Annotated in this window: 48 protein-coding genes, 1 tRNA gene and 1 pseudogene (2 of these 50 only partly in view); 22 read left to right on the top strand and 28 right to left on the bottom strand. The window is 69.7% G+C overall.

Annotated features, from left to right (window positions below; genetic code table 11):
- A protein-coding gene (gene gltB / locus ABLE88_RS09905) for a glutamate synthase large subunit (RefSeq protein WP_510182879.1) crosses the window boundary here: on the top strand, positions 1-1,472 show its end. Its footprint begins 3,232 nt before the window's first position; the window shows 1,472 of its 4,704 coding nt (coding positions 3,233-4,704); the start codon falls outside the window, past its left edge; it ends in the stop codon at positions 1,470-1,472.
- A 255-nt stretch (positions 1,473-1,727) separates the two neighbouring features.
- Complete coding sequence (locus tag ABLE88_RS09900; RefSeq protein ID WP_348831377.1) at positions 1,728-3,149, top strand: glutamate synthase subunit beta; 1,422 nt, start codon at positions 1,728-1,730, stop codon at positions 3,147-3,149.
- A gap of 117 nt (positions 3,150-3,266) precedes the next feature.
- Here ABLE88_RS09900 and ABLE88_RS09895 read toward each other — a convergent pair whose 3' ends face one another.
- The gene (locus tag ABLE88_RS09895; RefSeq protein ID WP_348831376.1) at positions 3,267-5,018 is read right to left on the bottom strand and encodes a tetratricopeptide repeat protein; all 1,752 of its coding nucleotides are present in this window, start codon (positions 5,016-5,018) and stop codon (positions 3,267-3,269) included.
- Positions 5,019-5,275: 257 nt separating this feature from the next.
- Between ABLE88_RS09895 and ABLE88_RS09890 the strand changes: the two genes are divergently transcribed.
- Both ABLE88_RS09890 and ABLE88_RS09885 read left to right on the top strand, forming a co-directional pair.
- Entirely contained in the window at positions 5,276-6,145 is an 870-nt protein-coding gene (locus ABLE88_RS09890; protein WP_348831375.1) for a 4-(cytidine 5'-diphospho)-2-C-methyl-D-erythritol kinase, read from the top strand.
- Between the two features lie 5 nt (positions 6,146-6,150).
- Positions 6,151-6,471, top strand: coding sequence for a YnfA family protein (locus ABLE88_RS09885; RefSeq protein WP_348831649.1), 321 nt, complete (start codon positions 6,151-6,153; stop codon positions 6,469-6,471).
- A gap of 57 nt (positions 6,472-6,528) precedes the next feature.
- Here ABLE88_RS09885 and ABLE88_RS09880 read toward each other — a convergent pair whose 3' ends face one another.
- Positions 6,529-8,142 (bottom strand): phosphoenolpyruvate carboxykinase, encoded by a 1,614-nt coding sequence (locus ABLE88_RS09880; protein WP_348831374.1) that lies wholly within the window; start codon positions 8,140-8,142, stop codon positions 6,529-6,531.
- A gap of 128 nt (positions 8,143-8,270) precedes the next feature.
- A complete protein-coding gene (locus ABLE88_RS09875; RefSeq protein ID WP_348831373.1) occupies positions 8,271-8,990 on the bottom strand; it encodes a HugZ family pyridoxamine 5'-phosphate oxidase in 720 nt (239 codons plus the stop codon).
- A gap of 437 nt (positions 8,991-9,427) precedes the next feature.
- On the opposite strand from ABLE88_RS09875, the gene ABLE88_RS09870 reads away from it, so the two are divergent.
- From ABLE88_RS09870 to ABLE88_RS09835, 8 genes and pseudogenes are all read left to right on the top strand, one after another.
- A complete protein-coding gene (locus ABLE88_RS09870) occupies positions 9,428-10,126 on the top strand; it encodes a response regulator transcription factor (protein ID WP_348831371.1) in 699 nt (232 codons plus the stop codon).
- Between the two features lie 125 nt (positions 10,127-10,251).
- Complete coding sequence (locus ABLE88_RS09865; RefSeq protein WP_348831648.1) at positions 10,252-12,024, top strand: sensor histidine kinase; 1,773 nt, start codon at positions 10,252-10,254, stop codon at positions 12,022-12,024.
- Positions 12,025-12,029: 5 nt separating this feature from the next.
- Positions 12,030-12,518, top strand: coding sequence for an HPr kinase/phosphorylase (locus tag ABLE88_RS09860; protein WP_348831370.1), 489 nt, complete (start codon positions 12,030-12,032; stop codon positions 12,516-12,518).
- A gap of 103 nt (positions 12,519-12,621) precedes the next feature.
- Positions 12,622-13,023 (top strand): PTS sugar transporter subunit IIA, encoded by a 402-nt coding sequence (locus ABLE88_RS09855; protein WP_348831369.1) that lies wholly within the window; start codon positions 12,622-12,624, stop codon positions 13,021-13,023.
- 85 nt (positions 13,024-13,108) lie between these two features.
- Complete coding sequence (locus ABLE88_RS09850) at positions 13,109-13,363, top strand: HPr family phosphocarrier protein (protein ID WP_348831646.1); 255 nt, start codon at positions 13,109-13,111, stop codon at positions 13,361-13,363.
- A 318-nt stretch (positions 13,364-13,681) separates the two neighbouring features.
- Entirely contained in the window at positions 13,682-15,157 is a 1,476-nt protein-coding gene (locus ABLE88_RS09845) for a sensor histidine kinase (RefSeq protein ID WP_348831368.1), read from the top strand.
- Positions 15,158-15,430: 273 nt separating this feature from the next.
- Positions 15,431-15,507 (top strand) — tRNA-Arg (locus ABLE88_RS09840).
- Positions 15,508-15,882: 375 nt separating this feature from the next.
- A pseudogene (locus ABLE88_RS09835) lies at positions 15,883-16,041 on the top strand (transposase); the annotation flags it as partial.
- Between the two features lie 70 nt (positions 16,042-16,111).
- Here the strand turns inward: ABLE88_RS09835 and ABLE88_RS09830 are convergent.
- Complete coding sequence (locus tag ABLE88_RS09830; RefSeq protein WP_348831367.1) at positions 16,112-16,747, bottom strand: 2-hydroxychromene-2-carboxylate isomerase; 636 nt, start codon at positions 16,745-16,747, stop codon at positions 16,112-16,114.
- 47 nt (positions 16,748-16,794) lie between these two features.
- Entirely contained in the window at positions 16,795-18,075 is a 1,281-nt protein-coding gene (locus tag ABLE88_RS09825; RefSeq protein WP_348831366.1) for a CaiB/BaiF CoA transferase family protein, read from the bottom strand.
- A gap of 154 nt (positions 18,076-18,229) precedes the next feature.
- On the opposite strand from ABLE88_RS09825, the gene ABLE88_RS09820 reads away from it, so the two are divergent.
- Positions 18,230-19,132 (top strand): LysR substrate-binding domain-containing protein, encoded by a 903-nt coding sequence (locus ABLE88_RS09820; RefSeq protein ID WP_348831365.1) that lies wholly within the window; start codon positions 18,230-18,232, stop codon positions 19,130-19,132.
- Here the strand turns inward: ABLE88_RS09820 and ABLE88_RS09815 are convergent.
- Entirely contained in the window at positions 19,129-20,418 is a 1,290-nt protein-coding gene (locus ABLE88_RS09815) for a CaiB/BaiF CoA transferase family protein (RefSeq protein ID WP_348831364.1), read from the bottom strand. The two genes, ABLE88_RS09820 and ABLE88_RS09815, sit on opposite strands and share 4 nt — an antisense overlap.
- 221 nt (positions 20,419-20,639) lie before the next feature.
- Between ABLE88_RS09815 and ABLE88_RS09810 the strand changes: the two genes are divergently transcribed.
- Positions 20,640-21,383 (top strand): glutathione S-transferase N-terminal domain-containing protein, encoded by a 744-nt coding sequence (locus ABLE88_RS09810; RefSeq protein WP_348831363.1) that lies wholly within the window; start codon positions 20,640-20,642, stop codon positions 21,381-21,383.
- A gap of 82 nt (positions 21,384-21,465) precedes the next feature.
- On the top strand, positions 21,466-22,446 hold the full coding sequence (locus tag ABLE88_RS09805; protein ID WP_348831362.1) for a tripartite tricarboxylate transporter substrate-binding protein: 981 nt from the start codon (positions 21,466-21,468) through the stop codon (positions 22,444-22,446).
- A 290-nt stretch (positions 22,447-22,736) separates the two neighbouring features.
- Here ABLE88_RS09805 and xsc read toward each other — a convergent pair whose 3' ends face one another.
- The gene (gene xsc, locus ABLE88_RS09800; RefSeq protein ID WP_348831360.1) at positions 22,737-24,530 is read right to left on the bottom strand and encodes a sulfoacetaldehyde acetyltransferase; all 1,794 of its coding nucleotides are present in this window, start codon (positions 24,528-24,530) and stop codon (positions 22,737-22,739) included.
- A 311-nt stretch (positions 24,531-24,841) separates the two neighbouring features.
- Between xsc and ABLE88_RS09795 the strand changes: the two genes are divergently transcribed.
- Entirely contained in the window at positions 24,842-25,603 is a 762-nt protein-coding gene (locus ABLE88_RS09795; protein WP_348831358.1) for an IclR family transcriptional regulator, read from the top strand.
- Between the two features lie 28 nt (positions 25,604-25,631).
- On the top strand, positions 25,632-26,576 hold the full coding sequence (locus ABLE88_RS09790) for a bifunctional enoyl-CoA hydratase/phosphate acetyltransferase (protein ID WP_348831357.1): 945 nt from the start codon (positions 25,632-25,634) through the stop codon (positions 26,574-26,576).
- Here ABLE88_RS09790 and ABLE88_RS09785 read toward each other — a convergent pair.
- The 7 genes from ABLE88_RS09785 to ABLE88_RS09755 form a co-directional block, all read right to left on the bottom strand.
- A complete protein-coding gene (locus tag ABLE88_RS09785) occupies positions 26,541-26,858 on the bottom strand; it encodes an SDR family oxidoreductase (protein ID WP_348831355.1) in 318 nt (105 codons plus the stop codon). The two genes, ABLE88_RS09790 and ABLE88_RS09785, sit on opposite strands and share 36 nt — an antisense overlap.
- Before the next feature lie 152 nt (positions 26,859-27,010).
- Complete coding sequence (gene sucD / locus ABLE88_RS09780) at positions 27,011-27,910, bottom strand: succinate--CoA ligase subunit alpha (protein WP_348831354.1); 900 nt, start codon at positions 27,908-27,910, stop codon at positions 27,011-27,013.
- Positions 27,907-29,034, bottom strand: a complete 1,128-nt coding sequence (locus ABLE88_RS09775; protein ID WP_348831353.1) for a succinate--CoA ligase subunit beta — start codon at positions 29,032-29,034, stop codon at positions 27,907-27,909. Before ABLE88_RS09775 ends, sucD begins: the two co-directional genes overlap by 4 nt.
- A gap of 10 nt (positions 29,035-29,044) precedes the next feature.
- Entirely contained in the window at positions 29,045-30,475 is a 1,431-nt protein-coding gene (gene sauS, locus ABLE88_RS09770) for an acylating sulfoacetaldehyde dehydrogenase (protein ID WP_348831351.1), read from the bottom strand.
- Positions 30,476-30,574: 99 nt separating this feature from the next.
- Complete coding sequence (locus tag ABLE88_RS09765) at positions 30,575-32,083, bottom strand: tripartite tricarboxylate transporter permease (RefSeq protein ID WP_348831350.1); 1,509 nt, start codon at positions 32,081-32,083, stop codon at positions 30,575-30,577.
- A 34-nt stretch (positions 32,084-32,117) separates the two neighbouring features.
- Positions 32,118-32,675: a tripartite tricarboxylate transporter TctB family protein gene (locus ABLE88_RS09760; protein ID WP_348831348.1), complete on the bottom strand. Its 558-nt coding sequence runs from the start codon at positions 32,673-32,675 to the stop codon at positions 32,118-32,120.
- A 91-nt stretch (positions 32,676-32,766) separates the two neighbouring features.
- A complete protein-coding gene (locus ABLE88_RS09755) occupies positions 32,767-33,732 on the bottom strand; it encodes a Bug family tripartite tricarboxylate transporter substrate binding protein (RefSeq protein WP_348831347.1) in 966 nt (321 codons plus the stop codon).
- 251 nt (positions 33,733-33,983) lie between these two features.
- On the opposite strand from ABLE88_RS09755, the gene ABLE88_RS09750 reads away from it, so the two are divergent.
- Entirely contained in the window at positions 33,984-34,919 is a 936-nt protein-coding gene (locus ABLE88_RS09750; RefSeq protein WP_348831346.1) for a LysR substrate-binding domain-containing protein, read from the top strand.
- A gap of 50 nt (positions 34,920-34,969) precedes the next feature.
- Here the strand turns inward: ABLE88_RS09750 and dmeF are convergent, their stop codons facing one another.
- From dmeF to ABLE88_RS09725, 5 genes are all read right to left on the bottom strand, one after another.
- Positions 34,970-35,953 (bottom strand): CDF family Co(II)/Ni(II) efflux transporter DmeF, encoded by a 984-nt coding sequence (gene dmeF / locus ABLE88_RS09745; RefSeq protein WP_348831345.1) that lies wholly within the window; start codon positions 35,951-35,953, stop codon positions 34,970-34,972.
- Positions 35,954-35,975: 22 nt separating this feature from the next.
- Positions 35,976-36,248, bottom strand: a complete 273-nt coding sequence (locus ABLE88_RS09740; protein WP_348831344.1) for a metal/formaldehyde-sensitive transcriptional repressor — start codon at positions 36,246-36,248, stop codon at positions 35,976-35,978.
- Positions 36,249-36,610: 362 nt separating this feature from the next.
- On the bottom strand, positions 36,611-37,261 hold the full coding sequence (locus ABLE88_RS09735) for a 4'-phosphopantetheinyl transferase family protein (protein ID WP_348831343.1): 651 nt from the start codon (positions 37,259-37,261) through the stop codon (positions 36,611-36,613).
- 5 nt (positions 37,262-37,266) lie between these two features.
- Positions 37,267-37,773, bottom strand: coding sequence for a GNAT family N-acetyltransferase (locus tag ABLE88_RS09730; RefSeq protein WP_348831342.1), 507 nt, complete (start codon positions 37,771-37,773; stop codon positions 37,267-37,269).
- A gap of 2 nt (positions 37,774-37,775) precedes the next feature.
- Positions 37,776-41,921 (bottom strand): Pls/PosA family non-ribosomal peptide synthetase, encoded by a 4,146-nt coding sequence (locus tag ABLE88_RS09725; RefSeq protein ID WP_348831341.1) that lies wholly within the window; start codon positions 41,919-41,921, stop codon positions 37,776-37,778.
- A gap of 589 nt (positions 41,922-42,510) precedes the next feature.
- On the opposite strand from ABLE88_RS09725, the gene ABLE88_RS09720 reads away from it, so the two are divergent.
- Positions 42,511-44,193 (top strand): thiamine pyrophosphate-dependent enzyme, encoded by a 1,683-nt coding sequence (locus ABLE88_RS09720; RefSeq protein WP_348831339.1) that lies wholly within the window; start codon positions 42,511-42,513, stop codon positions 44,191-44,193.
- Here the strand turns inward: ABLE88_RS09720 and ABLE88_RS09715 are convergent.
- The 9 genes from ABLE88_RS09715 to ABLE88_RS09675 form a co-directional block, all read right to left on the bottom strand.
- Positions 44,168-45,640 (bottom strand): alpha/beta hydrolase, encoded by a 1,473-nt coding sequence (locus ABLE88_RS09715; protein WP_348831338.1) that lies wholly within the window; start codon positions 45,638-45,640, stop codon positions 44,168-44,170. The genes ABLE88_RS09720 and ABLE88_RS09715 overlap by 26 nt on opposite strands.
- 74 nt (positions 45,641-45,714) lie before the next feature.
- On the bottom strand, positions 45,715-46,020 hold the full coding sequence (locus ABLE88_RS09710) for an alkylphosphonate utilization protein (protein ID WP_348831337.1): 306 nt from the start codon (positions 46,018-46,020) through the stop codon (positions 45,715-45,717).
- A gap of 27 nt (positions 46,021-46,047) precedes the next feature.
- A complete protein-coding gene (locus tag ABLE88_RS09705; protein ID WP_348831336.1) occupies positions 46,048-47,295 on the bottom strand; it encodes an Hsp70 family protein in 1,248 nt (415 codons plus the stop codon).
- Positions 47,296-47,433: 138 nt separating this feature from the next.
- Positions 47,434-48,273, bottom strand: a complete 840-nt coding sequence (locus ABLE88_RS09700; protein ID WP_348831334.1) for an HTD2 family dehydratase — start codon at positions 48,271-48,273, stop codon at positions 47,434-47,436.
- 14 nt (positions 48,274-48,287) lie between these two features.
- A complete protein-coding gene (locus ABLE88_RS09695) occupies positions 48,288-49,451 on the bottom strand; it encodes an acyl-CoA dehydrogenase family protein (protein ID WP_348831331.1) in 1,164 nt (387 codons plus the stop codon).
- Between the two features lie 78 nt (positions 49,452-49,529).
- Positions 49,530-50,777 (bottom strand): phosphoglycerate dehydrogenase, encoded by a 1,248-nt coding sequence (gene serA, locus ABLE88_RS09690; protein ID WP_348831644.1) that lies wholly within the window; start codon positions 50,775-50,777, stop codon positions 49,530-49,532.
- A gap of 351 nt (positions 50,778-51,128) precedes the next feature.
- Positions 51,129-51,740, bottom strand: coding sequence for a DUF2478 domain-containing protein (locus tag ABLE88_RS09685; RefSeq protein ID WP_348831330.1), 612 nt, complete (start codon positions 51,738-51,740; stop codon positions 51,129-51,131).
- Positions 51,737-53,011, bottom strand: coding sequence for a DUF2325 domain-containing protein (locus ABLE88_RS09680; RefSeq protein ID WP_348831329.1), 1,275 nt, complete (start codon positions 53,009-53,011; stop codon positions 51,737-51,739). Before ABLE88_RS09680 ends, ABLE88_RS09685 begins: the two co-directional genes overlap by 4 nt.
- A gap of 128 nt (positions 53,012-53,139) precedes the next feature.
- Positions 53,140-53,496: a winged helix-turn-helix domain-containing protein gene (locus ABLE88_RS09675; protein WP_348831328.1), complete on the bottom strand. Its 357-nt coding sequence runs from the start codon at positions 53,494-53,496 to the stop codon at positions 53,140-53,142.
- 121 nt (positions 53,497-53,617) lie between these two features.
- Here ABLE88_RS09675 and ABLE88_RS09670 point away from each other — a divergent pair, with 121 nt between their 5' ends.
- The 3 genes from ABLE88_RS09670 to ABLE88_RS09660 all read left to right on the top strand — a co-directional run.
- Complete coding sequence (locus ABLE88_RS09670) at positions 53,618-54,526, top strand: LysR family transcriptional regulator (RefSeq protein ID WP_348831327.1); 909 nt, start codon at positions 53,618-53,620, stop codon at positions 54,524-54,526.
- A gap of 121 nt (positions 54,527-54,647) precedes the next feature.
- Positions 54,648-56,522: a glutaminase A gene (gene glsA / locus ABLE88_RS09665; protein WP_348831326.1), complete on the top strand. Its 1,875-nt coding sequence runs from the start codon at positions 54,648-54,650 to the stop codon at positions 56,520-56,522.
- Positions 56,523-56,637: 115 nt separating this feature from the next.
- Positions 56,638-56,768, top strand: the beginning of a protein-coding gene (locus tag ABLE88_RS09660) for a DUF2189 domain-containing protein (protein WP_348831325.1). Its footprint extends 670 nt past the window's final position; 131 of the gene's 801 nt are visible here — the first part of the coding sequence; it begins with the start codon at positions 56,638-56,640; the stop codon falls past the right edge of the window.

The following is a 56,768-nucleotide window of genomic DNA, read 5'->3' as shown; positions in this document are numbered from 1 at the left end:
ACATCACCATCTCCGGCTACGAAGGCGGCACGGGCGCCTCCCCGCTCACCTCCATCAAGCATGCCGGCTCGCCCTGGGAGATGGGCCTTGCCGAAACCCAGCAGACGCTGGTGGCGAACCGGCTGCGCTCGCGCGTCGCTCTGCAGGTGGACGGCGGCTTCCGCACCGGGCGCGACGTCATCGTCGGCGCGCTGCTCGGCGCGGACGAGTTCGGCTTCTCCACCGCGCCGTTGATCTCGGCCGGCTGCATCATGATGCGCAAGTGCCACCTCAACACCTGCCCGGTGGGCGTCGCCACCCAGGATCCGGTGCTGCGCAAGCGCTTCAAGGGCACGCCCGAGCACATCATCAACTACTTCTTCTTCGTGGCCGAGGAGGTGCGGGAGATCATGGCCTCCCTCGGCTTCCGCAAGCTCGAGGAGATGGTCGGCCGCTCGGACATTCTCGACCAGCGCGCGGCGATCGAGCACTGGAAGGCCAAGGGCCTCGACTTCTCCAAGCTGTTCGCCAGGCCCGACATGCCGGCGGACGTGGGCATCCGCCACACCGAGCGCCAGCACCACCCGATCGAGAAGGTGCTCGACCGCACCCTGATCGCCAAGGCGGCCCCGGCGCTGGAGACCGGCGCGCGCGTCGAGATCGAGACCGCCATCCGCTCGGTGGACCGCTCGGCCGGCGCCATGCTTTCCGGCGTCGTGGCCAAGCGCTACGGCCACCAGGGTCTGCCCGACGACACCGTCCACGTGACCCTGAGGGGCACGGCGGGCCAATCGTTCGGCGCCTTCCTCGCCGCCGGCATCACCTTCGACCTGATCGGCGAAGGCAACGATTATGTGGGCAAGGGCCTCTCGGGCGGGCGCATCATCGTGCGGCCGCCGGAGAATGCGGCGATCGTGCCCGAGCAGTCCATCATCGTCGGCAACACGGTGATGTATGGCGCCATCGACGGCGAGTGCTACTTCCGAGGCGTCGCCGGCGAGCGCTTCGCGGTGCGCAATTCGGGGGCAATCGCCGTCGTCGAGGGCACCGGCGACCACGGCTGCGAGTACATGACCGGCGGCGTGGTGGTGGTGATCGGCATGACCGGGCGCAACTTCGCGGCCGGCATGTCGGGCGGCGTCGCCTACGTGCTCGACGAGGACAACAGCTTCAAGAAGCGCTGCAACCTGTCGATGGTCGACCTCGAGCCGGTGGAGGAGGAGGAGGATCTCCTGGAGCGCCTGCACCACCACGGCGGCGACCTCGAGTTCAAGGGCCGCATCGACGTGCAGGGCGACATGTCGCGCCACGACGAGGAGCGCCTGCACCAGCTCATCGCCAAGCACCTGCACTTCACCGGCTCGGGACGGGCGCAGACCATCCTCGACAATTGGGCCGACTACCGCTCGAAATTCGTCAAGGTGATGCCGGTGGAGTACCGGCGCGCCTTGCGCGACATGGAGAAACTGCGCGGCCTCGCGGCGGCGGAGTAAGGGCGGCAGGGCCTGCCTGCCCCGGAGCGCGCTCTCCCGAACGGGTGCCGCTCCCCCCTCCCCTGCCCTCGCCCCATCGGGGAGGGGGTTCGGGCGGCGCCCGGACTTCGGGCGCCGATCGATCGAAAGGCGCGGGCGGATGGCGCCGAAAGGCGCACCAGCGCGGCTCGCGAATTCCGAGTCCTCAAGCTGGAACAATTCTTGTAATGGAGCATCAGGCGCGCGGCGCGGATCGGCTCCTTCGACGAGGTTCGCATGGGTAAGGTCACGGGTTTCATGGAGATCGATCGGCGCGAGCAGAAGTATCAGCCCGCCTCCGATCGCATCCGCCATTTCCGCGAGTTCACGCTGCCGCTGCCGGACGCCGAGGTGCAGAACCAGGCGGCGCGCTGCATGGATTGCGGCATCCCCTTCTGCCACGGGCCGAACGGCTGCCCGATCCACAACCAGATCCCGGACTGGAACGACCTCGTCTACAATGACGACTGGGAGGCCGCCTCCCGCAACCTCCATTCCACCAACAATTTCCCGGAGTTCACCGGCCGCGTCTGCCCCGCCCCCTGCGAGGAGGCGTGCACGCTGAACCTCGAGGACATGCCGGTCACCATCAAGACGGTGGAGCAGGCGATCGCCGACAAGGCGTGGAAGAAGGGCTGGATCAAGCCCGAGCCCGCCACTGTCCGCACCGGCAAGAGCGTCGGCGTGGTCGGCTCCGGGCCGGCCGGCCTCGCCGCGGCCCAGCAGCTCGCGCGCGCCGGCCACGACGTCCATGTCTATGAGCGCGAGCCCAAGGCGGGCGGCCTGCTGCGCTACGGCATCCCCGACTTCAAGATGGAGAAGCACCACATCGACCGCCGGGTGAAGCAGATGGAAGGCGAGGGCGTGACCTTCCATTACGGCGTGAACGTGGGCGTCACCACCGCCGTCCAGGATCTGCTCGACGCCCACGACGCGGTGCTGCTCGCCGGCGGCGCGGAAGCCCCGCGCGATCCCGCGCTCCCCGGCCAGGAGCTCGAGGGCGTCGACTTCGCCATGCCTTATCTGGTCCAGTCCAACCGGCGCGAGGGCGGCGAGCCGGTGAACGAGCTGCCGATCCTTGCTGCCGGCAAGCACGTGGTCGTGGTGGGCGGCGGCGACACCGCCTCGGACTGCGTGGGCACCGCGTTCCGCCAGGGCGCGCTCTCGGTGACCCAGCTCGACATCCGTCCGGTGCCGCCGGCCAAGGAGGACAAGCTGGCGGTGTGGCCCTATTGGCCCACCAAGTTCCGCACCTCGTCCTCCCAGGCGGAGGGCGCCGAGCGCGAGTTCGCCTGTGCGACGCTGGGCATCGAGGGCCGCAACGGCCGGGTCACCGGCGTGAAGTGCGCCCGGGTGGACGCCAAGCGCCAGCCCATATCGGGCACGGAATTCGTGCTGCGCGCCGATCTCGTCTTCCTCGCCATCGGCTTTGCCGGCCCGGTGACGGCGGGCCTGCTGGAGCAGTCCGGCGCGGCGCTCGACCGGCGCGGCATCCCCGAGGCGGACGACGAGAGCTATCTCACCTCGGTGCCGAAGCTCTATGCCGCCGGCGACATGCGGCGCGGCCAGTCGCTGGTGGTGTGGGCGATCCGCGAAGGGCGCCAGGCGGCGCACGCCATCGACAAGGCGCTGATGGGCGCGACCACGTTGCCGCGCTGAGGCGCGCGAGCGGGCGTTCAACTGCGCTTGCTTGGGAGAAAGGCTTCGGCGCGGACGGCATCCGTCCGCGCCGGCGCGCCCGCGGCAGCGGACCCGCCGCCCGCGGGAGAGCCTGCTTCAGCGGGCGTTCTGGTCCTCGGCCTTGCGCACCGGCGGCAGCGCGTTCGGCTCGACCGCGTCGAGGCCGTTGTCGATCTTCTTGACGATCTTCTCCAGCTGGTCGGGCTCGGGCTTGAGGTCCCGGGCATGGGCCCACTGGAAGCCGGCCTCCAGGCGACGGCCCACCTTCCAATAGGCGTCCCCCAGATGGTCGTTGATGACCGGGTCCTGCGGCATGCGCAGCACCGCGCGCTCCAGCTCCGCCACGGCGTCGTCATAGCGGCCGAGCCGGTAATAGGCCCAGCCCAGGCTGTCGATGATCGCCCCGTCGTCCGGGCGCAGCGCGGCCGCGCGGCGGATCATGCCGAGGCCCTTGTCCAGGTTGATCCCCTGGTCCACCCAGGAATAGCCGAGATAGTTGAGCACGTGGGGCTGCTCGGGATTGAGCTCCAGCGCCTTGAGGAAGTCGGCCTCGGCCATGGGCCAGTTCTTCGAGCGCTCGTTGCAGATGCCGCGCGAATAGAACAGCGGCCAGCTGCCCGCGGCCGGCGTCGGCAGCAGCCCGATGGCCTTGGTGTAGGTCCCCGCGCACTCGGCGAACATCTTGCGGTTGTTCTGGATCCGCCCCAGGGCGACGATGGCGTCGAGGTCCTGCGGGTTGGCCGCGATGTGCTTCTCCAGGTGCCGGAGCGCCTCGGCGGCGTTGTCGGCGGCGTCGAGATTGACGGCGAGGCGAACCTCGGCGTCGCCCTTCAGCGGGGAACTGGCCGGCACCGAGGCGAACAGCTCGATCGCCTTGGCGGGCTGGTGCATCAGCTCGTAGAGACCGGCGAGCGACATGCTCGCCATGGGATGGTCGGGATCGAGCCAGATGGCGAGCTGGAGATAGGCGAGCGCATAATCCTCCAGGCCCTGGCGGCTCAGCACGCCGCCGAGCCCGAACAGCACCTCGGCGGCGCCTTCCTGGGGCGTGCGCACGAGCGGCGGCATCGGCTTGCCGCTCTTCAGCTCGCTCATCATGTGCTTGACCAGCGGATCGCCGGAATAGCGGCGGTCGAACTCGCGATAGGTCTCGAGCGTCGCCGCGCTGCCGAGATTGCGCGAGCCCCAGCGCACATGGGCGTCGACGGCGCGCACCGTCAGCGGCTCGCTCTTCACGGCGGCTTCGAGCCGCACCCCCGCCTCCTTCTTGAGCCCGGCGGCGTCGAGGATGAGGCCGGCATGCAGGTCCTTGAACTGGCCGTACCAGACCGGGCCCTGGAGGCGGTCGATCAGCTCCACCCCGCTCTTGGGGCTGCCCGACCCGTAGGTGGCCCACGCGGCGAGCAGCGTGGTGCTCATGCGGTCCACGAGGTCGACGCCGGTGCGCTGGGTGGCGGAGGCGAGCCAGGGCGCGAGCAGGGTCGCGGTCACGTCGTCGATGGGGCCGCTCACCGCCAGCGACAGGTTGGTGCGGGCGGTCTGGTACTGGCCGCGCTTGATGGCGCGCACGGCGAGCAGGAAGCGCGCGAAGCGGTGGGTGCGGTCCACCTTGACGATCTTGTCGGCGAGCTTCATCGCCTCGTCCACCTGCCCGCCCAGCAGCGAGGCGAGCATGGTGCGCTCGATGATCTCCTCGTTGCGGCCGTCGAGCTTGAGCAGGTTCCGCAGATAGTAGGCCGCCACCTCCGAATCCCGCTGGACGGTGGCGAATCGCGCGGCGAGGTAGGTGCCGGCGACGCTGATCTCGCTGTCCGAGGGCTGGGCCAGTCCCGGCGCCGGGAGCAGCACGCCGAAAAGGCTGGCGCCTCCGGCCAGTAGAAGGGCGGATGAGAGAGCGCGGAAGGGCTTCACCAGCAATATCCCGAATGACGACGCGCGGCGTGCGCTGCAAACCATTAGCCGCGCCAGATGGCGGGAGGATGGCGGCATTCCCGGCCCGCCGCAAGCGCGGGCAAAGCCGCGCGGCGGCCTGCGCGCGCCGCCATCACGCCCGGTCCGAGGGCGCGCGCCTTGCCGCGATAGCCGCGGCACGGCATAAGCCCTTCATGGAATGGCTGACCGATCGCGCTCCTGCCAAAATCAACCTGACGTTGCGCGTGCTCGGCCGGCGCGCGGACGGCTTTCACGATCTCGTCAGCCTGGTGGCGTTCGCGGGCGCGGGCGACCTCCTGCATCTCGCGCCGGATGTCCCCCTCGGCCTCGACGTCGCCGGCCCCACCGCGACCGCCGCCGGCCCAGCGGCGGACAATCTGGTGCTGCGCGCCGCCGCCGGCTTCGCGGCGCTGGTGCCAGGCGCCCGCCTCGGTGCTTTCCTGCTGGAGAAGCGTTTGCCGGTGGCGGCCGGGCTCGGCGGCGGCTCGTCCGACGCGGCGGCCGCGCTGCGCCTGCTCGCCCGGCTCAACGGCCTGCCCGCTGACGATCCGCGGCTCTTCGCCGTCGCGCGCGAGGTGGGATCCGACGTGCCGGCCTGCCTCGATCCGCGCGCCCGCATCATGCGCGGCCGGGGCGAGCTGCTCTCGGCGCCGCTGCTTTTCCCGCCGCTCGCCTGCGTGCTGGTGAACTGCCGCGCTTCCGTCCCCACTGCCCCGGTCTTCAAGGGCCTCGGCCTCGCGCCCGGCGCCGCGCTGCCCGGCCCGGACCATCCGGAGCCGCTGCCGGCGGACGGGGAAGGCCTCCTCGCGGCGATCGCCGGCCTGCCCAACGACCTCGAGCCGCCGGCGCTCGTGCTCGCACCCGCCATCGGCGCGGCCAAGGCGCTGCTGGCGGGCGGGCGGGAAGCGCGCCTGGTGCGCATGTCGGGCTCGGGTGCCACGGTGTTCGCCCTCACCCGCGACTGCCGCGCCGCCGCCGCGCTGGCCCGGCGCGTCGCGTCGGCCGAGCCGTCCTGGTGGGTGAAGCCGACGATCCTGAGGTGATGCCGATGCCGCTGGCCGCCTTCCTGCTCGCCGCCTTGTGCGAGATCGCCGGCTGCTTCGCCTTCTGGCACGTGGTGCGGCTCGGCGGGTCGGTGTGGTGGCTGCTGCCGGGGCTGGCGAGCCTCGCGGTGTTTGCCCTCGCCTTGACCCAGGTCGAGGCGGCGGCGGCGGGACGGGTGTTCGCCGCCTATGGCGGCATCTACATCCTCGCCTCGCTCGGCTGGATGTGGGGCGTGGAAAGCGTGCGCCCCGACCGCTTCGACGCCATCGGCGCCGCCCTGTGCCTGATCGGGGCGGCGGTCATCCTGCTGGGGCCGAGGGGGTAGCCTAACGCAAACGGGGCGGCCGTGGCCGCCCCGTTCCGAACCAAGGAGGGCGCGCGCTCACTCGGCGGCGAGGCGCACCTGCGGCTGGGCCTCGATCACCGCTGCGTCGACATGCTTCTCGAACTTGCCGAAGTTCTCCTGGAACATGGCCACGAGCTTGCGCGCGGTGGCGTCGAAGTCCGCTTTGTCCGCCCAGGTCTTGGACGGATACAGGATGTGCGGCTCGATGCCCGGCACGGAGGTCGGCACCGAAAAGCCGAAATAGGGATCGGTGCGGTAGGACACGGTCTTCAGCGAGCCGTCCAGGGCGCCGGTGAGAAGCGTGCGCGTGACCTGGATGGGCATGCGTCGGCCGACGCCGAACTTGCCGCCGGTCCAGCCCGTGTTCACCAGCCAGCAGTCGACGCCGAGCTTGGCGATGAGGTCGCGCAGCATGTTGCCATAGACCGAGGGATGGCGCGGCATGAAGGGGGCGCCGAAGCAGGTGGAGAAGGTGGCCTCGGGATCCTTAACGCCCTTCTCGGTGCCGGCGACCTTGGCGGTGTAGCCGGACAGGAAGTGGTACATGGCCTGCGCCGGCGTCAGCTTGGCGATGGGCGGCAGCACGCCGAAGGCGTCGCAGGTGAGCATCACCAGGTTCTTGGGCATCCCCGCCTGGCCGGTCGGGCTGGCGTTCGGGATGAAGTCCAGCGGGTAGCAGGAGCGGGTGTTCTCGGTGAGCCGCCCGTCGTCGAAGTCCGGGACCCGGGTCACGGGATCGAGGATGACGTTCTCCAGCACCGTGCCGAAGCGGTTCGAGGCGGCGAAGATTTCCGGCTCGGCCTCCTTGGAGAGGCGGATGGTCTTGGCGTAGCAGCCGCCCTCGAAGTTAAACACGCCCTGCGGGCTCCAGCCGTGCTCGTCGTCGCCCAGCAAAGTGCGCTTCGGGTCGGCGGAGAGCGTGGTCTTGCCGGTGCCGGAGAGGCCGAAGAACAGGCAGACGTCACCGCCGTCGCCCACGTTCGCCGAGCAGTGCATCGGCATGATGCCCTTCTTGGGCAGCAGGTAGTTGAGGAAGGTGAAGACCGATTTCTTCATCTCGCCCGCGTAGGACGAGGCGCCGATCAGCACGATGCCGCGCGTGAAGTCGACGGCGATGATGGTTTCCGAGCGCACGCCGTGGCGGGCGGGATCGGCCTTGAAGCTCGGCAGGTCGATGATGGTCATGTCCGGCACGTAGCTGTCGAGCTCGGACCGCTCCGGCCGGCGCAGCATGGTGCGGATGAACAGCGAGTGCCATGCGTATTCGGTGTAGACGCGCGCCTTGATGCGGCACGAGGGGTCGGCGCCGCCATAGAGGTCCTGGGCGAACAGCTCCTTGCCCTCGGCCGCCTTCAGGAAGTCCTCGTAAAGGGTCTCGAACTGGGCCGGGGTGATGGCGCCGTTATTGTCCCACCAGACTTCGCCTTCCGTGGAGGCATCACGCACCACGAACTTGTCCTTGGGGCTACGGCCGGTGTGGACACCGGTCTCGGCCATCAGCGCGCCGCCGGAGGAGAGCTTGCCTTCCTGCTTCGCGAGCGCGTGCTCATAAAGCTCCGGCGCCTGGAGGTTCCAGTGAACCCCGGCGAGCTTGCGCAGGCCGAAGGCCTCGGCTCCGCATGCCCTGTTGCGTTGTCCAGTCTCGAGCACGAACGGCCCTCCTCAGTTTCCCAGCGGCATTATGCCGGCATAGCTCCGTCCGGACGTCTTCTGCATCCAGTATGGAGCGCACTCAAGACTAGAGCGGTCCGTCCATCAAGAAAATGTAATTCAAACGTTTAGGAACGGGGCCCGTTGTCGCGGCGCGCCTCGCCCACGAGGCGCACCAATTCCTTGCGCACTGCAGCAGGGCTCGGGCAATGCTCGGCGAAGTCGAGCCGGCGCACGAGATCGCCCATCGCGAGCTCGCACCCGTCCGGGTCGATGGCGAGCAGGCGCCATTCGCCCTCGGGTGCGCCGAGCAGGCGGGTGGCATAAAGGGCGACCGCGTCCGCGTGGTCGCTGTTCATGTGCGACACCACGCCTTCGGTCGCGGCCGCGAGGTCGGCGGCGCCGCTCCAGTCGGTGAGGAGCTTGGCGCCGGGGACGTCGACGATGCGGCCGAAGCCCTCGACCAGGTGCGCGCTCTCCACCTCCATGCGCCAGAACGCGAAATCGGCGAAGTCGGCATAGCCGGCGGCGTCCGCGTGGCGGGCGAGGAAGCGCGGGCGCGCGTCGGCGCCGGCAGCGGCGATGCGGCCGATGAGGCTCGCCCGCGGCGCATTCATGGGGTCGGCGGCGCCGGCGGCGGCGACCAGCAGAGAGATGCGCGGGTCGCGGGCGATGTTCTTGGTGTGCTTGGCGAGGCGCGAGATGAGGAAGGTCGGCCGGCCCGCCTCGTCCGTGGCGACCGCGACCAGGGAGGCATAGGGCGCGCCGCCGTCCTCGAGGGTGCCGAGCGCGCCGAAGCGGGCTTCGCGGATGAGCCGGCGGACGGCGGCGGCGGCGGTGTCGCTCATGGTGGGCCTCCCTTTGGACGGCCGAAACTTGGCCATCGGCCGGCGAGGGACGCAAGCGCGCCGCACCTGCGTCCAATGGCCCAAGCGTGGCCCTGGCGCATCGCTGGCGCCGCGCCGGCTCTTTGCCCGCAAGGCCTCAGCGGGAGATCGCGGCCGGCCGGCCGCGCAATGGATTGGAGTTGTTCCAGGTCCAATGCGGCCGTTGCGGTGCGCCCGATGCTCGCCGGCGCTGCGGATCAGGGCGGGGGCGGACGCCGCCACGCGCCAGGGCGCCTTCGCCATAATTTGGCGTTCACCGAGAATCCCGCTATTTATCCCACCTCTCCGCTTGCGTGTCACATTTCGGCCACGCGAACCGGCTTCACCGCTCGACGCCGCGCCCCTCGGGCGGACGGGTCGGGCGGCTGAAGCTTCGGACGGTTGAATAAAGAGGTGTCATGCCCACCATCGCCCTCGTCGACGACGACCGCAATATCCTCACCTCAGTGTCCATCGCGCTGGAGGCGGAGGGCTATCGCATCGACACCTACACGGACGGCGCCTCGGCGCTCGACGGGTTCAAGACCAACCCGCCCGACCTGGCCATCCTCGACATCAAGATGCCGCGCATGGACGGCATGGAGCTGCTGCGCCGCCTGCGCCAGAAGACCGACATGCCGGTGATCTTCCTCACCTCCAAGGACGAGGAGATCGACGAATTGTTCGGCCTCAAGATGGGCGCCGACGATTTCATCAAGAAGCCGTTCTCCCAGCGCCTGCTGGTGGAACGCGTGAAGGCGGTGCTGCGCCGCGTGGGCGCGAAGGACGGCACGGTCCCGCGCGAGACGGACAGCGCCAAGGTGCTGGAGCGCGGCAACCTGCGCATGGATCCCGAGCGCCACACCTGCACCTGGAAAGGCGAGCCGGTCACCCTCACGGTGACCGAGTTCCTGATCCTGCAGGCGCTCGCCCAGCGCCCGGGCGTGGTGAAGAGCCGCAACGCCCTGATGGATGCGGCCTATGACGACCAGGTCTATGTGGACGACCGCACCATCGACAGCCACATCAAGCGCCTGCGCAAGAAGTTCAAGTCCGTGGACGACGGCTTCGAGATGATCGAGACCCTCTACGGCGTGGGCTACCGCTTCAAGGAATGAGTGCCCCCCAGCGCGTCGCGCCGCGCTCCGGCGCGGACGATGCCGAGATCGAGACGAGGGCCGCGGCGCGCGCCCCGGCCGCCGCGGCGCAGGCCGATGCCGCGCGCCAGAGCGAGAGCGTCGGCATGGTCGGTGCCGAGGTCCAGGACAGCGAGGCCCCGCCCGCCGCGAAGACGTCGCGGGGCGGGCTCGTGGGGGCGTTCGGACGCGCCCGACGCTTCGTCGCGTTCAAGAGCTTCTCCTCGCTCACCCGCCGCATCGTCCTGCTCAATCTTGCCGGGCTGTGCGCGCTGGTGTCCGGCATCCTCTATCTGTCCGAGTTCCGCGCCGGCCTCATCGATGCGCGCGTGCAGAGCCTGATGGTGCAGGGCGAGATCATCGCCGCCGCAATCGCCTCCTCCGCCCAGGTGGAGACCAACGCCATCACGCTCGACCCCGAGCGTCTGCTGGAACTGCAGGCGGGCGAGAGCTACGGGCCGTCCGAGGAGGGGTTCTCCAGCTTCGAGTTCCCCATCAATCCCGAGCGCGTCGCCCCGGTGCTGCGCCGGCTCGTGGGCCCGACCGGCACCCGCGCCCGCATCTATGACCGCGACGGCCAGCTGCTGCTCGATTCCCGCTCGCTCTATTCGCGCGGCGAGATCCTTCGCTTCGACCTGCCGGCGCCCAACGGCCCGGAGCCCGGCCCGTTCGAGCGCGCCTGGCACGCGGTCTTGCTCTGGTTCGGGCGCGGTGACCTGCCGCTCTACCGGGAGTATGGCCCCCAGGCCGGCAAGAAATATTCCGAGGTCGCCGCCGCCGCCGTCGGCGTGAAGGACGCCGAGGTGCGGGTGGACGACCGCGGCCGCGTCGTGATCTCCGTGGCGATCCCGATCCAGCGCTTCCGCGCCATCCTCGGCGTGCTCATGCTCTCGACCCAGGGCGGCGAGATCGACGAGGCGGTGCGCGCCGAACGGTTCGTGATCGTGCGGGTGTTCCTGGTCGCGGCCGCCGTCATGGTGCTGCTCTCGGTGCTGCTCGCCGGCACCATCGCCGACCCGGTGCGCAAGCTCGCCGGCGCCGCCGAACTGGTGCGCCGGCGCATCAAGACGCGGGTGGAGATCCCCGACTTCACCGCCCGCTCCGACGAGATCGGCCACCTGTCGCGCGCGCTGCGCGACATGACCGGCGCGCTCTACAACCGCATCGAGGCGATCGAAAGCTTCGCCGCCGACGTCGCCCACGAGCTGAAGAACCCCCTCACCTCCCTGCGCAGCGCGGTGGAGACCCTGCCGCTGGCGAAGAGCGACACCTCCCGTGGCCGCCTGCTGGAGGTGATCCAGCACGACGTGAAGCGCCTCGACCGGCTGATCTCCGACATCTCCGACGCGAGCCGCCTCGACGCCGAGCTGCAGCGCCAGGAGGCGGCCGCGGTGGACCTCGAGCAACTGCTCGAGACGGTGGTGGGCATGGCCCAGGACGTGCGCAAGGATGACGGCGTCAGCGTCACCCTCGCCTTCGAGCGGGTCCAGGGCGCGCCTGCCGGCTTCGAGGTGGCGGGCCATGCCTCGCGCCTCGGCCAGGTGGTGGACAATCTCGTGTCCAACGCGCGCTCCTTCTCGCCGCCCGGCGGCTCGGTGCGCGTCACCTGCCGGCGCCTCAAGGACGGGGCCCAGATCGTGGTGGACGACGACGGGCCGGGCATCCGCCCGGACGCGCTCGCGCGCATCTTCGAGCGCTTCTACACCGACCGGCCGCACCAGGGCTTCGGCCAGAATTCCGGCCTCGGCCTGTCCATCTCCAAGCAGATCGTCGAGGCCCACGGCGGCAAGATCTGGGCCGAGAACCGCATGGGCGCGGACGAGGCGGGCGCGCCGAAGGTGCTGGGCGCGCGCTTCGTGGTGCGCCTGCCCAAGGTCTGACCGCCATGGACGCGCCGGACACGCCCCCATCCGCGCCCTCCGGCGGGCGGGCGCGGACCGAGCACGGCACCTGCGTCGCCATCGGCGAGAGCGGAGTGCTCATCATCGGCCCCTCCGGCGCCGGCAAGTCGAGCCTCGCCTTGAAGCTGATCCTCGACGGCCCGCGCTGCCTGCCGCCGGCCGAGCTGGTGGCGGACGACCGCGTGGTGCTGGAGGCGGAAGGCGGCGTCCTCGTCGCCCGCCCGCCGCCGCTGCTCGCCGGACTGATCGAGGTGCGCGGCCTCGGCATCCGCCGCCTGCCCCATCGCCCACGGGTGGCGCTCGCCCATCTGGTGGAGCTGGGGCCGGACGCTCACGCAGCGCGCATGCCTAACTTGGAGGCACTAAGAAGCACGCTTCAGGGGTTTCCGCTGCAGCGCATCGGCGCCGCGAGCCCGGAGGAGGCCGCGCTTCTCATTGCGGCCCTTCTTTGCAGCGCGGATTACGACAACTAAATGTGCTTTTGTGCGCTGCACCCCTTGCGTATTTTTTGAGCCGCTCTGAATATGGCGCTCCCGCGCTGCGGGAGGCCTTCATGGGGGTGAAGGCGGAGGGAACATGATCGGTCTCGTCCTCGTCACCCACGGCCGCCTCGCCATCGAATTCTGTTCCGCGTTGGAGCACGTGATGGGGCCGCAGAGCCAGATCGAAACCGTGACCATCGGTCCCGACGACGATATGGAGCGGCGGCGCCATGACATCATCGATGCCGTGGCCAAGGTGCAGAGCGGCGACGGTGTCGTGATCCTGACCGACATGTTCGGCGGCACCCCGTCCAACCTCGCCATCTCCGTCATGAGTTCGCCGGACGTCGAGGTGGTGGCGGGCATCAATCTGCCGATGCTGGTCAAGCTCGCCAAGGTGCGCGGCGAACTGCCCCTCGATGAAGCCGTGAACTGCGCCCAGGAAGCAGGCAGGAAGTATATCAATGTCGCGAGCCGCGTCCTTGCCGGCAAGTGAGTTCGTCGGAAGCGCGCCCCAAGAGGGGCAGGACCCCGCCGTCGCCTGTGGCCGTCCGCTCGGGCCCGGCACGCTCTCCCGTTGCCTGCCGATCGTGAACAAGCGCGGCCTGCATGCCCGCGCCTCGGCCAAGTTCGTCCAGACCGTGGAGCGATTCGACGCCTGCGTGGGCGTCTGCCGCGGCGGCGAAGAGGTCGGGGGCACCTCCATCATGGGGCTGATGATGCTCGCCGCCGGCCCGGGAACCTCGATCACCGTCACCGCTCGCGGCCGCGAGGCGAGCGCCGTTCTGGAGGCCCTGTGCGCCCTGGTGGCGGACCGGTTCGGCGAGGAAGAATAGCGCTTTTCTGGCGGTGCGCCGATCCGAACCGCCGCACATGCGCCGCGCCGGCGCCCCGGCCTCGCCGGCGCGTCCGCACCGCGGGCGCGATGGGATCTGCCCCGTTTCCGATCCGGCCGTCGGGCGGCTCACGTCGCAAGCCGATCAGAAAACGCGTTCTCTTTCTTCAAGTTAGAGCGCGATTGACCGCACAAATTAATGCCGTCAGCCGCGATCGCGCCCTAGCGGCAGACGCGCGCGATACTTATTCTTACCTTAATCGATTATCAGGGCGTCGGCTTTAAGATCCGCAGGGGTTTGGTCCGCCGTAAAGCAGGCATGTTCAGGATCGCGAGCGACAGGGCCGAGGGCATCGGAGCGCCGTCCAGGCGGCGACGCTTCGGCTTGTCCGCCAAGTTGCTCGCCCTGACGGTGGGCGTCGTGGCGGCCGCGGAAGTGGCCGTGCTGGTGCCGACCATCGCCAATTACCGCATCGCCTGGCTCTCCGATCGCCTCGCCGCCGCCCGCACCGCTGCCCTGGTGCTCGACGCCGCGCCCCAGGACCGCATTCCCGCCGACCTCACCCACGATTTGCTGGCGAGCGTCGGCGCCAAGGTGATCGTCGTGAAGAAGGAGGACACGCGGCGGCTGCTCGCCATGTCGGACATGCCGCCCGAGGCGGACGTGCACATCGACATGCGCGACGGCAGCCTCTGGAGCATGGTGCGCGACGCCGCCGCCACGCTGCTCGCCCCCAACGGGCGCATCCTGCGCCTGGTGGGCGATCCGCCGTCCGGGGCCGACTTCATCGAGATCGTGCTTTCGGAGACGCCGCTGCGGCGCGCCATGCTGGGCTTCGCGGCGACCGTGCTGTTCACCTCGCTGCTGGTGGCGGTGGCGGCCGGCATCCTGGTCTATCTGTCCCTCAACTGGCTGTTCGTGCGGCCCATGCGGCGCCTGACCGAGCGCATGTCGGCGTTCCGCGAGAACCCCGAGGACGCCTCGCGCATCATCGTGCCCAGCGGGCGCACGGACGAGATCGGCACCGCCGAGGAGGCGCTAGAAGAGCTCCAGCGCGGCCTGTCCCAGACGCTGCACCAGAAGAGCCACCTCGCGGCGCTCGGCCTCGCCGTCTCCAAGATCAACCACGATCTGCGCAATCTGCTCGCCTCGGCGCAGTTGCTCTCCGACCGCCTCGCCGGCCTGCCGGACCCGACCGTGCAGCGCTTCGCGCCCAAGCTCATCGCCGCCCTCGACCGGGCGGTGGCCTATTGCGAGCAGACGCTCTCTTACGGCCGCGCCCAGGAGCCCCTGCCCCACCGGCGCGAGGTGCCGCTCGCCCAGCTGTTCGAGGAAGTGCGCGAGACCCTCGGCCTCGGCACGGGCTCCGCCATCGCCTGGAACGTGAGCGTCGAGGAGGACGCGGCGGCCGACGCGGACCCCGACCAGCTGTTCCGGGTGATCCTCAACATCGCCCGCAACGCCCTGCAGGCGCTGGAGGCGCGCGCGCCCAACGATCCCGCGCGCGACCAGATCGTGCTGTCCGCCCGGCGCACGCCGACCGGGACGCAGATCGAGATCGCCGACACCGGCCCGGGAATTCCGGCGGCCCGGCGGGCGCATCTGTTCGAGGCCTTCGTCTCGTCGGCGCGGCGCGGCGGCACCGGGCTCGGCTTGCCCATCGCGGACGAGCTGGTGCGCGCCCATGGCGGCGAGATCCGCCTGGTGGAGCAGGCGACGGGCACGGCGTTCCAGATCCTCATCCCCGACCAGCCCGGCACCCCGCGGCACCGGCGCGAGCGCCTGCGCGCCTGAGGCCCCTGCGCGCGCCGGCGGCGGCCGCGCCCCGAAGCCGTCCCCCGGCGCGCGCGGCGTCCCATGGCTGCGCCCATGCTGTGCCGCCGCATGGGGCCGGCCGGTTGTCCACAGCCCAAGGGGCGACGGCCGGAGGCGCGCCCTTTTGCCGTCTTTGGCCTTGCCAGGGAGGGGAAAAAGGGGTAGCTGACGGGTCCTCGCGGCGCTGGCCGCTGCGATCCCCGGGGAGCACCACCTCCCCCGTCCGGCCCCTGGCCGGTGCCGCGGGAAAATGCGCCGGTAGCTCAGCTGGATAGAGCACCAGACTACGAATCTGGGGGTCGGGAGTTCGAATCTTCCCCGGCGCGCCATTCCCGAATTGTCGTTTGCAAACTGCTGGAAAGCCTTGAAAAGCAAGGTGGTTTGCGGGGTTCGAAGTCCCTCGGAGACCGCATATTGGATGCGGCCCCAAACAGGAGTCGGAGCATCTTCCGACGACTCTCAATCTTGCCGGAATCCCATAGAATCCGTGGGGTTGAGAGGAAACTGAAGCAGGTTCGAAAAGCTTCCTCGAAGCTGCGTTTTGGATGGGCTCCGCTGGCCGCTTTCTCGGCCATGCGATTTTCCTCGTCATGCAGCTTGCGCAGCTGCGCCTCATAGATGCTCACCAGCGCGGAATCGTCTGAACCGCCCCTGGATTCCTGGACGCCTTCTTCCCTAAATTTTGAGGCAAGAAGGCCCCGACGGGCAAAGCGAACTTCACCGAGGACTTCAAGCGCGACGCGGTCGTTCAGATCACCGGGCGGGGCTATCCGGTTGCGGAGGCCGCGGCGCGGCTGGGGATCAGCAAGTACTCGCTCTACGAGTGGAGGAAACGGTACGGCAAGCCTGCCGCCGTGGCCCGCGGCCTGGCCGCCATCCTGAACACGCTTGCCTGCGTTCAGTCGCAGGTAAAGGCAGGTGTGCAGCCTGTCTTCAGACTGGCGCGGCCGCCTGCGGGCGCCGCAGCCGCGGCGGGCTGGGAGAGGTGAGTTCGTCGTCGATGAACTCCATGCGGTCCTTGCCCCAGAACATTTCATCGCCTACGAAGAACATGGGCACGCCGAACGCGCCGCGCGCGATGCCGCGGTCGGTCTCGGCGATCAGTTCGGCCCGGATCTCCGCGCTTTCGACCAGCGCCGCGAACCGGGCCGTGTCGACGCCGAGCCCGGCGGCGATGGGCAGGAGGCCGGCGACCTCGCCCACGGCGGCGTCGTTGCGCTCCCAATAGGCGGCGAAGATCTGCTCCATGAACGCCCATTCCTTGTCGAAGCGCCGCATGGCGAGGGCGCCGCGCAGGGCCGGGCTGGTCTTCATCGGGAACTTGGTCGGCATGGAGAACGGCAGGTCGTGCTTCCTCGCCCAGCGCATCAGGTCGGCCTTGCGGGCGCGCAGCTTGGCCTTCGGCTCCTCCATCAGCACGTAATTCTCCTTGCGGAACACGTAGCCGAGATTGAAGGGGTGCGGCACGACCCGGGCGCCGTGCCTGGCGGCGATCGGCTTGATGAGATGGAGCGCGAAATAGCTGTTCGTGCTGCCCAGATCCCAATAGAAATCAATTACTTTGCTCATGGCGTCCTCCTGTTGTCAGCGGATCCTGCGGCGGCTGGCGCGGTGCGCTAGATCACGCCCGCCTGCGACAGCCGCGCCAGTTCCTCGGGGGAAAGGCCGAGGATGTCGGTGTACACCTCGCCGTTGTGGACGCGCGGGAGCGGGGCCTGCTCGGCATAGCTGGTTTCGGCGTGCGAGAACTTCACCGGAAAGGCTGGCGCCACCGCCCCACCGGCCTGCGGCGCCAGCGGATTGACGAGCGGCTCCAGCATCCGCCGGGCGATCATGTGCGGCCAGGACGCCACCTCCTCGATGCGGCGGATCGGCCCGCAGGGAATCTCGCGCGCGTCGAGCGCGGCCACCACCTCGGCGGTGTCGCGGGTCGCGGTCCAGGCGCCCACCACGGCGTCCACCCGGTCGTTGTTGGCGATGCGCCAGCCGCGGCTCATGTGGTCCGGGCAGTGCAGCAGGTCGTCCCGGCCCATCACGCCGAGCAGAGCGCGCCAGTCGTCCTCGGTGCCGGCGCCGATCGCCACCATGCCGTCGCGCGTGGGATAGGTGTTGAACGGCGAGAACCGGGTGATGCGGTTGCCCTGGCGCAGCGGCAGGCCGAGCGTGCCGTAGCAGTCGAACGGCTCGTCGAACACCAGCGAGATCAGGCAGTCGGTCATCGACACGTCGATGAACTGGCCGGCGCCCGTGCGCTCGCGCTGATAGAGCGCGCCGAGCACGGAGGCGAAGGCGAAGGTGCCGGCGATGCCGTCGGAGAGCGGCGAGCCGGTCTTGCTCGGCGCGCCGTCCGGCGCGCCGGTGATGCTCATGAACCCGCTCGCCGCCTGCACCATCAGGTCGAACGCCTTGCGGTGGCGCTCGGGCCCGGTGGAGCCGTAGCCGGTGATGGCGCAGTGGATGATGCGCGGATTGCGCGCCTTCAGCGTGTCGTAGGTGATGCCGAGCCGCTCGGTGACGCCGACGCGGAAGTTCTCCACCACCACGTCCGCCTTCTCCACCAGCCGCAGGAACAGCTCGCGCCCCTCCTGCGATTTCAGGTCGAGGCTCACCGACTTCTTGCCGCGCGAGCGCTTGAGATAGGCGATGCCCACATCCTCCGGCGCGGCGCGCGTGAAGGACACGCCCGCGGCGCCGAGAAAAGGCGGGGCGTCGAAGGTGGGATCGCCCTTGGCGGGATCGTCGATGCGGATCACCTCGGCGCCGAGCGCGGCGAGGAACAGCGTCGTCTGCGGTCCCGACAGGAAGCGCGAGAGATCGAGCACCCGCACCCCCGACAGGATGCGGTCCGGCGCCGTCCGCGGGGCGATGTCGTCTGGGTCCGGCGATGGCTTCAGCATGGTTGCGGCCGCGTTCGATGGGAGAGCCCCGAACCTCTCGTCTGCGGGCCCCGGTGTCCAATATCCGGTGCGTCCCGTTTGATATGCCGGGCGACCTCACGTGATGGCGCAGCCGGCTACGAACCCCGGCGCTGACCTGCTAGATATCTCGGGCATGAGCATCGAGCTTCGCCATCTCCGCTATTTCGTCGCCGTCGCGGAGGATCTGCATTTCGGGCGCGCCGCCGAGCGCCTCGGCATCTCGCAGCCGCCCCTGAGCCAGCAGATCCTCGCCCTCGAGCGCATCCTCGGCGCGCGCCTTCTGGAGCGCACCAACCGGCGCGTCGCGCTCACCGACGCGGGCAAGCTGTTCCTCGCCGAGGCGAAGGAGGTGCTGGCGCGCGTGGACCAGGCGGCCGCCATGGCCGAGCGGGTGCACCGGGGCGAGGCCGGAGAGCTCCGCGTCGGCTTCTTCGGCTCCGCGCCCTTCGTCACCGAATTCCAGCGCCTCATCTACACCTTCCGCAATACCCATGCGGACGTGCATCTGGACCTCAAGGAGCTGCCGACCTTCCAGCAGGTGGACGCACTGCTGGAGGGCCGCCTCGACGTCGGCTTCGTGCGGCCGCTGGAGCCGGCGCCGCAGGCGCTGGCGCTCACCGCGCTGTCCCGGGAGCCGTTGATGGCGGTGATGCACTCGGACCATCTGCTCGCCCGCAAGCGGGGCGCGCTGCCCATCTCGGCGCTGGCCGGCGAGCCGTTCGTGCTCTACGCGCGCGGCATCGGCACCGGCCTGTATCAGCAGGTGATCGATCTGTGCCGCAATGGCGGCTTCGCCCCGCATGTGCGGCAGGAGGCGAGCGCGACGCCGACGATGATGGGTCTCGTCGCCGCCGGCGTCGGCGTGTCGATCCTGCCGGCATCGCTGGAGCGGCTGAAGTTCGACGGCGTGAAATTCCGCCCGCTGGCGGACGAAGGCGCGGTGACCGGCGTGTGCCTGGCGCGGCGCTACGACGACCGCTCGGCGCTCGTGCGCGCCATCTTCGACGCCGCCGCGCGCCTGAAGCGGACCGGCTAGGACGCGAAGGGCCGGGGCGACGGCGCCCCGTCGCGCGCCGCCGCATCGAGGGCGGGATCGCGCACCAGGACCTGCTCGGCGTAGAGCCGGGCGATCTCGCCGGAGGACAGGCCGAACCCCTTCAGGACCTCCTCATTGTGCTCCCCCAGACGGCCCGCCTTCGGCCCCGCGTCCGGCGCCCATGCCGAGAAGCGTACGGGCATGCCGGGCACGTCGAAGCTGCCGATCGCCGGATCATGGACGCGCCGCACGGTGCCGCGCGCCTTGAGGTGGGGCTGCGCCACCACCTCGTTGAGGGTCAGCACCGGGGCGGCCGGCACGCGTTCCTGCTCCAGCGCGGCGAGGCAGTCCTCGCGCGTGCCGACATGGGCGAGCCAGTCTTCGAGGATGTCCTTCAGCGCGTCGTTGTTCGCCTTGCGCGCGCCGGGCGTGGCGAAGCGCTGGTCCTTCAGCAGTTCCGGCCGGCCCATGGCCGCGACCAGCTGCGGCCACTGGTGGGCCAGCGACATCAGCGTGATGAACCGGCCGTCACCGCAGCGGAAGATGCCAGTGGGGCCGCCGTCCGGATGCTGCGAGCCGGTCCGCTTCGGCTCGTAGGCGCCACCGCGTAATGCGATGCGCGGCACACTCGCCTCGTGCATGTGGAAGTAGGTGTCGACCAGGGTCGCCTCCACATGCTGCCCCTCGCCGGTGCGCTCGCGGTGGAGCAGCGCCGCGACCACCGAGAGCGCCGCCGAGACCCCGGTCGAGACGTCGCCGATGGCCATCGTGATCATGGCCGGGCTGCCGTCCGGCTCGCCCACCAGCCCGGTGATGCCCGCATAGGCTTGGCCCATATAGTCGTAGCCCGGCCGGTCGGCGAGGGGACCGCTCTGGCCCGCAAGCGAAATCGAGCACATGACGAGGCGCGGATTGATCGCCTTCAGGTCCTCATAGGACAGCCCCGCGCGCGCCATCACGCCCGGGGCGAAGTTCTCCACCACCACGTCGGCCTTGGCGATCATCGTGCGCAGAAGCGCGCGCCCCTGCGGATGCTTGAAGTCGAGCGCGACGCAGCGCTTGGAGTGGTTGTGCTGGAAGAAATAGGTGGAGTGGGGCGCCGCGTCCTTCGCCGCATTCTGCGCCTTGAGGCCCTGCACCCTTGCCCGGTCGCCGAACGGGGCAAGTTCCACCTTCACCACGTCTGCGCCCATCTCCGCCAGCAGCCGCGTGCAGGTCGGACCGGCGACGAACTGCGTGATGTCGATCACCGTGTAGCCGGTGAGCATTGCGGGGCGCGGATCCATTCCTCGGCTCCTTGAGGGCCATCCCGGGGACGAGCGGTTCCCCTGCTTATGAAAGCCGGCGGCCGGGCAGGTCCAATATGCGCGAGGTCTGCTTCAAGTCGCGCCAAGACATGAGGGGCCGCGAGCGCCATTCCAAGTCGCGGCACCTATCGAACCAAACTCTGAACGTCTTGGACGCAGTGCAGTCCCCTTTCTAGCGTCTCGTGGACCGGAGGCATGCCGTGCTCGAGCTTTATTTCTGGACCACACCGAACGGCTACAAAGTGACGATCCTGCTCGAAGAGCTGGGGTGGGACTACACTGTCGTTCCGATCCATATCGGCAAGGGCGAGCAGTTCGCGCCGGAGTTCCTGAAGATCAGCCCGAACAACAAGATTCCGGCCCTCGTCGACCATGACGGGCCGGGCGGGTCGCCTTACGCGCTGTTCGAGTCGGGCGCGATCATGATGTATCTGGCGGAGAAGAGCGGCTTCCGCTTCCTGCCGCAGGACATGCGCGCGCGCTACGACGTCGTCCAGTGGCTGATGTTCCAGATGGGGAGCCTCGGCCCGATGCTCGGGCAGGCGCACCATTTCCGCCGTTATGCGCCCGAGACCATCCCCTATGCCGTGGAGCGCTACACCTCCGAGGCGGCGCGCATCTACCGCGTGCTGGACCGCAGGCTGGGCGAGGCGGAGTACCTCGCCGGCAGCTATTCCCTCGCCGACATGGCGGTCTATCCCTGGCTGCGGGCCCACGATTGGCAGGGCCAGAGGCTTGAGGATTTTCCCAACGTCCTGCGCTGGTACGGCGCCGTGCGCGCGCGCCCGGCGGTGCAGCGCGGCCTCGCGGTGCTGAAGGAGCGCCACGCGCGCAACCGGGCCAAGCCAGAGGGCGCGGCCTGGGACGCGCTCTTCGGCCAGACCCAGTTCTCGGAAGCCGCCCGCCGCGCCAACGACGGGCAGGATCAGGCGCCCGCGCGCTGAACCGGACAACGGGGCGGTTTCTGCCGGCCGGCCCCGCAGCACAGATGGCAGGTCACGTCGGGCGCGGCCCGGGGAGGAAAAGATGAAGAAATTTCTGCTCGGGGCGGCCGCCGCCTCGGCCGCCATGCTCATGCTTGCCGCCGGCGCCAGCGCGCAGACATTTCCCGACCGGGCCATCACCATGGTGGTGCCCTATGCCGCCGGCGGCCCCACCGACACGGTGGCGCGTCTCGTCGCCGACGCCATGAGCCGCAATCTCGGCGGCCGGATCGTCGTGGAGAACGTCGCCGGCGCGGGCGGCACGCTGGGTGCCGGACGCGTGGCGAAGGCCGACCCGAACGGCTACACGCTGCTGCTCAATCACATCGGCCAGGCCACGGCGCCCACCCTTTATCCGAACGCGCCGTACGATTCCCAGACCGCGTTCGAGCCCATCGGCCTGATCGCCGACGTGCCCATGACCATGGTCTCGCGGCCCGACCTGCCGCCGAAGACGCTCGCCGAGCTGATCGACTATGCGCGCAAGAACAAGGACAAGATCACCTACGCCAATGCCGGCCCCGGCACCGCCTCGCATCTGTGCGGCATGCTGTTCATGAATCTCACCGGCCTCGACCTGACCACCGTGCCCTACAAGGGGACGGGGCCGGCCATGATCGACCTGATCGGCGGCCAGGTGGACTTCATGTGCGACCAGACCACCAATACCACCAGCTACATCCGCGCCGACAAGGTGAAGGTCTACGCCACCACCACGGCGGCGCGGCTGCCCACGCTGCCGCAGGTGCCGAGCGCGGCGGAATCCGGCGTGCCCGACCTCAGCCTCACCATCTGGCATGGCCTCTATGCGCCCAAGGGGACGCCTGCGGCAGTGGTGGAGAAGCTGCAGCGCGCGCTGCTCGCAGCCCTTGAGGATCCGCAGATCAAGCAACGCTTCAACGAGCTCGGTGCCCTGGTCGTGCCACCCGGCGCGGTGACGCCGGCGGCGCTGAAGGCGAAGCTCGCGGCCGAGATCGTGCGCTGGCACACCGTGCTCGGCCAGGGCCAGTCGGCGCGGAACTGATCACCTGCGTGTCTTCTTCGCCAAGGCCCGCGGCGCGGCTTCGCGCCCGCCGTTTTGACGGAAGAGCTTCGAGCATGACAGGCTCAGCTTGCGGCGCCCAAGCAACGCTCTTTCGGGCGCCGAAGGCGGGCGGCATGGCCGGGATCGCCGGGCGCCGCCCCTCTCGAACCCTCGGGCGCTCCGAGAGGGACAGATGGGCCTTGCGGGAAACGGCACGTTCCTGGGAAATGCCAAACGGCCGGGTGGGCGCCAAGGCGCTCACCCGGCCGGGACTCAGGGGTTCGTGAACCTCACTCGGCCGCTTCAGCCCGGATCGGCTGCTGCGGGCGCATGTCGGCCCGGTCGATGCCGGCGACACGCACCGGCTTCTTCATCGCGTCGCGGCGGAAGGGCTCGCCCAGCTCCTGGTTCAAGATGACCTCAATGAAGGTGGTGATCCCCTTCTTCTGGTCCTCCGCCGCGTTCTTCAGAGCCTCGGTGACCTCCTGCGGCGTGCGCGCCGCCACGCCCTTGAAGCCGCAGCCCTCGGCGATCTTGGCATAGCTCAGTTTGAGATCGAGCTCGGTGCCGACGAAATTGTTGTCGTACCAGAGCGTGGTGTTGCGCTTCTCCGCGCCCCACTGATAGTTGCGCAGCACCACCATGGTGATGGCCGGCCACTCGTCGCGGCCGATGGAGGTCATCTCATTGATGGAGATGCCGAACGCGCCGTCGCCCGCAAAACCGAACACCGGCGTGTCGGGGGCGGCGATCTTCGCGCCGATGATGGCCGGGAAGGCATAGCCGCAGGGCCCGAACATGCCCGGCGCCAGATACTTCCGGCCCGCCTCGAAGGCGGGATAGGCGTTGCCGATGGCGCAGTTGTTGCCGATGTCCGTGGACAGGATGGCGTCGCGCGGCAGGCCCGCCTGGATCGCCCGCCAGGCCTGGCGAGGCGACATGCGGTTCTTCTCGCGCGCGCGCGCATCGGCATTCCAGGAGGTGCCCGGATCGTCCTCCTCGTGGTCCATGGAGGACAGCGTCTGCAGCCAGGCAGACTTGGTGCGGTGGATCAGCGCCTTGCGCTCCTCGCGGCCGGTATCGCCCGCCGCGTTGGAGAGCTGGTCGAGGATCTGCTGGGCCACCTGCTTGGCATCGCCGCAAATGCCCACCGTGATCTTCTTGGTGAGGCCGATGCGGTCGGCATTGATGTCCACCTGGATGATCTTGGCGTCCCTGGGCCAGTAGTCGATGCCGTAGCCGGGCAGGGTGGAGAAGGGGTTGAGGCGGGTGCCCAGCGCCAGCACCACGTCGGCCTTGGCGATCAGCTCCATTGCCGCCTTCGAGCCGTTATAGCCGAGCGGCCCCACGGCGAGCGGATGGCTGCCGGGGAAGGAATCATTGTGCTGGTAGCCGCAGCACACCGGCGCCGAGAGGCGCTCGGCCAACGCCGCGGATTCGCCGATGGCGTCGCCGATCACCACGCCGCCGCCATTGAGGATCACCGGGAACTTGGCTTCCGACAGGAGCTTGGCCGCCTCCGCGATGGCGGCCTTGCCGCCCGAGGGGCGCTCAAGGCGCACGATCTGCGGCAGCTCGATATCGATCTGCTGGGTCCACATGTCCCGCGGCACGTTGATCTGGGCCGGAGCGCAGCCGCGCCAGGCCTTCTCGATCACCCGGTTCAGGACCTCGGCCACGCGGGAGGGATCGCGCACCTCCTCCTGGTAGCAGACCATGTCGCGGAACAGGGCCATCTGCTCCACTTCCTGGAAGCCGCCCTGGCCGATGGTCTTGTTGGCCGCCTGGGGGGTCACCAGCAGCATCGGCGTGTGGTTCCAGTAAGCGGTCTTCATGGCGGTCACGAAGCCGGTGACGCCCGGGCCGTTCTGGGCGATGGCCATGGCCATCTTGCCGGTCACGCGGCTGTAGCCGTCGCAGATGAGGCCCGCATTGGTCTCATGGGCGCAGTCCCAGAAGGTAATACCGGCCGCGGGGAACAGATCGGACACGGGCATCATGGCCGAGCCGATGATGCCGAAGGCGTGCTCGATGCCGTGCATCTGCAGAACTTTAATGAACGCCTCTTCGGTGGTCATCTTCATGGTGCTTCTCCTTGGCCGGGTGCACGGACGCGGACATCACCCATGCGCGGCGATACCCGGTGCGCGGTCCCAAATCGGTACGTCCCTCAGCTCTTGCGATGTCTCCTCGGATCACGCGGCGGCCGTGGCCGGTGCCCGCGCGCCCGCCCTTGACTTCGGCCATGGAGTTCACCGCTAGCTTCCGCGGACCGTGCGGCCATCGAACCGACGCCGCACGCCGGAAATCTGACCGCTGCCGATCCTGGCCGCAAGAGATAATTTCGATTTTTGTCTTCAAATGCGACAAAAAATGGAATAGGAGCATGGTGGAGATGGACGATATCCCTGACGCCCCACCCGCAATGAAGGCATTCGGCCTCCTGGAGGTCATCGCCTCCATGGACCATGCCCCCACGCTGGCGGAGCTCACAGAGGTGGCGGACCTTCCCAAGCCGACCCTTCACCGATGGCTGGCCATGCTGGAGAACGCCGATCTGATCCACCGCCTGCCCGATGGGCGGCGCTATGAGCTGGCGGCGCGGGCGACCACGCTCGCCTTCTCCATCCTCGCCAACAGCCCGGGCTCGATGCGGCGCCACCAGATCCTGCAGAAGGTGGCCGCCGACCTCGGGGAATCCTGCAATTTCACCGTGCTTCAGGGCTATGAGGTGATCTATCTCGACCGTGTCGAGGCCGCCCTGCCCTTGCGGGTCGCGTTCCAGAAGGGCTCGCACGTGCCGGCGCACTGCTCGGCGTCGGGCAAATTGTTCCTGGCCATGATGTCGCCGGCCAAACGCGAGCGGCTGCTGCGCGCGACCGGCCTTAAGCGCTACACCCCCAACACCCTCACCGATCTGGCCGCGCTCGATGAAGAGTTCGCCAAGGTGAAACGGCAAGGCTACGCACTGGACGATGAGGAGTTCCTCTCCGGCCTTTTCTGCATCGCCGTGCCGATCTTCGATCTCGCCCGAGGCGAATGCGTGGCGGCCTTGGCGCTCCAAGCCCCCATCGTGCGCCTGTCCCGCGCCAATGCCGACGCGCGCCTTCCCGCGCTCCGATCGGCGGCGGAGGCCCTGGCGACAACGCTGACATGACCTGAACTTTCGACCGGAGAGCACGCCAATGTCGATGCTAGAGATGAGCGCTTCCCATCCGAGGCTCGGCATTCTTGTGCAGCAAGCCCGCGGCAATGGGCCGGCGCGGGTCGGCGTGGTCTATCCGTGCGAGGCCGGAGCCCTTGCCGCGGCCCTTGAGGCCGCGGCCTGCGGCTTCATCCTGCCCGTGCTCATCGGCCCGCGGGCGCTGATCCTGAAGGCCGCCGCGGAAACGGGCGCAGACCTCGCCCAGATCGAGATGGTGGAGGCCCCTGATCCCGTCAGCGCCGCACGGCGGGCGGTGGCCATGGCCGGCGCCGGCGAGATCGCGGCCATCATGAAGGGCTCGCTCCATACCGACGAGCTTCTGGGCGCGGTGGTGGGCCGCGACAGCCCGTTGCGCACGGGGCGGCGCATGAGCCATGTCTTCTGGTTCGACTGCCCCGCTTACCACAAGCCCCTGATGCTGACCGACGCGGTCATCAACATCACACCGGGCCTGTCGGAGAAAGCGGACATCATCCGCAATGCGGTGGAGCTCGCCCATCGCCTCCACATCCCCGATCCGAAGGTGGCCATCCTCGCACCCGTGGAGACCGTCAACCCCGACCTGCCCGCCACCATCGACGCGGCGGCCTTGTGCAAGATGGCCGACCGGGGCCAGATCCCCGGCGCCATCATCGACGGGCCGCTCGGCTTCGACAATGCGGTGTCGCTGACGGCCGCGACCACGAAGGGCATCGTCTCCCACGTGGCCGGGGAGCCGGACATCTTGGTGGTGCCGGATCTCAATTCAGGCAACAGCCTCTACAAGTCCTTCGTCTATCTGGGGGGCGCAGCCTGCGCGGGCCTGGTGCTCGGCACCAAGGTTCCCATCATCCTCACCAGCCGCTCCGATTCCCTGCAGGCCCGCGTCGTCTCCTGCGCGCTGGCCGCCCTATCCATGCGCGGGCCGCCCGGACCGCGCCATTGAGGCGCCCTTCGCGTCGCCGCGCGCCTTAATTGCCCGTGCCGATCCTGGGAGCGTCTCCGGGGCGATGGGCGGGTCCGCCACCGAAGGGGCGATGGCGTTCACGGCAATGCCGAGGGGCCCGAGCTCGCGGGCGAGCCCCTTGGTCAAGGCGACCAGCCACGGCGTGGTGTCGCCGACCCGCAACAGCTCGGTGGCGATGATCGGGGCGAGGCCGCGCGCGAACATCCCGGGGAACTGATAGACGAACGAGATGCCGCTATGGCGCACCCGCGTGTCGAACAATTCCGAACAGCGCCGCCTGCGGGCGGTGGACCGCCCGATAGATGAAGGCGAAGGGGATCGCCACCGCCAGCCAGATCAATTCCAGCGCCTGCCGCGCTGTGCGTTGGGCGCGGCCGGCCGCGGGAAGCGGCCGGCCGCGGAACCTTGCCGCGTCAGGTCGCAGCCAAGGCCTGCGGCCTCGCCGGGAGCCGTTCTGAGACCGCGTCGGTGATCTGCGCCGGCGTGTCGACCACGGTGATGCCTGCCGCTTCGAGGGCCGCGCGCTTGGCGGGATAGCCGCCGGCGCTGCCGGTCACGATCGCGCCGGCGTGCCCCATCTTCTTGCCGGGCGGCGAGGCGCGGCCCGCGATGAAGGCGACGACCGGCTTCTTCATGTGGGCCGCATATTCCGCCGCCTTCTCCTCCATCGATCCGCCGATCTCGCCCACCATCACCACCGCGTCGGTGCCGCGGTCCTCGTCGAGGGCCTGCAGCGCGTCGCGGGTGGTGGTGCCGATCATGGGATCGCCGCCGATGCCGAGAAAGGCGGACTGGCCGAGGCCGGCACGGGTGAGGTTGAGGCAGATCAGCGTCCCGAGGCTGCCGCTGCGGGAGATCACGCCGATGCGGCCGGGCTTGAAGATGTTGGGATTGTGTCCCGGCATGATGCCGACGAAGCCTTCGCCGGGGGTCACCAGGCCGGCCGTGTTGGGGCCGATGATCCGCGTGCCGCTGCGGGCCGCCGCGCGGTGCATGGCCATCACGTCGTGGGCCGGAATGTGCTCCGTGAGCACCACAAGGAGTCCCGCGCCGGCATCGATGGCGTCGAGCGCCGCGTCCTTGGCCGCGGCCGGCGGGATGAACATCACCGCCACGTCGAACGGCGCCTCGCGCGCCGCTTCCCGGGCGGTGGCGAAGAGCGGCACGCCAAGATGGGTCTGCCCGGCCCGCTTGGGATTGACGCCGGCGACGATGCGGGTGCCCTCCCCCATCATCTTCTCCGCCCAGAACGAGCCCTGCTTGCCTGTCATGCCTTGGACGAGCACGCGGTGATGCTTGCGAAAGATAATCATCGGGCTGCCTCCACCGCGGCCTTGACCGCATCCTCCATGAGATCGAACGGTTCGATGCCGAGGCGCTCGCGCACCAGGCGCACCGCCTCGTCCTCGCCGGTGCCGTGGATCGAGAAATAAACGGGCAAGGTCGGCCGCAGGACCTCCCAGGCCTTGACCACCCCTTCCGCCATCACGTCCGTACGCGCGAAGGCGCCGCAGAAGTTCACGACCAGGCTCTTCACGCCGGGATTGGAGAGCACCAGGTCCAGGGCCGTCTCCGCCTTGGTGTAGGCTTCGCCGCCGATCTCGAGGAAATTGGCGGGCCGGCCGCCGAAATGGGCGATGACGTCCATGGTCGTCATGGTGAGCCCCGCGCCGTTGGCAAGCACGCCCACATCGCCGTCGAGCTGGATGAATTTGAGCCCGGCCGCAGCCGCGCGCCGCTCCAGATCGGTCGCCGGTTCGGACGCCGCCGCAGCGGTGAGCTCGGGCTGGCGGAAGGCGGCGGAATCGTCGAGCGTGAACTTGCAGTCGAGCGCCACCACGCGCCCGTCCGAAAGCACGGCGAGCGGGTTGATCTCGAGCAGCTCCGCATCGCTGGCGACATAGGCGCCATAGAGCCGCGCGAGCACGTCCGTCACCTGATCATGCGCCGGGCCGAGGTCGAGGCCGCGCACCAGGGCGGCGGCATCGAACCGGCTGAAGCCGGCGTCGGGATCGACGAGGGTGCGCCGGAGCGCATCCGGCCGCGAGGCCGCGACCTCCTCGATGTCCATGCCGCCCTCGGTCGAGAACAGCACCAGCGGACGCCGGCTGGCGAAGTCCGAGAGCACGGCGGCGTAGAATTCGCGCGTGATCTCGGCGCAGGCCTCGACCAGGACGGCGTCGACCGGATGGCCGTCGATCGACATGGCGAGGATCGCCTCGGCCGCGGCGCGGGCGGCTTGCGGCGTGTCGGCGCGCTTGATGCCGCCGGCCTTGCCGCGCTTGCCCGTGGGCACCTGTGCCTTGACGACACAGGAGCCGATCACCCCGCAGGCGTCGGCCGCCTCCTCGGGCGTGTGGCAGAGGCGGCCCTGCGGGATCGCAATCCCCGCCGGCGCGAGGACGAGGGCCTTGGCGGCCTGTTCGACGAGGTTCATGGCGCAGCCCTCACTTGCCGTACTTTGCCCAGAAGGGTCCGAACAGCTCCTCCTCGGAGGGCTTGTCCTCCGGGATCACCGTCACGAGATGGGTGATGTTGAGGAAATGGCGGAAGCTCAGATTCTCGGAGATCGAGTTCTTCTGCCAGGAGCCGCAGCCCATGGAGAGGGTGAAGCCGAGGCCGGAATCGAACCCGCCGCCATTGCCGAAGGTGTGCGCGAAATTGACCAGCACCCGCACCACGTCGAGGTCCTCCGCAAGCTCGCGGGCGTGGTCCATGTCCTTGGTGTGGATGCCGAGCGAGTGGCCGCGCCCCTGATGGTCGAGGATGTCCCGCACCAGGCGCTTGGCATCCGCGAAGTCGCGCGCCCGGTAGACGGTGAGCACCAGCGAGAGCTTCTCGCCGGAGAAGGGATGGTCGCGGCCGATGCCGGCCTCCTCCACCATGAAGAACTTCGCGTCCTTCGCCGGCTCGGGCAGGCGGAACGCCTCGGCGAGGATCGGCGCGCCGCGGGCGATGAGGTTGCGGTTGAGCTTGCCGCCGGCCCACAGATTGGCGCGCACGCGCTCCTTCTCGTCCAGCGTGCACATGAAGCCGCCGGCCTCCTCCAGCGCCGCGATGGCCGCGTCATAGACGGCGTCGAGAATGACGACGGAATTCTCGGACGAGCACGAGGTGGAATTGTCGAAGATCTTGGACGCGCAGATCTTGCGCGCGGCGTCGGCGAGATCGGCGCTGGCGTCGATGATGACGGGCACGTTGCCCGCGCCCACGCCGATGGCCGGCGTTCCGGACGAATAGGCGCGCCGCACATTGTCCTGCGATCCGGTGACGACCACGAGGTCCGCCATGCGCATCAGCGCGGTGGTGCTCTCCTTGGTCACCGGCTCGGGCAGCACCTGCACGAGATCCTCCGGCAGGCCGATGCGGGCCAGCTCGGCGCGCATCATCTCCACCACCCGCGCCGTGGTGCGGTAGCCGAGCGGCGACGGCGCGATGACGATGGCGTTGCGGCCCTTGAGCGCCATCATCGCCTTGTTCGCCGGCGTCGCCGCGGGATTGGTGGACGGCGTCACCGCGCCGATCACCCCCATGGGCTTGGCGTATTTGACGATGCCCTTGGCCCGGTCCTCCTCGATCACGCCCACCGAGCGGCCGCGCAGAAGATCGCGCAGGGTGCCGAAGGTCTTGCGCTGGTTCTTGACGACCTTGTCGGGCACGTTGCCGAGGCCGGTGTCCTCCACCGCCAGCTCGGCCAGCTCGCGCGCGCGGCCGGGCTCGTAGATCGCCCAGGCCAAGGCGCGGACCGCCTCGTCGGCGCGCTCCTGGCTGACCTCGGCGAAGCTCTCCTGAGCCCGGCGCGCCGCGCGCATGGTGCGCTCGACCGCGGCGATCGCGTCGTCCGCCGCTTCGAGCGGCATGATGACGGCCTGTGTCATGGCTTTTCTCCTTTACGTCGTTCCTCGTTGCAGGGCGCTCTCCGAGGACGCCCTGCGCGATGCCCGGCCCGGGAACCGCGCGATGTCTGGCCGGCGTCCCTACTCGGCGGGCGCGTGGTGTCGGCGGGGAAACAAGTTGCCGATCACGGGTAGCAGCAGCGTCAGGATCACGAGCGCGATGACGGTGCCGGAAATCGGGCGCATGAAGAACACGGTCCAATCGTTCTGGAACGAGATCATGGAATTCATGAAAGCCTCCTCGGCGAGCGGCCCGAGGATCACGCCCAGCACCATCGGCGCGATGGGAAATCGCATGCGCTCGAACACATAGCCGACCACGCCGAAGCCGAGCATCAGCCAGAGGTCGGTGACGTTGGAGCGGATCGACAGCGCGCCGATGAAGCAGAAGACCATGACGAAGGCGGAGACCACCGCCTCGGGGAAATCCATGATCTTCACCAGGGGGCGGATGGTGAAATAACCCAGCACGCACATCCCGACGATGCCGATGAAGAGCGAGGCGAAGATGGTGTAGATCATCGCCGGGGAAGTAATCATCACCTGCGGGCCGGGCTGCACGCCGTGCAGCATGAAGGCGCCGAGAATGGCCGCGGTGGCGCCGCTGCCGGGAATGCCGAGCGCGAGGAGCGGAATCAGCGCTCCGCCCACCGAGGCGGTCGCCGCGCTCTGCGGGGCCACGATGCCCTCCGGCACGCCCGTCCCCATGCGGGCGCGCTGGCGGCCGAACTGGCTCTCGACGCCGTAGCCCACGAAGGAGGCGATGGTCGCGCCGGCGCCGGGGATGATGCCGACCACGTGGCCGAGCAGCGTCGAGCGCAGGAGCATGCCCTTCAGCCCCGAGATTTCCTTGAGGCTCGGCAATTGGGTGCGGGTCTCCCCGGTGCCCTGGAGGGGGGCGGAGGTGAAGCCGATTTCCAGCCGCGCGAGCACCTCCGCCACGCCGTAGGCCCCCACCATCACCACGAGGAACTCGATGCCGTCGGCCAGGATCGGCAGGCCGAAGGTGAACCGATAGGAGCCGTAGATGGCATCGGTGCCGACGCAGGCGACGAGCAGTCCCACCGACAGGCTGATGAGCGCGGAGGACAGCGAGCCCTTCCCGAGCGAGATCACGCTGGCAAGGCCGAGCAGGACGATCGCGAAGTATTCAGGCGAGGAGAATTGCAGCGCGAAATGCGCCACCGGCTTGGTCAGCACCACCATGATCGCGGCGGAGATCAGACCGCCGATGAGCGCCGCGACCAGCGTCCAGCCCAGCGCCTTCGCCGGCTGACCCTTCTTGGCCATGGCATAGCCGTCCCACAGCAACGGCACATGGATGGGCTCGCCGGGAATGCGGAACAGGATCGAGGTGAAGGCGCCGCCATAGGTGCCGGAGACATACATGGCGGTCAGAAGGATGATCGCCGATGTGACGTCCATCTGATAGGTGAAGGGAAGGAACAGAACGACTCCCATCACCAGCGTCAGGCCCGGCAGGATGCCCACCAGGAGGCCGACAACGAGCCCGACAAACAACATCAGCATGTTGATCGGTATGAAGCAGGCGATGAAGCCCGCACCGAGCTGCGTGAGAATATCCAGCATGTGAGGCGCCTTTACAGGGTCCGGTTTCGCGGGATCAGGGCAGGCTGACGATGAGGTCGGTCAGGATGTCGAACGGCGGGATGCCGCGCGGCAGCGAGACGTAGACCACCTTCAGGAACAGGATGCTGAGCACCGCCGTGCCGATGAAGGCCGCGGCCCAGATCGTGCCGTGCTTGCGGAACCGGCCGAGATACATGAAGCCGGCGAGGAACAAGAAGGTGGAGAGCGGAAAGCCGACGATGCCGAGCGCCAGGCCATAGAGGCCGCACATGGCCATACCGCCGAGGAGCAGGGACAGGCTGCGGTCCTGCAGATCCTCCGCCTCGACCGAGGGCTCGGCGGCTTCGAGCTGATCGGCAAGGCCGTGCGCCTCCTTGTGATTGGGCGAGATGATCGCCCGCACCAGCTCGATCAGGCTGACCACGCCCATTAGCCCGATGGCCACCTTGGGCCAGAAGTCGGGGCCGAGCTCGCCCGGCCGGGACGCGACGTCGATGTGGTTGGCGAAGTGCCAAAGCGCGGCGGCAACGACGATCAGCACGCCATAGGGCAGTGCCGCTGAGACGCGGTTGGTCAGCGCGTGCGTGGTCATGCGACCCTCCTCGACGCGAAAATGGACGGTGCTGTGGAAGCCCTTGCGAGGGCGGCGCGTCCCGGCCGGCGTGACCGGGACGCAGGCTCGATCAGGCGGGCTTCGCGAGCGCCTTCATCTCTTTCAGCTGCTGCTCCAGGAACGCCATTGACTGGCTCGCCGGCAGGTAGCTCTTGGGATCGGCGATCTGGTCACCGAGGAACTTCTTGTATTCCTCGGTTGCCGCCACTTTGCCCAAGACGGAATCGATCTGCGACATGGCCGCCGTCGGCGTGCCCGCGCGCAGGACCACGGCGCGGAACTGGGGTAGCGCCACCTGGTATCCGAGCTCATAGGAGCAGGGGACGTCCTTGAAGTCGGGGAAGCGCTCCTTGCCGAACACCATGATCGGCCGCATCTGCTTGCCGTCGATGAAGCTGCGGACGTCGCCGGCCTGCTCGTAGAGGGCATCCGCGTGGCCGCCGAGGATCGAGATGTAGCGTTCGCTCGGCTTGGAAAAGGGGACCTGGATGACGCTCACGCCCTTGCCCGCGAGGTAATTGAGCGAGAAATCGTCGACGCTGCCGAACCCGAGCGTCGCCACCTTGAGCTTGTTGGGGTTGGCCTTGGCTTCCTTCTCGAAATCGGCCCAGGTCTTGAAGCGGCTGTCCTGGGCGACGAAGATGAAGGACGGCGCCTGGATCATCACCGCGGCGGGCGCGATGTCGGACAGCTTCCAGCGCGGGTTGGTGCCGGCGAGCAAAGCGTGGGCGTCGGCAATATAGATGGCGGCCGAATAGCCGTCCGCCGGAGCGGCGAGAAGCTTGGCCATGCCGGTGCCGCCGGTGCCGCCGGGCACGTTCACCACCGGAATGCCCTGGCCGAACATCGGCTCGGCGAGCTTGCCGACCTGACGGGCGAGCTGATCTGCGCCCCCGCCCGGCCCCCAGGGCACGATCATCTCGATCGGCCGCGCCGGGAACTTGTCGTCGGCGGCAAGCGCCGCTCGGCACAGCGAAGATCCCGCCACGGCAATGGTGCCGCCAGCGTAGAGAAAATGGCGTCGTGATAGATTCATGTGAAATTCCTCCCTATCCGGTCTTTACCATCCGTCGGTTGACCCAACGTGATGCTGCCCGGGATGCTTTTGCGCGGCTCGTTCCGATAACTACCGACGGTCTGATAACAGGATCGTCGGTCTGAAGAGGGGCCGGAGGGCTTGGCGTGATCCCTAGGCCCGACGCGACAACAGGGTAGACATTAAAACGGTACAACCACCCTGCGATTCACCGAAATTTATTGTGTTGATCGCGATCATTCGCGATCCTTATGACCATGATCCCTGACCTAGACATTGCCCTGGTCCGCACCTTCCTCGCCATCGTCGATACGGGAGGCCTGACTTCGGCCGGCCGGGTGGTCGGCCGGACCCAGCCGGCCATCACCCAGCAGATCAAGCGGCTCGAGGAGACCCTGGGCCGGCCGCTGTTCGACCAGGATCGGCGGCATCTGCGGCTGACGCCCGACGGAGAAGTGTTCCTCGAGTACGCCCGGGCAATTCTGCGCCTCAATGACGAGGCCCGCGCGCGCTTCGGCGCTCCGGACATTCACGGCACGGTCACGCTCGGCGTGCCGGATCTCTACGCCGCCTATCTCCTGCCGCAGCTCCTGCGCCGTTTCGCACGCGCCCATCCGCTTGTGGAAATCGAGATGCGCTGCATGCGCAGCGTCCATCTTTACGAGGCGATGCAGCGCGACGAACTGGACCTCGTCATCGCCACGCTTCAGCCCGACGAGAAGAGCGGCGCCGTGGTGCGCCGGGAGCCGCTGACATGGGTCGCGGGGCCGCACGATCGGCCGGAGGCGGAGGAGGTGGTGCCGCTCGCGGTCCTGCCGCCGGGCAGCGTCTATCGCCAGCGGGCGCTGGAGGCACTGGGCCGCGCCGGCCGACGCTGGACCATCACCTCCTTCAGCGAGAGCCTGGCCGGTCTACAGGCGGCGGTGTTCGCGGGGCTCGCCGTCTCGGTGTTCCCGCGCTGTGCGGTGCAGCCCGGCATGCGGTGCCCGGGGCCGGCCGAGGGTCTGCCCGACCTTCCGGAGATCGAGCTGGTGCTGCACCGGCGTCTGATGGCGCCGAGCGCCGCTGCCGAGCATCTCGGCGACTTCGTCGAGCGCGAGCTGGCGCAGATCTCGGCGTTTCATCCCACCGCCATTGCGGACGGATCGCCCGCCCTGCCGCAGCGCCTCGGGGTGGCGCGGGCCTGAGGGGCCGGTGTCCGAGCAAGAGCCCCGGGCATGCCCCTGCGGGGCCCGGATCACGCGGACTGGGCCGGCCTGGACTGAACTTCCACGGTGATGTGAGCGAGCGCGCATATCCCGCGGATCCGCGCCTTGTAGTAAGCGGGGTCCGAGAGATCCTCGCCGGTCAGGGCAACGATCGCCGCGGCGTGGCCGGGGCCCAGCTGCCAGACATGGAGATCGGTAATCCGCGTGCGCTCGTCCTCGATCGCGGAACGGATCTCGCCCTCCCAGTCCGCATCGGCCGGCGTCATGTCGAGCAGCACGCGCCCGGCGTCATGGACCAGCCCCCACGACCAGCGGGCGATCACCAGCGCGCCCGCGAGCCCCATGAGCGGGTCCGCCCAGAGCCAGCCATAGGCACCGCCGAGCAGCAGGGCGACGATGGCCAGCACCGAGGTGAGGGCGTCGGCGAGCACGTGCAGATAGGCCGCGCGCAGATTGTTGTCCCGCGCCTGGCCGTGCCCGGCGCGCGCGTCGGCGTGGTGGTGGTGGTCATCGTGGCGGTGGTGGTCGTGGTCGTGGGAATGGCCGTGATGATGGGGCGCGTCGCGCAGGAGCAGCGCGCTCACCAGATTGACCGCGAGCCCGACGACGGCGACGCCGATCGCCTGCGTGAAGCTGATGGGCACCGGATCGGCGAAGCGCAGGAAGCTCTCCCAGCCGATCAGCAGCGCCACCAGCGCCAGAGCCACCGCGCTCGCAAATCCCGCGAGGTCTCCGAGCTTTCCGGTGCCGAAGGTGAAGCGCGGATCGCGCGCGAGGCGGCGGGCGTAGAGATAGGCCAGCGCCGCGATCAGCATGGCGCCCGCGTGGGTCGACATGTGCCAGCCGTCGGCCACCAGCGCCATGGAGCCGTAGAGCGTGCCGGCGACGATCTCCACCACCATCATCACCGTGGTCAGAACGATGACGAACCAGACCTTGCGCTCGTTGCGCCGGTGGTCGGCGCCGAGAAACACATGGTCGTGCCTCAGCGCCGCGACGTCGCTCTCGATCATCTGCCCATTCTCCGCCGCCCCGTCACTTCAGGTAGGTCCGGATGATCGACATCAGCTCGTCGCTGCCTTGCCGACGGTCCGCCTCGGTCTTCGCGCCGAGCACATGCTCGCGCAGGTGGTCGTCCACGAGCTCCGTGGTCAGCCCGTTCACCGCGCCGCGGACGGAGGCGACCTGGCGCAGCACCTCGCCGCACGCCACTTCCGCCGCCAGAGCGCGCTCGATGCCCTCGATCTGCCCTTTGATCCGGCGCACGCGGGCGATCAGCTTGTCCTTGTTGCGGATGGTGTGGGCCACGCGGCGAGGCTCCCCGATCAATCGCAAATAGCGTAGGGGGGTATATTATTTTGCGCAACCGAGATTTGGGGCGCCTCGGCAAGGCCGGCGCAGGCCATCCCCTGCGCCTCGGCGACCGGCTCTACACCTCCTGCTGGCATGGCAGCTTCGTCATCCTCGGCATCGAGCACATCTCGAAGCCGCGCTTCATCAGCGGCCTGGACTGGAGCCCGCCTTATCCCTGCCCGACCCACACGGCGGCGCCGGTGCCGTTCGAGATCATGGGCCGCAAGGTTCTGGTCTGCGCCGAAGTTCGGTCTTCTGCCAAGACACGGCCTCATGAAGTCTTGGCGCGGCGGGAGGCCCCGCCGGCGGGCAGGCGCTCACGCGGACACGACGACGGCCAGGGCCACCACCCGCGGCGTCTCGCGCCAATACAGGCGGACGGCGTGCCCGGTCCTGGTCGTGGCACGCCCGGCCGGCAGGTCCACGGCGATATCCTGAAACTCGAGCATGACGCCGTCGCGCGGATAGACCGCCTTGTAGCAAGCCTCCTTCAGCGCGAAGAGCAGCCGCCCCGCGAGCTCGGGCGAGGCGCCGGCCAGCCGGTCGCCGACGGACCGCGCCAGCGCCGCCACGTCCTCCGGCAACGGCTCGGCCGGCTCGACGTCGATGCCGATCCCGCGAAAATGCGCCCCGCGTCCGACCGCGGCGACCGCCATGTGAGCGTCGTGGGCGAGCGAGCCGACGATGCCCTCGGGCCAGACCGGGCAGCCGGACGGCCGGCGGCCGATGGCGACGCCCGCGTGTCCGAGATCGGCGAGCAGGGCGCGGGCGAGATGGCGCGCCGCGCCGCTGGCGCGCCGGGCGAAGCGATCACGGGTGGTTATGACCTGCCGTTCCTCGGGCAGCAGGCGGCCCTCGTCGCCGTCGCGGATGGCGCGGCAGCCGACCTGAAGCCCCGCGGGTGCCATTTCGCGCAGGGCCGCGCGCAGCGGGGCCGCGGTGCAGCCGGATGGGAGGCCTTGGGCCACGGCGCTCAGGGCTGGCCGGCGCGCGGCCGGGGCACCACAGACAAGCGGGCGATCATCTCGCCATCCTCGTCCTCGCCCTCGTCCACGAAGCCCGCCGACCGATAGAGCCGGCGCGCGCCCTCATTGTCGGGCATGTAGCACACCCGAATGTCCCGCACGCCCTCGATCGCGGCGATCTCCCGCACCAGAGCGGCGAGCGCCGCGCGGCCATAGCCGCGACCCTGGGCCCGGCGGTCGATCATGAACCGGTAGATCAGCGCCTCGCCGGCGTCGCCGGCATCGTACATGGCGAACCCGACCACCCGGTCGCCGGCCACCACCGCCCGCGGCCGGGCAGCCCTGTCGCGCCGCGCCTCCTTGAGCGAACTGGCATTGTCGGCGAGGAGGTCGCGCTGGTCGTCGGCGAGTTCGAGCGCCAGCACGGCCGCACGGTTGGCGGGACCGACGGGCTCGAGCCGCAGCTCGCCGGGTCGCCCGGCGGCGGGGTCCGCCCGCGGTGCCGTGCCTGGCATGCTCACCCCGCGGTCGCCGCGGCGGCGGCGCCGGCCGTCGGCACGAGAATATGATGCAGCTTGGCGGGGTTGCCGCGCCACGAGGTCCGCGGCTCGATCATCTCGCCCTTCATCACGAACGAATCCGCGTCCACCGTCGCGCCTTCACCCACCACCACGCCATAGTGGATGAACGCCGCCGGGCCGAGCGTCGCGCCATCGCCGATCCTGATGAGCTCCGACTTGAAGACGCCCTCTTCCAGCGAGTGCGGCTGCAGCACGCAGCCTTCGTTGAGGGTCGCGTCGTCGCCGATCTCCAGCAGCGAGCGCTCGGTGATGATGCTGCCGGCGTCGAACACGCGGCGCCCGACCTTCACGTTCAGCAGGCGCAGCATCATGGGCCGGAACGGGGTTCCGGCGAACAGCGTCATGGTTGGGGAATCAGCCAGCTTCCAGTGGCGCTCGTGGGACCAGAAATGGGGATCGTAGATGGTCATGATGCGCGGCTCCAGGCGCCGGAAGCCGATGCTCGCCCGCTCGATCAGGCTGTAATATAGAACCGACCCTATGACGGTCGCGAACAACGCCACCAGCAGCGCCCACACCCCCCACTCGCTGTAATAATTGAGGGCGCGGTCCCAAACCACCATGGTGAGGAACAGGACCATCCAGTGGCTGGCGAGAACCAGGGCGACCGTGACCGCGTTGTGGACGTTCTTGCGCGCCACGCGCCGGCGCTGCTCGCGCGCCGAGACGGTGCCGAGCAATTCCTTGTCGCGCTCGACCATGCGGGGGATCTCGAATGCGGGCGACCCCAGGAGGCCGATATTCTCCCGGATCTCGCCTTCGATCGGGATCATCACCTTGGTGCCGAGCAGGCAGTTGGCGCCGACCCGCGCGTCCGGCGGCACGTGGATGTTGTTGCCGAGGAAGTTGCGCTCGCCCACGCGGGTGCGCTCCAGGCGGAAGGCGGTGGCCGACTTGTGCATGTTGATCATCGACAGGCCGTCCGACACCATGGTCCCGCTGCCGATTTCGCACAGCAGCGGGTTGTCGTGCCTCTGGTTGGTGCCGAAGTTCGAGCCGGTCTGGTGCACCGTGTTGAGGTTCCAGCCGAGCGCGCGCATGTAATAGACGATCGCCGAGCTGTCGCCGAACACGAGGTTCAAAAACCGGTTGTTGCTGCTGCCCGACACCACCGTCTGCAGCCAGTGGTTGGGGCTGTAGATCGAATAGGTCTGCCCCTCGCGCAGGAACGGCTTGAGCAGCCGCGGCAGCAGCACCGCCGCGAGCAGCGCCAGCAGCAGGCCTCCGAACATCACGATCGTCGCGCCGACCGCCAATTGCCCGACGGTCTCCTCGAGGTCGTCGCTGGTCCACTGCCAGTAGCTCAGGAACTGCAGCGGCAGCGGCACCACGACCGTAACCAGACCGACGATCTGGAACATCTCGTAGCCGATGCGGCGCATCAGCGAGCACGGCAGGTCGGTGACCTTGCAATAGTTCGCCGTGGTCGGCAGCGCGGGGGAACCGTGCCAGTGCTCGCCGGCCGGGATCTGCTGCCCGCTCTGGAGCGAGGACGAATGGCCGAGCTGGGCGCGATCGCCCATGGAGGTGTGAATGTCGAGCAGGCTCGCCTCGCCGACGAACGCGTCATTGCCGATCACCACGGGACCGGTATGGATGTAGCCCGCCTCGGCGCGATAGCCGAGCACCGTGGATTCCTTGCGCAGGATGGCGTTGTCGCCGATCGATATGAGATCGGTGCACACCGGCATCGACCGGCATTCCACCACCGAATTGTGCCCGAGCCGAGCACCGAGCAGCCGCAGATAGAGGCTGTAGAGGGGGCTGCCCTTGAACAGCACCACCGGCGCGCTGCGCACCAGCGTCATGACCACCCAGAAGCGGAAATAGCGCGCGCCCCACAGCGGGAACGATTCCACCCGCCAGCGGCCGACCAGCAGCCATTTCGCGATCACGCACAGCGCCGACCAGCCGAAGAAGAAGACCACCGCCAGGACGGTGCTCCTGAGATAGAGGCCGAATGGCTCGTCGAGCTTCTCGTTGACCCAGGTCAAGCCGGTGTTGAAGCTCCACTGCAGGACGAAGCCGTAGACGAAATAGAACGCGAACTGCGCCACGCCGCAGGTCCGGTACGCAAGATCGCTCGCGCGATGGGTCGCCTGCGGCACCACCTCGGCCGCGGCGGCACCGGACTGGCGCTGCAAATGGGCGGCGAGCGCCGCCGCGGTCGGGTTGAGGTAGATGTCCCGCATCGATGCGGTGCCCCACCCCTCCTTGGTCCGAAGCCTGGAGCACAGCCGCGCCATCAGCAGCGAATTGGCCCCGAGATCGTCAAAGAAATGAGCCTCCACGCAAACTCGGTCGCGCTTCAGCACGTCGCACAACTGGGCGACGACGAACCGCTCCTGGTCGTTGCGCGGCGCGATCGTCTGGCTTTCGCCGGTGTGCTTGTCGGCGGCGGGCGGCGGCAGCTGCCGGAGGTCGACCTTGTCCGAGACCGTCATCGGAATGGCCGCCAGCTCCTCGAGGAAGCTCGGCACCATGAAGTCGGGAAGCCGCCGCTTCAGCGCACGGGAGATATCGCGGCGCGAGAGGGGCGCGGCGCCGCTCTTCAGCGTGTAGTAGGCGACCAGTTCCAACCGCTCGGGATCGGACTGCCAGGTGGTCGCCACCGCCTGGGCGATCGATGGGTGCTCGAGCAGCACCGCCTCGATCTCGCCGAGCTCGATGCGGTTGCCGCGGATCTTCACCTGGGTGTCGACGCGGCCGTGATATTCGATGTCGCCGGCCTCGTTCAGCCGGCCGAGGTCGCCGGTGCGGTAGATGCGGCCGCTGGGATTGTGCGGCAGGTCGAGAAAGTCGGGGATGAACTTCTGCGCCGTCAGATCGGACCGGTTCAGGTAGCCGACCGCGAGCCCGACGCCGGCGATGCCGATCTCGCCCAGCTCTCCCGGCGGCGCCAGGGCCGGCTGCGCCGGATCGAGAATGGCGATCGCGTAGCTCGGCAGCGGTCGGCCGATCGTCACCGGCCGGTCCGGCGTCAGCACGCCCATGGTGGCCGTCACCGTCGCCTCGGTCGGGCCATAGGTGTTGAGCAGCGTCAGGCCGGGCCGCGACCAGCGGACCACCAGATTGTGCGGGCATGCCTCGCCGCCAACCAGGATCAGCCGCAATGCCGGCACCTCGCTCTCGATCGAGGACAGCAGCGTCGGGCTGCAGGCCATGCAGGTGACGGCGTTGTCGCGCAGGAAGTCGGCCAGCTCCGCGCCGATCAGCGTCTGGTCGCCCGGCGCCGGCACCAGCGTCGCGCCGCCCGCGAAAGGAACCCAGATCTCCTCCACCGAGAAGTCGAAGGCGATGGTCATGCCCTGGTAGACGCGGTCGCCGGGCCGGTAGCCGTAGCGTTCGGCGGCCACGCGCACGAAATTGCAGATGCTGCGATGCTCGACGACGACGCCCTTGGGCTTGCCGGTGGTGCCCGACGTATAAAGGATGTAGCAGGCACGGTCCTCGCGCAGCGGCGCCGCATCGCGCGGCAGCGGCGCGTGCGAATGCGCGTCGATCGCCGCTCCGGCCTCGTCGACAATCAGATGCCGCACCGGCAGATGCTGCACCTTCTCGCGATAGGGCGCGATCGTGATCACCAGGCTCAGGCCGGCATCCTCGACGATGAACGCGATCCTCTGCTCCGGAAACGCCGCGGCCAGCGGCACGTAGACCGCCCCGGCCTTCATGACGGCGAGCATCACCACATAGGTCTCGACCGAGCGGTTGAGCAGCAGGCCGATGCGGTCTGCGGGCTTGACCCCACGCCCGATCAGCAGCCGCGCGAGCTGGTTGGCGCGGGCATCGATCTCGGCGTAGGACCACGTGGCGTCGCGGACCACCACCGCCGCGGTCGACCCGTGGCGCGCAGCAAGACCCTCGAACAGCATTTCGAGGCGCTCGTCCGGATGGCTCGGCTGGGCGGGGCATTCCCCGACCACCACCTGCGGACGGGCGGGCACGGTGATGCGACCGGGCTCGCCGTATCCGTCGCCGGCCGGCGTCGCGCCGGCCGCGCCGGCCGCCGGGGGCGCGGTGTCATTGGCGGCGACCGGGGTCGCGCCGCCGTCGCGGTCGCGCACATTGCCGTGGAGCATCACACGAACCATTCCATCGTATGGAAGCCGGACAGCCGATCTGAGCTGCATTGGTCTCCGGCAACATGCGCGGTTCGGGCGTCAACCAAGGCCGATTGGCCGCACGCCCGGTCGCGCCGTTCTTTCCCGACGGCCAAACAGCGGCGGTCTAGCTCTTCATTTCGAGCCCGGTCAAGCCCAACCGACGCAGATCGTTCCGCCGATCGCACCGGGGCCTTTTGAAACCGGGGTCCGCATGGTGAGCGGCGTTCGGAAGGCCCAAAGTGTTGCCGTTACGGCATCCGACCGCCCGCACGGCCCCCGGGCGCATGCGGTGCCCCACGCCGTTCCCGCCCCTTTCCACCCCGAGCCGGCCCCCGGACAAGGCGGCCGGCGCACGCCTGCCCTTGCGCGCGCCGCAGCACCTCGCACACCGTATTCGCGTGTGGACGGCGGCATCGTTCTTGGTGATTTCTGGTCCAGCCCCTGTTTTCCTGCGGGGGGCACGAGCGGCCGATGCCTGCCGAGGACCGGACGACGTCACCGGGCGCACCGCGTGCGCCGGCGAACGGCGCCCGCAGCGAAGGGGCCGAGCGGGATCGACACAGCCATGACCACCAAGCCCAACGCGCGCTCCGGCGGACGCATTCTCGTGGACCAGTTGCTCATCCACGGTGCGGACACCGCTTATTGCGTGCCCGGCGAGAGCTATCTCGCGGTGCTCGACGCGCTGTTCGACGCCCGCGACCGCGTCCGGCTGGTCAATGCCCGCCACGAGGCCGGCGCCGCCAACATGGCGGAGGCCTACGGCAAGCTCACCGGCCGACCCGGCATCGCCATGGTCACGCGCGGGCCCGGCGCCTGTCACGCGGCGGTGGGGGTGCATACCGCGTTCCAGGATTCGACCCCCATGATCCTGCTGGTGGGCCAGGTCGGGCGCGACATGATGGACCGCGAGGCGTTCCAGGAGATCGACTACCGGCAGATGTTCGGGCCGATCGCCAAATGGGCGGCGCAGATCGACGTCACAGCCCGCATCCCCGAATACATGGCCCGCGCCTTCCGCCTCGCCACCTCCGGCCGGCCCGGGCCGGTGGTTCTGGCGCTGCCCGAGGACATGCTGACCGAGACCGCCGACACGCCCGACGCCGAGCCCTGGCGCCCTGTGGAACCGGCGCCGCCGCCGGAGGCCGCGCTGGAGAAGCTGCGCGGCCTTCTGGACCGGGCCGAGCGGCCGCTGGTGCTGGTCGGCGGCCCCGGCTGGACCGACGCCGGCGCCGGCGCCATGCGCGCCTTCGCCGAGGCGAACGGCCTGCCGGTCGCCACCTCGTTCCGCCGCCAGGACGCCTTCGACCACCGCTCGGAGACTTTCGCCGGCGATCTCGGCACCTCCGGTCCGCCCGCTCTGGTGCGGCTGGTGAAGGAGGCGGACCTGCTGCTCGTGGTCGGCGCCCGCCTCGGCGAGATGACCACCCAGGGCTACACGGTGATGGACAGCCCCACGCCACGGCAGAAGCTGGTCCACGTCCACGCCGATCCGGACGAGCTGGGCCGGGTCTATGCGCCGGATCTCGCCATCGCCGCCGCGGCCGATGCCATGGCGCGGGCGCTCGGCGGGCGGCGCTGGGTCGCCCCCGAGCGGTTCGCCGCCTGGCGCGGCCGGCTGCGCGATGGGTATCTCCAGGCGCTGCGCCCCACCCATCCGCCCGGCGCGCTCGATCTTGCGGCCTGCATGGCGGAGCTTTCCGCCTGCCTCGGCGACAACGGCATCGTCACGCTGGACGCCGGCAACCATACCGGCTGGCCGCAGCGCTTCCTGCCGTTCGGGCGGCCCGGCCGGCAGATCGGCCCCACCAGCGGCGCCATGGGCTATTCGGTCCCGGCGGCGGTCGCCGCCGCCTTGCTTCACCCCGACCGGGTGGTGGTGAGCTGCGTCGGCGACGGCGGCTTCATGATGAGCGGGCAGGAAGTGTCCACCGCCGTGCAGCACGGCGCCAAGCCCATCGTGCTGCTGTTCAACAACGCCACCTACGGCACCATCCGCATGCACCAGGAGCGCGAGCATCCCGGCCGGGTGATCGGCACCGACCTCGTCAATCCGGACTTCGTCGCCATGGCCGCCGCCATGGGCGCCCATGCCGAGCGCGTGGCGCGGACGGAAGAGTTCGCCCCCGCGCTCGACCGCGCCCTCGCCGCGGGCCGGGCGGCGGTGATCGAGCTTGCGGTCGATCCGGAGATCGTCTCGACGCGCCTCACCATCTCCGCCCTCAGGGCGCGGGCGCCGGGCGGCTGAGCGGCGCCATGCCCGCCGCGACGCGCTCCAGCAGATAGGGAAAGAACGGATTGGAGGACATGCGCACCAGCATGTCCACATCCACCACCAGCGCCCCGTATTCGCCGCGCGCGGCGATGTCGCCGAGGCGGATGCCGAAGGCGTCCGCCGGGTCCGGCTCGAGCCCGTAGAGCCCGTCCTCCAGCGGGAACGGCAGCGCCACGTGGGAGAGCGAATAGACGTCCCGCGGATAGGCGATCCCGAGCGGGCGGCGGAGCTCCTCGGCGGCATGCGCCGGGGTCTCGCGCACCTCGGCGCGGGAGGTGTCGGCGGCGGAATTGGCGATGACCGCCACCCGGAACGGCCGCGGGGCCGGAGGCAGCAGGCGCTCGAGCGCGGTGTCCGCGCGCGCGGTGAGCAGCTGCTCGAACGAGGTGTCGCGGTTGATGTCGAACAGCACCAGCTCGCTGCCATTGTCGGGCAGGCGCCGGTGCAGCTGGTCGATCACCGCGCGGGTGCTCACGGTGTGGTCGAGCACCGACTGGAAGGTCAGCACCGGCGGAAGCCCGTCGATGAGGCCGCCCTTCAGATGCCGGCGCATGTTCTCCCCGAGCGCCTGCGTCAGGAGCCAGGACTGGCGCGCGGCGTGCACCGGAAACGAATTGTACTTGAAGGGGTTGAACTCGGGGATGAGGGACAGCCACGCGGCCTTGGCGAACGCCGGGAAGATGGCGGGCCAGCCGGCGAGGCCGGCGAAGCGGGCGAACGCCGTCACCCCCACCATGGGCGAGACGAGCACGATCTTGTCCGGCCGCCCGAGCGCGGGATCGTCGATGGCGTCGAGCGCGTGCATGAGCGCCAGCGCCCCGCCATTGGAATAGCCGACGAGGTGGAACGGGCCGTCCGGCACCCGCCGTTTCGCCTCGCGCACGGCGAGGCGGGTGGCGGCGCGCCAGTCGTCATAGTCGACGCCGAGCAGCGCGCCGGGCACGGTGCCGTGGCCCGGCAGGCGGATCGAGAGGGCGAGGAAGCCCAGCGCCGCATAGCGCCGCGCCACGTGCCGCAGGCTGTAGGGCGAATCCGTCAGCCCGTGCAGAAATACGGCGACGCCCCGCACCGGCCCTTCCGGCTCGACCACGAAGGAGCGGTTGAAATCCTGGGCGAAGCGGGCCGGAAAGATCGGGCTGGCGGCATAATAGCGGTCGTAGGGCACGCGGGCGCGGGGCGGCAGCTTGTCGGTGACCTCGCGCCGCACCTCGGCGAACAGGCGGTCCTCGGCGGCGAGATAGGCGGCAAAGTCGGCCCGGTCGAGCGCCGCGCGGCTCAGCTCCTTCGGCGTGAGGGTGTGCCAGAGCTCCAGCGGCGGGCCGCGCTGGGAATCCACCGCCCGCACCACGAACACCGTGACCAGCGCCACCACGATCGCCGAGGCGATCCAGCGGGCGATCCTCAGGAGACGCTTCACCATCGGCCCCATCCGCCTCCCGCGCCGCTGCGCGCCACGCAGGCCGCGACGCCAGCCGCGATCGCACGCCGCCCGCCTCACACCTTGCGCACGAATTCCGCGCGTAGCACCAAGCCCTTGATGCCGGGATGGCGGCAGTCGATCTCCTGTGCGTCGCCGGTGAGGCGGATCGACTTGATGACCGTCCCGCGCTTCAGGGTCTGGCCGGCGCCCTTCACGGTGAGGTCCTTGATCAGCGCCACGCTGTCGCCGTCCGCCAGCAGATTGCCCAGCGAATCGCGCACCTCCACGCCGGCGGGCCGCGCTTTCTGCGCCGCCTCGCCGGGGCTGAGCCACTCCCCGGTGGCCTCGTCATAGACATAGTCGTCGTCGCCGCTGGTCATGTGTGATCCTGATACGTTTGGTCCCGTTCACCCGTAGCGCCGCTGCGCCTCGATGGCGAGCCCCGTGCCGACCGAGCCGAACGTGTCGCCCTCGATCACCCGCGCCTGCGGGACGCAGGCGCAGATGGCGGCGCGCACATGGGCGAGGCGGGTGGAGCCGCCGGTGAGGAAGAGCGCATCGATGGCGCCGGCGTCAAGGCCCGCCGCCTTGAGGCAGGCGCCGATGCGCGCGGCGATGCGGTCCGCCAAAAGGCCGGTGTGGCGCACCAGGTCCGCATGGGCGATGCCCACCGAGAGGCCGGCTTCCAGCACCGCGAGGTCGAGCCGGGTCACCCCGTTCTGCGCCACGGCGATCTTCGCCGCCTCCACGTCGAGGGCGAGGGCGTGGCCGCGCTCGTCCTCCACCGCCCGCGCGAGGCGCAGCACCAGATCCGGCTGCGCCGCCTCGCGCTCCAGCTCGCGGATGGTGCGGGCGGTCTTGCCGTCATAGAGCCGGTTGATGGCGGACCAGGTGGCAAGGTCCTGATAGAGGCCGACCGGCATGGTGAGGCCCCGGCGCTTCAGCGGGCTGCCGTGTCCCAGCAGCGGCATCACCATGGACAAGGACAGCTGCCGGTCGAAATCGGTACCGCCGACGCGCACGCCTTCATTGGCCAGGATGTCGGACGAGCGATCGGCGCGGCCGGCATGCCCGCGGGCGATGCGCACGATGGAGAAGTCCGAGGTGCCGCCGCCGATGTCGGCGATCAGCGCCAATTGCTCGCCCGCCACCTGCCGCTCGTAGTCGAGGCTCGCCGCGATGGGCTCGAACTGGAACGACAGCTCGGCAAAGCCGATGGCGCGGGCGATGTCGCCCAGCACGCCTTCGGCCCGTGCGTCGCCGGCCGCGTCGCCGTCCACGAAGTGCACCGGCCGGCCGAGCACCACCGCATCGAGCGGGCGCCCCGCGGCCCCCTCCCCGCGCGCCTTCACCGCGGCGAGGAAGGCGGCGATCACCGCTTTGAAGCCGAGCCGCTGGCGCCCCACCGGGGTGGTCTCGTCGACGAGCGTAGTGCCGAGCACCGATTTCAGCGCCCGCATCAGGCGCCCCTGCTCGCCCGAGACATAGGCCGCCATCGCCGCGCGCCCGACCAAAGGCGCGCCGGTGCGCGGATAGAAGATGGCGCTCGGCAGCGTCTCGGCGCCGTCTTCCAGCGGCGCCAGCCGCGGCCCGTCCGCGCCGATGAAGCCGAGGGTGGTGTTGGAGGTGCCGAAATCGAGGCCGCAGGCGGTCACGGGACCTCCTTGCATGAAGCGGGTGCGGAAGAGGGCTCGGTTGCTAAATCAAGTCGTGCTGCGACGCAACAGATGCGTCGCGCATCGCGCCTGGCATCGGCCCGTCGGTCGATCGCCGGCCCGCCTTCCCGCGGCGGCTCAGACCGCCTGCGCCAGCATGGCGGCGCGCCCGTCGGCGTCGGCGGTCCACAGCTCCAGGCCTTCGGAGGCCTCCGCCGCGTTCAGCGTCATCGGGGCGCCGTCGAAGATCGGCCGCACCGAGCGGAAGGTGAACCGCGCCGGACGCCGGCCGAGCAGCCGGGCGGCAAAGCCCGCCAGCAGCGTCGCCTGGAGCGGCCCGTGGACGATCAGACCCGGATAGCCCTCCTCGTGCAGGCAGTAGTCCCGGTCGTAATGGATGCGGTGGCCGTTGAAGGTGATGGCGGAATAGCGGAACAGCAGCATCGGCGTCGGCACCACCGTCTCGCTGTGCCGCGCCGCGCGCGGGCCGTCCGCGGCGCCGGACCCGCCGGAGGCGGCGTCGGCGCCGCGATAGACCACGTCCTGCCGCTCCTCCACGGCGAGGCCGCGCGGGGTGGCGTAGAGATGCTTCAAGGTGACGAAGCACAGGGTGCCGGTGCGCCCCTCCTTCACCACCACGTCCTCGATGGTGGAGTGTCGCTCCACCGCGTCGCCCACGCGCAGCGCGTCGTGGAAGGCGAGCGCGCCGCCGGCCCACATGCGGCGCGGCAGCGGCACCGGCGGCAGGAAGCCGCCGCGCGCCGGGTGCCCGTCCGGGCCGAGGCCGGAATTGGGCACGGTGGGGGGCGCGAGGCACCATTGGGCGGCGAGCGGGGCCTCGTCCCCCGGCTGCGGGGTGCCCGGCGGCAGATCGAGGGTGGCGCGCATCTCGCGCACGCCGCGCGCGGTGACGAGGTCGCTCACGCGCTCCTCGCGGCCAATCCAGGAGCGCAGATGCGCGGCGTCGAGCTCCGCCATGGCGGCGTCCTCCCTCAATAGGAGCGGGGCAGACCGAGCACATGCTCGGCGAGATAAGACAGGATCATGTTGGTGGAGATGGGCGCCACCTGGTAGAGGCGGGTTTCCCGGAACTTGCGCTCCACGTCGTACTCCTGCGCGAAGCCGAAGCCGCCATGGGTCTGGAGGCAGGCATTGGCGGCCGCCCAGGAGGCGTCCGCGGCGAGCATCTTGGCCATGTTCGCCTCGGCGCCGCAATCGATGCCCGCCTCGTAGCGGCGCGCCGCCTCGTGCACCATCAGCTCGGCGGCGCGCATGTCGGCATAGGCCTTGGCGAGGGGAAACTGGACCCCCTGGTTCTGGCCGATGGGCCGGCCGAACAGCACCCGCTCGCCGGCATAGGCCGTGGCCTTCTCGATGAACCATTTGGCGTCGCCGATGCATTCGGCGGCGATCAGGATGCGCTCGGCGTTCATGCCCGAGAGGATGTAGCGGAAGCCCTTGCCCTCCTCGCCCACGAGGTTCTCCGCCGGCACCTTCACGTTGTCGAAGAACACCTCGGTGGTGGCGTGGTTCATCATGGTGCGGATGGGCCGGATGGTGAGGCCCTCGGTCTGCGCCGCGCGCATGTCGAGCAGGAACACGGACAGGCCGTCGGTCTTCTTCGCCACCGCCTCGCGCGGCGTGGTGCGGGCGAGCAGCAGCATCAAATCGGAATGCTCGGCCCGGCTGGTCCAGATCTTCTGGCCGTTCACCACATAATGGTCGCCCGCGCGCCGGGCGGTGGTCTTGAGCGCGGTGGTGTCGGTGCCGGAGGTCGGCTCGGTGACCCCGAACGCCTGCAGGCGCACCGTGCCGGCGGCGATTGGCGGCAGCCAGGTCTCCTTCTGCGCCGCGCTGCCGTGCCGCAGCACCGTGCCCATGGTGTACATCTGCGCATGGCAGGCCCCGCCGTTGCAGCCGGCGCGCTGGATCTCCTCCAGGATCGCCGCGGCGGCGGAGAGCGGCAATCCGGCGCCGCCATAGGCTTCCGGGATCAGCGCCGCGAGGAAGCCGGATTGCGTGAGCGCCTCCACGAAGGTGGACGGATAGGCCATCTCGCGGTCGAGCGCGCGCCAGTACGGCCCCGGAAAATCGGCGCACAGCCGGCGCACGGCGGCGCGGATGTCGGCGTAGCTCTCGGCGTGAGGGCTCGGCATCCCTTATCGTCTCCTCCCCGCTTCCGCCGCGCCGGCGCGGGCACCCCGCGCCCGGCCCCCGGCGGATCCTCTTTCCGTTCAGATCTTGTATTCGTAGAGCAGGCGGGCGCGGATGGTGCCTTCCAGCGCGCGGATGTCCTCCAGCACGCGCTGGCTGTCGGCGGCCGAGGCGTCGGCGTCGAGCACCACATAGCCGATGTCGGCCGCGGTCTCGTAATATTGCGCGGCGATGTTCACCTGGTGGCGCGCCAGCACCTCGTTGAGGCGCCCGAGCATGCCCGGCAGGTTGCGCTGCACCTGGATGAAGCGCGTGCCGAGCGGACGGGCCGGCAGCTGCACCTGGGGGAAGTTCACCGCCCCCACGGTCGAGCCGGAGTCGGAATACTCCACCAGCTTGCGCGCCACCTCGGCGCCGATGCGCTCCTGCGCCTCCTCCGTGGAGCCGCCGATGTGCGGCGTCAGGATGACGTTGTCGAGGCCCTGGAGCGGGGAGACGAAGCGCTCGCCATTGGCGCTCGGCTCCACCGGGAAGACGTCCACCGCCGCGCCGCGCAGCCGGCCCTCGCGCAGCGCCTCGGCGAGCGCATCGAGGTCCACCACGGTGCCGCGGCTGTTGTTGATGAAATAGGCGCCCGACTTCATGGCCGCGATCTCGGCGCGGCCGATCATGCCGTGGGTGGCGGCGGTCTCCGGCACATGCATGCTCACCACGTCGCTCTGGGCGAGCAGCTCGGCGAGGCTGTTCACCGGCTCGGTGTTGCCGTGGCGCAGCTTGTCCGTGAGATCGAAGAAGATCACCCGCATGCCCATGGCCTCGGCGAGGTTCGAGAGCTGCGAGCCGATATTGCCGTAGCCGACGATGCCGAGAGTCTTGCCGCGCACCTCCAGGCTGTTGGTGGCGGACTTGTCCCACTTGCCCTCGTGCGCCGCGCGCGAGCGCGCGGGGATGCGCCGCAGCAGCATGACGATCTCGCCGATCACCAGCTCGGCGACGCTGCGGGTGTTGGAGAACGGCGCGTTGAACACCGGGATGCCGTGGGCGCGGGTGGCGTCGACGTCCACCTGGTTGGTGCCGACGCTGAAGCAGCCGATGGCGATCAGCCGGTCCGCCGCCTCCAGCACCTGCGCCGTGATGTGGGTGCGCGAGCGGATGCCGAGGATGTGCACCCCCTTGATGGCCTCCTCCAGCGCCGCGCCGTCGAGCGCCTTGGTGAGGCGGGTGAGGTTGGTGTAGCCGGCGGCGTGCATCAGCGCGACGGCGCTGTCGTTGACGCCCTCGAGCAGCAGGACCTTGATCTTGTCCTTGGCCAGCGAGAGCTGCGGCATCTGGGATTGGCTGTCGTTCACGGGCTCGGCGTCCTTCGGCAGTGGGTGCGCCGACCGCGGGGAACCGGATCGGCCAGCCTCGTTCGGCTTGGCACGGTTCGATCGGCACGGTCACGGGCGCGTCCGCGGGATGGCGACCCGCGGCGGCGGGAACTTAGCGATTTTGCAGGCCGCGTCCAGAATTCCCCGGCATGGGGGCGGCGGCCACCTGCGGGCGGAGAAGCGCAAAGGCAGCAGCGCCAAGCCCGCTCCCGGCCCGCCCCCGCCGTCTCGGCGACGATATGCGCCACCCGTCGCTTGGCCGAAGACCCGTCCTGCCCAGGGGGAATCCGCTTGAGCTCGCCTGATCGCCTACTTCCCGCTCTCGCAGAAGCGCGGCGCGGCGGCGCGGGCGGAGGGGGGCCGCAGGCCGTTCCACCAGGCATCGAGGCTGGAGCGGGTGCAATCGAGCCGCACGCACAGGCCCTCGGTGAAGCGCAGCCAGTCCGCAAAGTGGGCGGCGGGCACCGGCAGCAGCACCGGCACGTCGTGCTCCACCGCGGCGCAGATCACGGCAACGAGGCCGCCGCCCGCGCGTTCGGCGGCGCCGAAGCGGTTGAGGATCAGGAGGTCCGGACGGCGGCGCGCCGCCTCCAGGAGCGACCCCTCGATGCGGCCGAGCGCGTCGCGCCAGTCGGGCGAATGGCACGCGCCGCAGCGTGCGACGGAGAGCTCCCGCCCCTCCGGAACGAGCATGAGGCCGGAGGCCCGTCCGTTGACGCGCGCAGGGCCCTGGATGACGCCGACCGCGTCGAAGCCGCGGGCGCCGAGGTCGGCGGCGAAGGTGGACAGGACGGCATCCGGCGCCTCGCCGGGCGCGAAGACCAGAGCGGCGACGTCGCTTTCCGCGTCGAACAGCGGGCCGGCCGGGGTCCCGGCGGCGCCGCGCGGGGCGCGGACGCGGGGTGCCGCCGGGCGGCTCATTGGGCGGCCACCGCGCCCTGGGCGGCCAGGGCTTCGAGCGCCGCCGCGAACGGCGCGAGCCCCGAGGTGCGCAGCGGGATGAACGGCTTCCCGGCCTCCCGGCACAGCCTCTTCACCTGCGAGGAAGCGAGGTGGCTGACGCAATCCACCGGGAAGAAGGCGATGTCGGCCTGGCTGACGAGGCCCGGCAGGAGGGTGACCGTCTCCTCCATGCCGCCGTCATGGGTGAGGAGCACGCTGCCCGCGCGCGCGGCGAAGGCGCGCAACTGGTCCAGCTGCCTGGGCCGCCCGCCCACATAGAGGAGACGCCGCCCGTCCAGCCCGCGCGGGCCTTCCTCCGCGAGCGCAGAGGATGCGGTGGACGGCAGGGCGCTCTCCAGCGCCTCCACCTCGCGCCGCAAGTCCTGCGCCGCGCGCTCCAGCGCCGCGATGCGGCGCGCGCCGGCGTCGAGTGCGGCATCGCGGGCTGCGAGCCGCTCGGCCAAAGCGGCGGAGCGGGCCTGCTCGTCGCCGAGCCGGCGCCGCAGCGCCTCGATCGCCTCGCCGTCCGGCGCCGGCGCCGACGCGGCCGCCTGCTCGAGCGCGTGGCGCAGGTCCGCCTTGAGCTGCGCGGTCTCGCGCCCCAGCGCGGCCTGGGCCGTGGCCATCTGGGACAGGCGCGCCTCCTGGCGGGCGATCTTCTCGTCGCGGGCGCCGAGCTCCGCCTCGAGCGCCCGCAGACGCTTGATGTCGGCGCGGTTGGACATGCCCATCAGGTGGGAGAGCATGTGCACCTCGCAGAACGCCTCGCGCGCCAGCGCCTGGTCGCTCAGGGGGTGGGTCAGGGTCGCCCAATAGGCGCCAGGCACCTCGCCCTTCGCCACGCTCTCGCGCCACAGCGCGCGCACCTCGTCCAGCGCCTGCGCCTTGGAGAAGCGGCGCACCTGCGCCTCGTGCTTCTTGTCGAGCAGCTTGTGGAGCAGCTTGCCCGGCAAATCGCGCCGGCCCGCCCCGGCGACCGCGAGCGAATGGATCTCGTGCTCGGAGGCGGTCTTGGCGAGCGGGTCCTTCAGCTTGCCGAAGAACTGGCGCAGGTCCGCGGTCGACAGGCAGGTGCCGATGACCGAGCAGTGCAGGTTCGAGGACAGCTCCCACAGCCGCTCCCGCCGTGCGCCGCCGGCCCGGTCCGCGCCGGCCGACAGATCGAGCGCCCTGCGCGAGGAGGGCAGGATGCCGGCGCGCTCGGCGAAATGGCCCAGCAGAACCGGGGACAGGACCGGTGAGGTGACCACGGCACAGCTCTTCGTAATATTATTACGGATATAACGATGCACCGGAGCACCCCGGGTCTGTCAAGGTGACGATGGGGTATTTTTGGCCTTTTTGCCGTTCGGCGGCGGAAATCGCTATGTTTGGACGGCTATTCTGCTGCCCGGGACTTGGCCGCCAGCTCGCCTTGCAGCGCATCGAGATGGACCGCCGCCGCCTGGGTCGCGGCACTCTCGATGGCGCGGTAGCGCGCGACCACAGACAGGCCGAACGGCGTGAGCACCGCGCCGCCGCCGCGCTTGCCGCCGGTCTGGGCCGACACCACCGGGCTCTCGAAGGTCCGGTTGAGATCCTCCACCAGCTCCCAGGCACGGCGGTAGGACATGTCCATGGCACGCCCAGCCGCGGAGATGGAGCCGAACGCCGCGATCTTCTCCAGAAGCTCGATCTTGCCAGGGCCAATCCGGAATTCGGGACCCAGGTCGATGCGCACGCTCAAGGACGCCATGGGGGGTGCTCGCGAATAGCGGGACACCGGCCGGCCCGCTTTCGAAACACTCTAGCAAAGGAAAGTGCCCCTTGTCGTTATTCCTGAACTAAAATAACGTTTCTCCATCCAGGAGGCCGCCATGTTGATCCGCCAGCTCGAATATCTCGTCGCCGTCGCCCGCGAGCGGCATTTCGGCCGGGCGGCCCACGCCTGCAACGTCTCGCAGCCGGCCCTGTCCACCGGCATCCGCAAGCTGGAGGAGGAACTGGGCCGCGCGCTGGTGATCCGCAGCCACCGCTATCAGGGCCTCACCCTGGACGGGGAGCGCGCGCTGATCTGGGCGCAGCGCATGGTGGCCGACTTCTCGGGCCTGCGCCAGGAATTGGGCGATCCCGGCGGCGGCCTCTGCGGGATGCTGCGCATCGGCGCCATCCCCGCCGCCCTGCCCTCGCTGCCGACGCTGGTGAATGCCTTCTGCGAGCGCCACCCCAAGGTGCGGGTCCAGGTGCAGTCGATGCCGTCCGCCGCCATCCAGCGCTCCCTCGACGAGAGGGAGATCGAGGCCGGCGTCACCTATCTGCACGCCGAGCCGCTGGCCCGGGTGCGCACCCGGCCGCTCTATGACGAGAGCTACGTCTTCGTCACCTGCACCCCATGGTTCGAGGGGCGCGACAGCCTGTCCTGGGCGGAAGCCGCGCGGCGCCCGCTTTGCCTGCCGACGCGCGACATGCAGCACCGGCGCATCATCGACCAGATCTTCGCCGAGGCCGGCATCGGCTGCGAGCCGCGCATCGAGGTCAACTCCTTCGAGGGCGTGTGGACCGTGATCCGCTCCGGCCCCTGGGGCGGCATCCTGCCGGCGAGCCACGGGCAGGCGTTCGCCGCGCAGGAACGGCTCCAGGTGCTCGCCCTCGTGGACCCCGTGCGCACCCAGCCTGTCGGGCTCGTGACCTCCGACCGCGATCCCGCCTCGCCGCTGGCCGACGCCTTCCTGCGCCAGGCGCCGCGCCTGCCGCGGGCGCCGGAGCGCGAGCTCCTCATCGCCTGAGGTCGGCGCTGCGGCGAAGAGGGGTGTCACCGCGCACAAAGCGGGCCGGCACGCCATATCCACCGCGCGCCAAAACGCGATAGGCTTCGCCTCCGTGCCCCTCTGCCGCCGGAGCCCGTCCTTGTCGAAGCCGGATGCCGCCGCCCCCTCCTTCCCCACCCCTTCCGCGCGCGAGACGTCGTCCGCGCGCGAGACGCCGCTGCTCGCTTATCTGCGACGCTGCCACCGGGACTTCGCGCAGGATCACTCCGGCGAGGTGGCGCAGTACATCCCCGAGCTCGGCAAGGCGGACCCGGACCATTTCGGCATCGCCGTCGCGACCATCGACGGCCACGTCTACGAGGCGGGCGACACCGACGTTCCCTTCACCATCCAGTCCATCTCCAAGGCCGGCGTGTTCGCGCTCGCGCTCGATTTGCTGGGACCCGGCCGGGTGGAGGCCGCGATCGGCGTCGAGCCCAGCGGCGAGGCGTTCAACTCCATCCGCCTCAGGCCCGACAACCGCCCGTTCAATGCCATGGTGAACACCGGCGCCATCGCCTGCTGCGGCCTCATCGCCACCGCCGAGGGCGACGGCACCTTCGAATTGATCCGCTCCACCCTGAGCCGCCTCGCCGGGCGCCCGCTCGTGGTGGACGAGGCGGTGTTCCAGTCCGAGCGCACCACCGGCGATCGCAACCGCGCCATCGCCTACCTTTTGCGCACCTATGGCGGCATCGCCGGCGACGTGGACCTTCTGCTCGACATCTATTTCCGCCAGTGCTCGGTGCTGGTGACCGCGCGCGACCTCGCGGTGATGGGCGCCTGCCTCGCCAATAACGGGGTCAACCCCATCACCGGCGACCAGGTGGTCTCCAATTACGCGGTCGCCCGCACGCTGGCGGTGATGAGCTCCTCCGGCATGTACGACTTCGCCGGCGAATGGATCTACCGCGTGGGGGTGCCGGCCAAGAGCGGGGTGGGCGGCGGCATCCTCGCCGCTTTGCCCTCCCAGCTCGGGCTCGGCACCTTCTCGCCGCGCCTCGACCAGCACGGCAACAGCGTGCGCGGCATCAGGACCTGCGAGGCCATGTCGGAGGCGTTCGACCTGCACATGCTCTCGCGCCAGGACGACGTGCGCGCCTGCGTGGTGGCGGACTACGACTTCCGCACCGTGCCCGCGCGGCCGGGCCGGCGCGCCGGCGAGCAGCGCATCCTCGACGACCGCTCCGGGGCGATCCGCGTGGTGGAGCTCGCCGGCAAGCTCTCCTTCGCCACCATGGACTACGTCACCCGCCGGCTGGCCGAACCGGCCCACCTGCCGGACTTCCTGATCCTGAACCTGCACCGCGTCGCCACCATCACGGACGCCGGCATGCGCCTGTTCACCCAGATGATCGAGCGCCAGATCCCGCCCTCCACCACGGTGGTCCTGTCCGGGGTGGACGGCCGCTCCCAGATCGGCCCACGCCTGCGCCGGCTGGCGCAGGACGGCGTGAAGGTGCGCGCCTTCCCGACCTACGACGCGGCGGTGGAATGGGCGGAGGACCAGGTGGTCTACCGCCATGGCGGGTTCTCCCGCGGCGCCGAGGAGGCGGACCTCTCCGGCCAGGCGCTTCTGGACGGCCTCGCGCCGGAGGAGGTCGCCGCCTTCGCCAGCCGCGGCACGCGGGTCGCCTTCGAGGCGGGCGTGCGCATCGTCTGCGCCGCCGAGCCGCTGCCCAAGGTCTATTTCCTGCTGCGCGGCATGGCGAGCGCGCGCTCCATGTCGGGCGTGCGGATTAGCACCATGATACCCGGGATGGCGTTCGGCGAGCTGGCCTTGATCGACCAGCCGCGCAGCGCCGACGTGTGGAGCGAGACCGAGGTGGTGTGCCTCGAGGTCGCCGCCGACGCGTTCGACGCCTTCTCTCTCAACCATCCGGCGGCGGGCCGGCGCATCATCCGCAACCTCGCGGCGCTGCTGGCGGCGCGCATGCGCATGGCGACCGCGCGCATCGACGCGCTGGCCGGCTGATCCACCTCCGGAACCCTCCGGACTTTACAACCCGCGGCGCCGCTTTCACTCTTCGCCCATAACAAGCCGCATCGGCCAGCGCGCCGAATGCGCAGCAGCCCTGGGGAGGGCGCACATGGCGGACGTGGTGAAGCAGCACGGGGGTGCCGTCACGGCGTTCCCGAAGGTGCGGCCGGTGTCGGTCGCGGATGTGATGGAGGCGCTGAAGGCCGGGGTCTCGGATTTCCGGACGGCGCCGGCCATCGG

It is taken from the genome of Xanthobacter luteus (genome assembly GCF_040049235.1).
In the GTDB taxonomy this organism is placed as follows: domain Bacteria; phylum Pseudomonadota; class Alphaproteobacteria; order Rhizobiales; family Xanthobacteraceae; genus Xanthobacter.
Note: the sequence above shows the minus strand (reverse complement) of the source record. Positions and strands in the feature narration are given on the sequence as shown.

What these genes read in the sequence shown, in the direction of transcription:
- ABLE88_RS09900 (WP_348831377.1), top strand. Translation starts at nt 1,728, where the DNA reads ATGGGTAAGGTCACGGGTTTCATGGAGATCGATCGGCGCGAGCAGAAG.
- ABLE88_RS09890 (WP_348831375.1), top strand. Translation starts at nt 5,276, where the DNA reads ATGGAATGGCTGACCGATCGCGCTCCTGCCAAAATCAACCTGACGTTG.
- ABLE88_RS09885 (WP_348831649.1), top strand. Translation starts at nt 6,151, where the DNA reads ATGCCGCTGGCCGCCTTCCTGCTCGCCGCCTTGTGCGAGATCGCCGGC.
- ABLE88_RS09875 (WP_348831373.1), bottom strand. Translation starts at nt 8,990, where the DNA reads ATGAGCGACACCGCCGCCGCCGCCGTCCGCCGGCTCATCCGCGAAGCC.
- ABLE88_RS09870 (WP_348831371.1), top strand. Translation starts at nt 9,428, where the DNA reads ATGCCCACCATCGCCCTCGTCGACGACGACCGCAATATCCTCACCTCA.
- ABLE88_RS09865 (WP_348831648.1), top strand. Translation starts at nt 10,252, where the DNA reads ATGGTCGGTGCCGAGGTCCAGGACAGCGAGGCCCCGCCCGCCGCGAAG.
- ABLE88_RS09860 (WP_348831370.1), top strand. Translation starts at nt 12,030, where the DNA reads ATGGACGCGCCGGACACGCCCCCATCCGCGCCCTCCGGCGGGCGGGCG.
- ABLE88_RS09855 (WP_348831369.1), top strand. Translation starts at nt 12,622, where the DNA reads ATGATCGGTCTCGTCCTCGTCACCCACGGCCGCCTCGCCATCGAATTC.
- ABLE88_RS09845 (WP_348831368.1), top strand. Translation starts at nt 13,682, where the DNA reads ATGTTCAGGATCGCGAGCGACAGGGCCGAGGGCATCGGAGCGCCGTCC.
- ABLE88_RS09830 (WP_348831367.1), bottom strand. Translation starts at nt 16,747, where the DNA reads ATGAGCAAAGTAATTGATTTCTATTGGGATCTGGGCAGCACGAACAGC.
- ABLE88_RS09825 (WP_348831366.1), bottom strand. Translation starts at nt 18,075, where the DNA reads ATGCTGAAGCCATCGCCGGACCCAGACGACATCGCCCCGCGGACGGCG.
- ABLE88_RS09820 (WP_348831365.1), top strand. Translation starts at nt 18,230, where the DNA reads ATGAGCATCGAGCTTCGCCATCTCCGCTATTTCGTCGCCGTCGCGGAG.
- ABLE88_RS09815 (WP_348831364.1), bottom strand. Translation starts at nt 20,418, where the DNA reads ATGGATCCGCGCCCCGCAATGCTCACCGGCTACACGGTGATCGACATC.
- ABLE88_RS09805 (WP_348831362.1), top strand. Translation starts at nt 21,466, where the DNA reads ATGAAGAAATTTCTGCTCGGGGCGGCCGCCGCCTCGGCCGCCATGCTC.
- xsc (WP_348831360.1), bottom strand. Translation starts at nt 24,530, where the DNA reads ATGAAGATGACCACCGAAGAGGCGTTCATTAAAGTTCTGCAGATGCAC.
- ABLE88_RS09795 (WP_348831358.1), top strand. Translation starts at nt 24,842, where the DNA reads ATGGACGATATCCCTGACGCCCCACCCGCAATGAAGGCATTCGGCCTC.
- ABLE88_RS09790 (WP_348831357.1), top strand. Translation starts at nt 25,632, where the DNA reads ATGTCGATGCTAGAGATGAGCGCTTCCCATCCGAGGCTCGGCATTCTT.
- sucD (WP_348831354.1), bottom strand. Translation starts at nt 27,910, where the DNA reads ATGATTATCTTTCGCAAGCATCACCGCGTGCTCGTCCAAGGCATGACA.
- ABLE88_RS09775 (WP_348831353.1), bottom strand. Translation starts at nt 29,034, where the DNA reads ATGAACCTCGTCGAACAGGCCGCCAAGGCCCTCGTCCTCGCGCCGGCG.
- sauS (WP_348831351.1), bottom strand. Translation starts at nt 30,475, where the DNA reads ATGACACAGGCCGTCATCATGCCGCTCGAAGCGGCGGACGACGCGATC.
- ABLE88_RS09765 (WP_348831350.1), bottom strand. Translation starts at nt 32,083, where the DNA reads ATGCTGGATATTCTCACGCAGCTCGGTGCGGGCTTCATCGCCTGCTTC.
- ABLE88_RS09760 (WP_348831348.1), bottom strand. Translation starts at nt 32,675, where the DNA reads ATGACCACGCACGCGCTGACCAACCGCGTCTCAGCGGCACTGCCCTAT.
- ABLE88_RS09755 (WP_348831347.1), bottom strand. Translation starts at nt 33,732, where the DNA reads ATGAATCTATCACGACGCCATTTTCTCTACGCTGGCGGCACCATTGCC.
- ABLE88_RS09750 (WP_348831346.1), top strand. Translation starts at nt 33,984, where the DNA reads ATGACCATGATCCCTGACCTAGACATTGCCCTGGTCCGCACCTTCCTC.
- dmeF (WP_348831345.1), bottom strand. Translation starts at nt 35,953, where the DNA reads ATGATCGAGAGCGACGTCGCGGCGCTGAGGCACGACCATGTGTTTCTC.
- ABLE88_RS09730 (WP_348831342.1), bottom strand. Translation starts at nt 37,773, where the DNA reads ATGCCAGGCACGGCACCGCGGGCGGACCCCGCCGCCGGGCGACCCGGC.
- ABLE88_RS09725 (WP_348831341.1), bottom strand. Translation starts at nt 41,921, where the DNA reads ATGCTCCACGGCAATGTGCGCGACCGCGACGGCGGCGCGACCCCGGTC.
- ABLE88_RS09720 (WP_348831339.1), top strand. Translation starts at nt 42,511, where the DNA reads ATGACCACCAAGCCCAACGCGCGCTCCGGCGGACGCATTCTCGTGGAC.
- ABLE88_RS09715 (WP_348831338.1), bottom strand. Translation starts at nt 45,640, where the DNA reads ATGGTGAAGCGTCTCCTGAGGATCGCCCGCTGGATCGCCTCGGCGATC.
- ABLE88_RS09710 (WP_348831337.1), bottom strand. Translation starts at nt 46,020, where the DNA reads ATGACCAGCGGCGACGACGACTATGTCTATGACGAGGCCACCGGGGAG.
- ABLE88_RS09700 (WP_348831334.1), bottom strand. Translation starts at nt 48,273, where the DNA reads ATGGCGGAGCTCGACGCCGCGCATCTGCGCTCCTGGATTGGCCGCGAG.
- ABLE88_RS09695 (WP_348831331.1), bottom strand. Translation starts at nt 49,451, where the DNA reads ATGCCGAGCCCTCACGCCGAGAGCTACGCCGACATCCGCGCCGCCGTG.
- serA (WP_348831644.1), bottom strand. Translation starts at nt 50,777, where the DNA reads ATGCCGCAGCTCTCGCTGGCCAAGGACAAGATCAAGGTCCTGCTGCTC.
- ABLE88_RS09685 (WP_348831330.1), bottom strand. Translation starts at nt 51,740, where the DNA reads ATGAGCCGCCCGGCGGCACCCCGCGTCCGCGCCCCGCGCGGCGCCGCC.
- ABLE88_RS09675 (WP_348831328.1), bottom strand. Translation starts at nt 53,496, where the DNA reads ATGGCGTCCTTGAGCGTGCGCATCGACCTGGGTCCCGAATTCCGGATT.
- ABLE88_RS09670 (WP_348831327.1), top strand. Translation starts at nt 53,618, where the DNA reads ATGTTGATCCGCCAGCTCGAATATCTCGTCGCCGTCGCCCGCGAGCGG.